Here is a 57,671-nt window from a genome sequence, read left to right on the forward strand (position 1 = left end):
CGGCAAAGAATTACACCATATTGATTAAAGAACGGCCCACCCGTGGCAATGGCGCGCTGATACAGGTGACACTGAACGATGAGCTGCTGTTTGAGCAGCAGCTGATGCCACGCTACGACGCCATAGAGGAAACGGCCACCTACGTGGCGGAAGGCCTGTTCGATTACCTGGTCCGCAACCAGTTGCAGCAGCAGTTGGAGGCAGAAGGCAGGCAGCAACTGGAAGTTTTCTGAACCTATAAAGTATAACTACCCCTAAAAGTATAAATACCCTTACGATGAGAAAATTCATACTCCCCCTGATGGTAACCCTGGTGCTGGTGCTGGTAAACCTGGTAAGCGCGCAAGCACAGGATCTGGTTTATACCCCTAAAAACCCGGCTTTTGGCGGTAACCCCTACAACTACTCCTGGCTGCAGAGCTCGGCCCAGTCGCAGGATAAGCTCAAGGACCCGAATGCAACCTCGGGCTCAGGTATAAACCGCGACCCGCTGGAGGACTTTAAGAGCAGCCTCAACCGGCAGATACTGAACGAGCTCTCCAGAAAGCTTATCGCCAACCAGTTTGGGGAGGATGGCGTGACGCCAGGCAGCTATACCTTGGGCGACTACCAGATAGACGTAACGGAGGGGCCCGGAGGCGTGAATATTGAAATCGTGGACATCGGAACGGGCAACAGAACGACGGTGACGATACCTTACTACTAACCAAATAGTACCTGCTACTTCAATCACTTCCTACTGCTATACCATCACCCGCTGATATGACCTCTAAAGTTTACAAACCGACGTTTGCCGTCTTGCTAATACTTACGCTCTGGGCCGTGCAGGGCTGCTCTCCATACTTCCACCAGCCCATGCGCACGGCAGAGGCGACCCTTGGCGCCCCCTCGCCAGCTTACAAGGATTTGGTGGAGTTGCCGGAGCCGCAGCAGAAAGTGGTGGCCGCCGTCTATAAGTTCAGGGACCAGACAGGGCAGTATAAACCCTCCGAGATAGGCACCAGCTGGTCTACGGCCGTTACGCAGGGGGCCACCACCATCCTCATCAACTCGCTGGAGGAGTCCGGGTGGTTTACCCCCATTGAGCGCGAGAATTTGGGCAACCTGCTGAACGAGCGCAAGATCATCCGGTCTACGCGCGCAGAGTCGGAGGCCATTACCGGAAAAAAGGAACCCAACCTGCCAGGGCTGCTCTTTGCGGGCATTATACTCGAGGGCGGCATTATCTCCTATGATGCCAACGTGGTGACAGGCGGTGCGGGCGCGCGTTACTTCGGTGCGGGCGGCTCGGGCCAGTACCGCGAGGACAAGGTGACCGTGTACCTCCGGGCTATCTCCTCTAGCACAGGCGAGATTCTGAAGACCGTTTATACTTCCAAAACCATCCTTTCGCAGTCCGTAGACTTTGGCGTGTTCCGATATGTGCACTTCAAGCGGTTGCTGGAGGCCGAGACAGGCTTTACCTATAACGAACCATCCGAAATAGCCGTGAAGGAGGCCATCGACAAAGCCGTGCAAAGTATGGTTATCGAAGGCATGCTGGCCGGGTACTGGCGCCCCAAAAACAAAGCCGACCTGGAGTCGCAGGTGGTGAAGGACTACCTGCAGGAGAAGGAAGATGTGCTCAACAGCGACATACACGGCAACCTGATGGCAGAGCGCCGCAGCCTAGTAGGAGTGGGCGGGGCCGTTGGCGCCATGTACTACAAGGGAGACTACCCCGACTCGAACTTCAGGTTTATGGGCGAGGCCGCCCTAAAGATAAACTCACGTCAGAACATCGGCTTCGATCTCAGGCTGGGCAAGGGCAGGCTATCCACCGAGAGCAACTTTGGAATTGATATCAATTATGCCGAGCTCAACCTCAATTACCTCTTCTTCCCCAAGCTCCGGTACACGCCTTATGTACAGCTGGGTGGCGGCGGGCTGGTAGTCGGCAGCGGGTTCGGGGATATCTTCGACAGCTTTGGCGACAACGGTTTTAATCCTTACGTAAAGGCGGGTCTGGGCATGGAGTACCTCCTCTCCCGCAACATCGGTATTGACATAAGTGCTACCAGTTCTTATTTGCTGGATGATGACCTGGACGATGTGGAGCAAGGGCGCTTCAACGACTATTTCTGGACAGGTAAAATAGGCATAAATTTTTACCTGGGCTTATACAAATAAAGTATAACATTATCAATATTATTTAACTTAAAAATAATATAAAAATAATTACAAAATATGAAACTATAATAATTTATAAAGGTATAGTGATACTGTAAATCATTTTAAACCTTTAAAAATTATAAAAGTATCATGAAGAAAAAAGTAATTTTTGCTGCTGCTGCAGCGATGATGTTCACAGCAGGCTCTGCATTTGCACAAGGCGTAGGTAATGCAGCTACATCAACTCAGGCCGGTACTACCAACGTGGGTACCATCACACAAACAGGCGGTTTAAATAACGTAGCTGATCTTTCCCAGGCCGGCTTGTCCAACACCGCAGAAATAGTGCAAGATTACGGCGCTTACAATGCGGCTTCTGTGTCACAGGTTGGTACAGAGAACAACGCCTTTGTTTGGCAGGATGGTGGTGTAGGCCACGACGCTGACGTTGACCAGGAAGGCACGCTGAATGACGCTTACGTGGATCAGTGGGAAGGCGAAGGCAGCCATGCCGACGTAAACCAGGAGGGTGAAGGCAACTTCGCTGAAGTACTGCAGTATTTTGGCGAGGACAACAACGTTGAAGTGGACCAGGATGGCAACTACAACGAAGCCCTTGTGCACCAGTTTGGAGGCGAGAACCATGATGCCGACGTAACGCAGGATGGCGACTACAACTATGCTCACATCGACCAGACCGAAGGTGAGAGCAATGATGCCGACATCGATCAGGATGGCGACTGGAACATCGCTTACATCAACCAGACCAACGGGGAAGACAACGATGCCGACATTGAGCAGGACGGAGACCTGAACACTGCTGCAATCTATCAGGATGGTGGTGAAAACAACGACTCAGACATTGACCAAGACGGCGACTTTAACACCGCAGTTGTTGTACAGGTAGGTGGCGAGAGCAACGACGGCGACGTTTACCAGGATGGTGCATTTAACTCTGCTTTTATCACGCAGGTGGATGGTTTCAGAAACGATGCCGAGATCAGACAGGATGGACTTGCTAACAGTGCTACGATTTCCCAGTTGGGAGGTGCGTACAACGTCGCTGCCGTAGACCAGTATGGTCTGGGCAACAGCGCTCAGGTTAGCCAGTTCTTGGGTTACAGCAACGTAGCTGATGTTGACCAGGATGGCTGGTTCAACAGCGCGGCAGTAAGTCAGACGGGTGAGTATAACACTGCTTCAGTTGCTCAGGACGGTATCCTGAATAGCGCTGCTGTGCTGCAGGCTGGTTCAGGCAACACAGCCACTGTCAGCCAGATGGGCTTTGGCAACAGCGCTGCAGTAATACAGTCTGGCGCTGGCAACGTAAGCACTGTTATCCAGCACTAATCGCTTACTTAGATAACTCTTCAGCTGGTAAGGCACCGGATTTCCGGTGCCTTATTTTCTTTTTATACTTCGGGCAAATAAAGCGACGCTTCAATTGTTTCGTACGGCCTAAGCCTGGTTCGGAAGAGGATTGAAAAAGTATAAAAATTAACAAGATTAGTGTAACTAGTTGATATAAGTAAAGTATAATTTAATTGTAAATTATTTTAAACCTCAATTAGTTACATGCTATGAAGAACAAATTTATTTGCGCAGCAGCATTATCTGCTATGCTGCTCGCATCAGGGGCAAGCTATGCCCAAAGCAACAACACAGCTACCTCCTCACAAGCAGGCAACACCAACAGCGCTGTTATCGAGCAGCTGGGAGGTGTAAACAATGCAGCGGGAGCTTCCCAGGTCGGCGACAACAACGTGGCCAGTGTTTTACAAATTGGCGGCATGGAGAACGAAGCCTACATTGAACAGGCGGGGCTTGCCAATACAGCTACTGTTTTGCAGGAAAGCGGTGTTAGCAATGACGTTGACATTTACCAGGAGGGAGACGGCAATATGGCTATCGTGGAGCAGACGGCTGGGGAGAACAATGACGTGGAGATTTCTCAGGATGGTGCGCTTAACGTGGCAGAGGCGTTTCAGTATTTGGGAGAGAACAACGATGCTGATATCGTGCAGGATGGGGATATGAATATTGGTGGCATCTTCCAGGAGGCAGGTGAGAGTAACGATGCAGATATCTATCAACTCGGCTCAAATCTAAGTGCAATAATATTCCAACTCAGTGGCTATAGAAATGATGCTGAAGTAAATCAGTATGAGACTGATCATGTAGCAGATATATGGCAAGTTGAGGGTGAAAATAACACTGCCCGGATAGATCAGAGCGGATGGAGAAATAGCGCTTCGATAACTCAGGAGGGCGGCGCTAACAATGAAGCTGTCATAGACCAGCTCAATGACTTTATTAACGAGAATAATCGTGCTAACATCCTGCAGTCAGGCGGCAGTGGTAATAGTGCTCTTATTGATCAAAATAGCGATTATAGTAGAGCCAGCATTACCCAGTTGGAAGGTGTAAATAACAACGCCACTGTCATTCAATACAATATGGGTATGATAGGGGAAATCCTTCAAGACGGCGGCCAGGATAACACTGCCTTCATCGACCAAGATGGTTTGGGTTCCATTGCCTTCATCGAACAACTCGGGGGGTTGGCTAATATAGCGAGTATCATTCAGAGCACCTTTGGAGATCGCGCAGATATTTATCAGTACGGTGGCGATAACAATACCGCCTCTATTGAGCAGGACGGCACTTTCTCAAGAGCCGTTATTACACAGGACATGGGCTCTTACAACAATGCTAGCATCCTACAGGAAACAGGAGATGGTCTGGCTGAGATCTACCAAACCGGTGTGATGAATACTGCTTCGATTACGCAAAGCGGCGAGTTTCAGAATGCTTCCATCTCGCAAAGCGGAACAGGCAATACTACTGTGATTGTACAGCAGTAGCACTTATAAATTAGATGCCTCTTTCAAAAGCTGCAGGGTTACACCTGCAGCCATTTGCTTTTGCCTATTTGCAAAAGGTTATGGTCAGCTTATCATTGTAAAGTATAAATGGAGAAACCAGCTTGTTTTCCAAGAGAATAGCCTTACTGCAAGATGTAGGGTCAGTTCCAAAACCTCTTAAACGCATAAAACTTAATTAGCTATGAAAAACAACTTTATCAGTGCCGCAGCATTAGCAGCTTTGTTGCTCGCATCAGGGACAGCCTCTGCCCAAAGTAACGGGAACACTGTCATTACCGAACAGAGAGGAGCTGACAACGCTGCTTCTGTCGAACAGGTTGGCGGTACAGAGAACAGCGCTGTAGTGTCTCAAAGAGGCGCTTCCAACATCGTTTCGGTGGAACAACTAAGAGGAGCGGGGAACCTGGCCGAAGTCACACAACGTGGCAAAGGTAATTCCGGAGAAGTTGTTCAGGAAGAGGTTATTAATAACGTCATGGTAATCCGGCAGCAGGGAGAGGTAAACAGTGCCTTGAGTTACCAGGGGAACGGGGAAAATAATGAGGCTAGTATGGTGCAGCAAGGGGAAAACAATGATGCTTTTATTGAGCAGTTTGATGGGGATGATAATAAAGCCGAGCTAAAACAGAACGGTAATTCCAATAGAGCGGGTTTGTCTCAGGATGATGTTGACAACCATATAATAAAAGTTGAGCAGTATGGGAATAATAATGAAGCGTATGCCTGGCAGTTATGGAATACCTTTAATAGCATCGACATCATCCAAAATGGGTCCTTCAACTTTTCTCTGGTGGGCCAATTAAGCAGTGATTATAACAGTGCTTATGTTGAACAACTCGGAACTGGCAATAGTGCTTTCATAAGTCAGTGGGAAACCAGGAACAACAGTGCTAGTATTAGCCAGCAAGGTGAACTGAATAGCGCTGAGATATATCAGCAGGGTGGTTTCTATGATTTTTACAATTATCACGTGGCACGTATAGCCCAAGCAGGTGAAGCAAACGGAGCTATCATATACCAGGAAGGCGGCGTTAGCTTTGAGGCGGATGTATACCAGGCAGGGGAGAATAACCGTGTTACTGTAGAACAAGTAAGCGGAGAAAATAGCGACGCGGAGATTATTCAGGATGGTGCGCTTAACGTAGCCGAGGTGTATCAGTACCTGGGGGAGAACAACGATGCCGATATTGTGCAGGATGGAGTAATGAGCACCGCTGGTATCTATCAGACAGGAGGGGAAAGCAACGATGCGGATATTACACAGGAAATAAGCATTGAAAATGAGGCTATGATAGTGCAGGACGGAGGCTATGATAATGAAGCCGAAATTTATCAAATCTATGACTATCATAGTGCTTCTATAGAGCAAATAGGTGGCGAAAGTAATGAGGCTTATATTAACCAGAGAAGTGATTATAATAATGCCTCCATTATTCAGGTGGATGGTCTGAATAACTATGCCAGCATTCATCAGAGCGGCGAAGGGGGTTGGTCATCTATCCTACAGGAAGGTGGGCAGGATAATAGTGCGACAATTGATCAATCCCTTTTGGGTTCAGCTGCAATCATCGAACAAATTGGAGGTTTAGCTAATACCGCAGATGTGTTCCAGCTCAGTTTCGGAGATCGGGCAGAAATTTATCAATATGGTGGGGATAACAATACCGCCTCTATTGCGCAGGATGGTGTCTACTCTGTATCAAGAATTACACAGGACATGGGCTCTTACAACAATGCTAGCATCCTACAGGAAACGGTAGACAGTTTGGCTGAGATCTACCAAACCGGTGTGATGAATACTGCCTCTATTACGCAAAGCGGCGAGCTTCAGAATGCTTCTATCTCGCAAAGCGGAACAGGCAATACCACTGTAATTGTACAGCAATAAAGTATAAAAAATACTCCGTGATGAGCAGAAAGCTCATCACGGAGTATTACAAAATTATATCTCATGAAAAAACTAATCTTTACGCTACTAGCTTTAACAGCATTTGCACTGAACAGCGCACTGGCGCAATCGGGCGGCAGCGAGGAAGTTATACTTGACAACCTGCGCGCTAAAAGTATAGGAACTACCGCTGCCGGTGGGAATATAGCCACTACCTACCAGGAGGGAGGCGCCAATGTGTCGATGGTGCAGCAGGTACAGACAAGCACGGTAGCCAACCAGGTAAACGTGCTGCAGGTGGGCAGCTTTAACCAGGCGGCGCTGCAGCAAACCGGGGCCGGAATCCGGGCTACGGTAAACCAGTTTGGCAACTACAACAGCTTCGAGTCGAGTATGACAGGGGCCAACCTTACTTCGAATGTCGTGCAACTTGGCAACGGGAACAGCATTACGCAGCAGGTGCAGGGAAGCAACCTAAACTACGGCCTTTTGCAGTATGGCGACAACAACACCATCAACCAGATAGAGACCAGCCCAGGCTCGCGCTCTTACAAGGTGGTGCAGGAGGGAAACAACATGAACATCACCATCGAGCAAAGCGCAGGCTTTGTTCCGGTAACGGTTCGGCAGCAATAACTGCTGCTGGTAAGCATATCTTCTTGGTTGTTATACTTCTGCATATCTATGTCTTTCTGGCCATAGAAAGTATAGGTGGTTTATACTTTCTATATTATGTGATTTTACCTTTAAAATATTAGATAAAAATAGCTTATTGTCTAAACCTTATATTTATATATACAGTATAATAATTGCAATCCAAAATTGACTTATTGTGCTGCTGTATTCTTTCCTTCTCACCTGACAACTCAAAATTGACACCATGCAAAAAGCTGCTTTCACCCTGAAGCAAGTTTGCTTACTATTACTCATACTTTTCGGAACGGTTGCCTGTAACGAGGATACCGTGGAGCCACAGGGAGGTGGCGCCATCAGGGGCACAGTGCTGGATGCCGCAACCAACGCACCCATCTCCACGGCCAGTATCACTACGAATCCGGCTACTTCGGCTGTCATCACCGACCAGGAAGGAAACTTCTCGATAACCGATGTAAATGCCGGCGACTATACCGTGACGGTACAGAAGATCGGGTATAAAACCAAGTCGGTGTCGGTGGCGGTGAAGAACCTCAAAAACAGCACCATCTCGATCGTGTTGGAGGAGTCGACTGGTGGCGGGCTTGCCCCCGGAAAAGCGGCCAATCCCTCTCCTGAGTCGGGCACGACGGCCCAGCCGGTGAACCTCGTACTGAAATGGAAAGCCCCGAAGGCCAACAGCAGCGATACCCTTACCTATGATGTATACTTGTACGAGTCGGGGAATACGGAGAAGAAACTGATTGCCGCCGGCATAGCCGACACGAGCACTGTAGCCAAAGGCCTGAAGTATAGCACCACTTACTTCTGGCAGGTGGTGGTAAAGGACCAGAGTGGCCGCACGGCTAACGGCGATGTGTGGAGCTTCACGACACTAGCCATACCCAACGCCCGCTACCTGTTTGCCCGCATCACCGACGGCGAGTATAATATTTACCGCTCCGATGGCACAGAAGCTAATATTTTCCAGCTGACCCATGGCGCCAGCCGCGAGTGGTGGCCCCTGCTAAATCCGAAGCGCGACATCATCGCCTATTCTTCCAACGCCAGCGTGGAGCCGCAGATTTATACCATGAACATGGACGGGACCGATCAGAAAAAGATCACCTCAGTGCCCGTAGCGGGATACCATAACCAGGGAATCGGGTTTGTGTGGGCGCCGGACGGGGGGCAGCTGATTTATCCGCATTACGAGAAACTGTATAGAATTGAGCGGGATGGCTCCGGCCTGGTGGTGCTGGCTACTGCTCCTGCTGACCGCCACTTCCGTATGCTCGACTGGACTGACCGTGGCAACAAAATCCTGGCCCAGACCATCGGCACCAACATCAATCACTCCGAAATCTACATCATGGACTCCAACGGGGCGAACATGACCCTGCTGGTGGAGGACATGCCGGGCCGCGTGGAGAGTCCTGTGTTTTCTATTGACGGCAGAAGTATACTTTATACCCGCGATGCGGCAGGCTTTGAGAACACCGAGGGACGCCAGCTGGACGCGCGCATCTACCGCAAAAACATCGACGGAAGCGGGTTGGTGGATCTGTCTGTACTAAAGCCCGCTGGCACCAACGATTTATACCCACGCTACTCGCCTACGGGAGACAAAATCATCTTTGTAAATACGCCGAATGATGGCCTCGGCCCCTTTGACATCTATGTGATGGATGCAGCCGACGGGAAGAACCGCACCAAGCTCTTCTCCAACGCCACCATGCCGGACTGGAAGTAGAATCATCTTAAACCACTCAATAGCAAAGAGCCACGGTTACAGCCGTGGTTTTTTCTGTTTTATACTTTATACTTGCCGAAGGCGCTAAACCATACTTTGGAGGCAGTTGTTTAAAGTATAAACCTATAACCAATGGCGAAAAAGGAGGCGCAGCAAGTGTGCGAGTTGTGTGGCAGAGAGGTGCTGAACCTGTCGCGGCACCACCTGGTGCCCCGCGAGGAGGGAGGCCGCTACGGTGCTACCGCCGAGCTTTGCCAGCCCTGCCACAGCACGCTGCACCTTACGTTCAGTAACCGCGAGCTGGCCGTGCTCTACAATTCCATACCCGCTTTGCAACAAGCCGAACCGCTGCAAAAGTACCTGAAGTGGGTACGCACCAAACGCATTGAAAAAATCTCGAACCGCCGTGGCAAGCGTAGGTAAAGTATAGATAGGTGGCTTGGTGAGGGGTTGATTTATACTTTGTAATTCTAAGATGAGATGAACCCATCCCTAATTCCTCCGAGATCTCTTTATGGCGCGAGCGTCCACGCTCGTGACCGGCTATCGTTGGGCCTCCGGCCCAGTCGGATTACAAATCCGACCTCATAATTAAGGCACGGGTTGCAAACCCGCGCCAGCAAGTGTCATTCAGTTAAGAAACTTGGTGGAAGGGAGGTTAAGCTTCTACTACTGGCTACCAGGATCCCCCGAAACAAGCTCGGAATTTTCAACTTTCAGGATGACAAAATGAAGCAAATAAAACGGCTCGCCGAGGCGGGCTTACACCTTCTCAAAGCAAGCAAAGTTACACTACTCTTCTTCCTGCTGCGCTACTTGCCTTAACTCCAGAATCAGGTCCATCTTGTACTGATGCAGCCCGCTCTCCAGTCCGGCGGGGTAGTTGTGCGGGTTCAGGTAGCGGCGTATACTTTCGTGCAGGCTGGAAATCTCCTGTTTCGTGTGCGCCTTTATACTTGGCATGTCCGGTAAAGTATAAACCAGCTTCCCCTGTTCAAAAATCGGCACCAACAAGTCTTTATACTTGGCATTTTCCTCTACCTTGCGGCGGCGGGTTAAGTCCAGCGGGTCCACGATTTGCGGGTGCTTTGGCAGGGGCTCCTGCTCGTTGTAAATCATGTCGGCCAGGTAGCGTTCCTGGTTGTAGTAACGGCGCACCTGCAGTATGCCCGGATTGGATGTCTTGGCCAGCTGCTCCGAAAGCTTGATTTTATACTCCCACTTCCCGTTTTTGATGGCCGCCAGTTTGTACACGCCTCCCAACGCTGGCTGGTCGTAAGCAGTTATCATCTTTGTGCCCACGCCCCATACATTAATCTGGGCCCCTTCCTGCTTCAGGTGCGTGATTAGGTTTTCGTCCAGGTCGTTACTGGCTACAATGCTGGTGCTGTGGAAGCCGGCTTCGTCGAGTAGTTTGCGGGCGGCTTTGCTCAGGTAAGTCAAATCGCCGGAGTCTAGGCGGATGCCCCCGAAAACGAAACCTTTGTGCTGGAGTTTCTTCGCCACGGCAATGGCTTTCTGCACGCCTTCCAGGGTGTCGTAAGTATCCACCAGAAAAACAGAATCCTTCGGAAAAGCATCGCCATAGGCCTCGAAGGCTTCTTCCTCCGAATCGAAAGCCTGTACCCAGCTGTGGGCGTGCGTTCCTTTTACCGGGATGTTGTAGAGCTGCCCGGCCAGCAGGTTAGAGGTGGCATCGGCCCCGCCAATGTAAGCAGCACGCGCGGCAGACAAAGAGCCGTCGATGCCCTGTGCCCGGCGCATGCCGAACTCAATCACCGTATCGCCTTTGGCGGCTTCTTTAATACGGGCAGCCTTGGTGGCAATTAAGGTTTCGAAGTTGATGATGGTGAGCAGCGGTGTCTCGATGAGCTGCGCCTGCAGCAAAGGACCTTTCACGCGCACCAGTGGCTCGCTCGGAAACACCACGGTTCCTTCCGGCACCGCGTCCACATCGCAGGTGAACTCCATCTGGCCCAGGTAATCGATAAAACCTTGCTCAAACAGCGGCTGGCCCTGACTGCCTTGCAGGCTGCTCAGGTAGGCAAGGTCATCCTCGGTAAATTTAAGCGTCTGCAGGTACTCCACCACGTGCTCCAGGCCGGCTGCCACGGTGTAGCCGCCGCCAAACGGGTGCTTTCTGAAGTATAAATGAAACACGGCCTCCCGCTCGGCCATCCCCTGTTTCCAGTAGCCGTAGGCCATAGTCAGTTGGTAGAGGTCGGTAAGCAGGGTGAGGGAGGTGCGGTAGGTTTTATGCAGCGACATGGACTCAAATTTCATGATGATTCTGCCGGTAAGTTAGTAAGTAAAGATTAGAATGTAAGCCTGATTTAGGAGTACGGGCGTAGCTGTGTTATAGTCAGCTTCTTACAGAAAAACTTGCAGGTTGCGCTTTGTATCTGCAATTTTAGGCTATGCAGAAACGACAGTTTATACCTTTTTCGGAGGTTAAAGATAAAAAAGCCATTGTGGTGGACAGCACCCACGCCAACGGCTTCATGCTTTCGCACTGGAGAGGAGCGCCCACACCTGACGCGGTGAAAGACGACACCAGCGCTGCCATTGTGCTGAACGCGATGCGCCAAGGCCTGCCCGAGCTGGACCTGCCCTATGTTACCGCCAATCACTTCGACATCGACGGCTTTGTGGGTGTATGGGCTTTACTGAATCCGGAGCTGGCGCTGGAAAACGAGGAGCTGCTGCGGCAGATGGCCCTCATCGGGGATTTCCGGGAACTGGACCTGAACCATCCGCTGGCCGGCGAGGCGCTGAAGCTGGTGTGCTGGCTCAACGCGAAAGAGCGCGACCTGTTCTACAAGCCTTTCGAGGCTGATGAAATGGAGGAGAAGGAGGCAGCCCAGTGTGTGCAGAAGTTCAAGTATTTCTTGCGCGAGTTCGGCCGGGTGCTGCAGGACCCGGACTGGGAGAAAGGCGCCTGGGAAGACGAAGTGGCCAGCGTGCTGCTCGGCTATCGTGACATGTACAAGCCGGACACCAAAATCACCCGCCACCCGGAGATTGGCCTCATCATCATAGAAACGCCGCATCCCTTGCACTACTACGCGCTTTTCAGCCGCACGCAGGGTTTTGACATGGTGCTGGCCTGTTACCAGGGCAATAAATATGAGTTAGAGTATAAGTATACTACCTGGGTAGACATCACCTCAAGACCCACGCTTCCGAGGCTAAGTATGGCGCCGCTGGCTGCGCGCCTGAACGAACTTGAAACCTCCGGCCGCCACTGGACCTACGATGCCATTACCGAAACCGGCCCGCTCCTCCGCCTCGATGGCGACAAACTCACCCGCTCAGAAACCTACGCCAACCCCACCGAGCGCGAGATTTATACGTCGTCCATTCCCGTGGAGCAGCTGAAGGAGGAGGTAGTGCAGTACTACCAACAAGCCTACCAGGGCATCCAACCCAAGTATAACTGGACCTGGAAAGAGGTGAAGGAGCTTAACCGGTGATTTTCTCAGATTAGGCTTGGTTAGTATGAGTTTTTAGGAGGAGAGACGTAACGTGTTGCGTCTCTTTCTTTTTACTGGCGCGGGTATCCAACCCGTGATGCTTGGTGAGTGTGAGTCTCCAGACTCGCTTTCTGCAGTACCGGGTCCAACCACCCCCTTTTATCCCCTCCTTGTCTAAGGCGGGGAATTTGTAGCTACTTTGGCTGAAGTATAAGTTTCATAGTCTCCGTTCTCGCGTGGACAGGTCGCGACCTGTCCCTACAAAGTATAATTTCCCTCCCAGCCCCTACGAGGAAGGGAATTGTCTGCAGGCGATTACACCCCTATTGAGCGCTGCTCGCAAGTTTCGAACTGCCGTTCTCACTTGTCCTCCAGGGGACAGTTATACTTACTTCTCTCTGTCATCTCGAGCAGCGCGAGAGATCTAACTGGAATTCTCTTCAGATCTCTCCCGAAGGTCGAGATGACAGTAGTGGCAGCGGCTATCGAATGATTCCCAGCCTTTGGGTTGAGCGCCTTGTAGATTTCCGGTGCCGCTGTGGCGGCATTGCGACCGAAGGGTAGCAAAGGAAATGTACACAGCGCGATGCCCGAAGGAGAGGCCTCCCGGCCTAGGAGGGAGCCAAGTTTGAACTGAAACGAGACGTTTGTGCGAACTAGAGGATGAACGGAGGCTAGCAAGGATAGTTTGGTTCAAGTGGAAAGAAACAGCGGCTAGGAAAGTATAAACCCAAGTATAAAGTATAGCCAAAGTATAAGTATGGCTTTTCAAGCCACTCGGATTGCGGACCCGAGAACATAAGAAGGCACAGGTTGCAAACCCGCGCCAGCTATAAGAGAGTTCCGGTGCGTTAGGAAGTATAAATTATGACCCCATTATGAAGTATAGCCAGAGTATAGGTATTGCTATTCAAGCTATTCGCGTCAGCTCGACCTGAGGTATTTCAGGCAAATACTAAAACAACGTACCAGCACTACCATCCTGCGGCTTTGCAGGAGCTTCGCAGTTTTCTTCGTTAAATACCTGGTCAATGGCTTTTTCGGCTTTGCGGAGCTTCTCCTTGCACAGCTTTATCAGTTGCGAGGAGCGCTGCACTTTCTGCGTCAGCTCATCCACGTCGACAGCGTCATTCTCGATGGCGCGCAAAATCTCTTCCAGCTCCTGTGTCGCTTCGCGGTACGTCATATCCTTTAGGTCTTTATTCATCGGTATCTATATTTGCGACGATGCTGTGGAGGGTGCCATCCTGCATCTTGGTTTCCACCACATCGCCGGTTTTTACTTCTTTTATACTTTTAATAATCTTGCCGTTGATGAGCGTGAGCGTATACCCGCGCAGCAACAACTTTTCCGGGTTGTTGGCCTCTATGCTCATCTCCAGCAACTTCAGACGGTGATTCTCGCCCTGAAGCTTGCTTTTGGAAGTATACGCCAGCTTGTCGTTATACTTGGTAAAGCTTAGTTGTTCTTTCTTGAGCTTGTCTTTGGCCTCGGTTTCCACGCAGTGCATCAGGTGGTTGAGCTCATGCTCCTTTAGGTGCAGGTAGCGCTGGCTTTTGCCCTCTACGCACACCGACAGTTCCTGCAGATACCGTTGCCGCTCGTGAAGCAGGTCTTTGGTGCCGGCGCTCACGTCCTTTTCCAAACCATTTATTAGATGCCGCTGAGCCTCCAGGTAAGCCTTTGGTTTCAGCAACAGGCCACGCGACAGGTTTTCCAGTTTATCCTTTCGGCTTTGCAGTTGCTGCCGTGTCTGGTTCTGGAAACGCAGGCTCAGGCGCTCCAACTTGTCATCGGTCAGTTTGAGTTGCTGGGCGGCAAACATGCGGATGCTATCGAACAAATCCTCCGCATACGTTTCTGCTTCCCGGAACCTGTCGATGAGGAAGCCGGCCACGGCAGTTGGTGTTTTCAGGCGCGTATGGGCTACCAGGTCGGCTATACTTTCGTCTCGCTCGTGCCCGATGCCTGTTAGCACCGGCAATGGCGCGTTGCCAATGGCAGCCGCTATCTTATAGTCGTCGAAGCAACTCAGGTCGGTTTGGGAGCCCCCGCCGCGTATGAGGACAATGGCATCAAAAGCGTCACTGTGCTGTGCCACCTGCGCAAAAGCCTGTGCCACAGAAGCAGGAGCCTCATTGCCCTGCACTACCGCCGGGAAAAGGGTCGTCTGGAAAGTATAACCATAGGTATTATTCTCCAGCTGATGTATAAAATCCTGGAAGCCTGCCGCAGTAGCCGATGAAATAACTGCCAGCCGTTGCGGTACCAAGGGTAACTCCAGTTCCTTGTTCGCCTCCAGCAGCCCTTCTGCCTCCAGTCGTTTCAGCGTTTCGAGACGCTGGCGGGCCAGGTCGCCGATGGTATAATTGGGGTCGATGCTGGTGATGTCGAGGCTAAGGCCGTAAAGCTCGTGGAAACGTACTGTTGCCTGCAGCAGCACCTTTAAACCCGCCCGCAGCGGTTGCCCCGTCTTCTCCTCGAAGTAGCGGCTTAGCATCTGATAGCGCGAGCTCCAGATAGTTGCTTTCGCCTGCGCCAGCATCTGCCGGGCGTCGTCGCCTTTGTCCACCAGCGTGAGGTAGCAGTGGCCCTTGCGGCGGTCCACATTTACCTGCGCCACCTCTGCCACCACCCAATAGCTGTCCGGGAACGCCACCTCCAGCTCCTCGCGTATCTGCTGATGCAGCTCATACAGCGAGAGCGGGGCCTGGTGCTCCTCGTACACTACCGTTTGGCGAAAAAAGATTTGGGACATGGGTTCAACAACGTTACAATCTACTGCACAACCAGCAGAAAGCCGGCTCCTCTGCTTCGAAGTTAGGACTTTTTGGCTAAAATAATTAGTAGGGGAGTGGAGAAAATGTTTTTGGGTTTCTGATTTAGGGTATGCATGGTTAGTGTTTAGAAAGATTTTAGAAGTGCCGGGTCCAACCACCCCTGGCCCCTCCTTATAACAAAACCCCACCCCAACCCTCCCCTAAAAACAGGGGAGGGAGTTCTGCTAATTGTATTGTCATCTCGACCTTCGGGAGAGATCTGACAGGAATTCTCTTCAGATCTCTCATTTCATTCGAGATGACAAAAAGGGCAGCAGCTATTGATTCTGTTCCCAGCCTTTGGGTGGGGGTAGGGGCCCTCGCATAAAGAGCGCCTTCTAGATTTCCGGTGCCGCTGTGGCGGCATTGCGACCGAAGGGTAGCAAAGGAAATGTAGACAGCGCGATGCCCGAAGGCGAGGCCTCCCGGCCTAGGAGGGAGCCAAGTAGGAGGTGCAACAGTAGCTTATGTAATCCTGGAGGATGAACGGCAGTTTAGAAGTATAGCTTGGCTACAATTGTGGGAAGCAGCGGCTATTAGAAGACAAAAGCGGACGCTTACGCCAGATAAAGTATAAAAGTATAGCAGAAGTATAAAAGTATGGCTTGCGCGGACTTGGAAGTCCGCAGCAGAGAAGTTCCGGACATGGATGTCTGGAACAGCCCGAGGCACTTGAGGCTGAGAATTAAGAGGATGTTGTAGTATAAATGCTTGTTATTCAGTTAAAAGTATGAAGAAATTCACAGCAGAATCTGCGCCTTAAAACCTGTTTTTCAAAAAAATATCAGAAATAATTTTGGCTTTTTAAAAAGTCGTGCCGTATACTTGCAACATCAAGTCAATACTCCCTTTGCGGATATTGGTTTATAAAGAAGCGTGGAGAGACAGGCTCTGTGAAACGCTAGCAACCTAACTATCGGTGTTAAGGTGCTAATTCCTGAGTTCGGCAGGGTGCCGGACGAATATAAATTGATACGGTCATGTACATCAAGGGAATCAAGCCAACACAGCACGTATTATTAGTTTCAAAGGCAGCCACGCAGCTGTCCGGAACCTCTATTTTAACTTCTGTTAAAACCAGCACCATGCACATGCCCATGTGCACGATGTGTTGTTGTTGCTGTTAATCCAGGTATAAAATTCCTGTCTTCATACTTGGCATAGCGGCAGACCCAATATCTGCTGCTATAGCCGCCTTATACTCCATCAGCACTTCCTTATTTCATAAGCCATATTTTTCATTTTAAACAGATAAATCTACATAGTTATGTCTCAGCCACTTCACTTCGAAACACTTCAGCTGCACGCCGGCCAGGAAATAGATCCAACTACGCAGTCTCGCGCCGTGCCGATTTACCAAACCACCTCTTACGCCTTTAAAAACGCGGAGCACGGGGCCAACCTGTTTGCCCTGAAGGAGTTCGGTAACATCTATACCCGCATCCAGAACCCAACCACCGATGTGTTTGAAAAGCGCGTGGCGGCCCTGGAAGGTGGCGTAGCGGCGGTAGCGGTGTCCTCAGGACAGGCAGCTCAGTTTCTGGCACTTACCAATATCCTGCAGGCCGGCGACAACTTCGTGACTTCAAGTTTCCTGTATGGCGGTACCTACAACCAGTTTAAAGTGTCCTTCAAGCGTCTGGGCATCGAAGCCCGTTTTGCTGAGAATGACGACGCGGCCAGCTTCGAGAAACTGATTGACGAGAAAACCAAGGCGATTTATACCGAGACCATCGGTAACCCGCGCTTCAACATTCCGGACTTTGAGGCCCTGGCTGCCCTTGCCCGCAAGCATGACATTCCGCTGATTGTGGACAACACCTTTGGAGCCGGCGGTTACCTGTTCCGTCCGATTGAGCACGGCGCCAACGTGGTGGTAGAATCAGCCACCAAGTGGATTGGCGGGCACGGCACCAGCATCGGTGGCGTAATTGTAGACGGCGGCAACTTTAACTGGGGCAACGGCAAGTTTCCGCAGTTCTCCGAGCCGTCGGAAGGCTACCATGGCCTGAATTTCTGGGAGGTGTTCGGGGAGAACGGACCTTTCGGAAACATCGCTTTCGCCATCAGAACCCGCGTGGAAGGCTTGCGCGACTTTGGTCCGGCCCTGAGCCCGTTCAACTCTTTCCTGCTGCTGCAGGGACTGGAGACGCTTTCTCTGCGTGTAGAAAGAACCGTACAGAACGCCCAGGCGCTGGCCGAGTGGCTGGAGCAGCACGAACTGGTGGAGAGCGTAAACTACCCGGGCTTGGAGAGCAGCCCTTATCATGAGCTAGCTAAAAAGTACCTGAAGCGTGGATTTGGCGGTGTGCTTTCCTTTAAGCTGAAGGGAGGTAAGGAGCAGGCCGAGAAGTTTGTGAACAGCCTGCAGCTGGTGAGTCACCTGGCCAACGTGGGCGACGCCAAAACCCTCATTATCCACCCAGCCTCTACCACCCACCAGCAGCTGAGCGACGCTGAGCAGCTAAGCGCCGGGGTAGAGCCAACCTTGCTGCGCATATCCGCCGGCATAGAGCATATAAATGATATAAAAGCAGATTTAGAGCAGGCTTTCGCCAAAGTAAAAGAGGCTGAGCCCGCTTTAGCCTAAGTATAAAAATGTCAGAACAGCACGTTTTTCATTACCAACAAGAGTTTCAGCTGGAGTCCGGGGCTTTGCTGCCGGGCTTCCAGCTGGCCTATACCACCTATGGTACGCTCAACCCTGAGCGCAGCAATGTGGTGTGGGTATGCCATGCCCTTACCGGCAGCTCCGATTTTACCGATTGGTGGTGCGACCTTTTCGGGGAGGGCAAGCTGTACAACCCGCAGGAGTGGTTTATAGTTTGCGCCAACACCCTGGGCGGTTGCTACGGCTCCACAGGGCCGCTATCGGTTAACCCTAAAACACTGCAGCCATACTTTCAGGCGTTCCCGCAGCTCACCAACCGCGACATTGTGCGCGCTTTCGATTTGCTGCGTCAGGACCTGGGCCTGGAGCGGGTGCATACTTTAATCGGTGGTTCCCTGGGTGGGCAGCAGGCGCTGGAGTGGGTGTTGCAAAAACCTGCTGTTTTCGAGCGGCTGGTGCACGTGGCCAGCAACGCACGCCACTCGCCCTGGGGCATTGCCTTTAACGAGAGCCAGCGCATGGCTATCCGTCAGGACCCAAGCTGGGGCACCGACACACCGGATGCCGGCCAGCAGGGCCTGAAAACGGCCCGCGCCATTGCCATGCTCTCTTACCGCCACTACAATACCTACCAGCAGGCGCAACAGGAGCCGGGCCATAGCATCACCGACAACTTCCGGGCCGCCAGCTACCAGGTATACCAGGGCGAGAAACTGGCGCAGCGCTTCAACGCCTACACCTACTGGCTGCTCTCCAAGGCGATGGACTCGCACAACGTGGGCCGCGGCCGGGGCAGCGTGGAAAAGGCGCTGGCGCAGGTAAAGGCCAAATGCCTTTTTGTGGGCGTGGATACCGACCTGCTGTTTCCGGTGGAGGAGCAGTATTACCTGCACGCCCAGGTATCGGGCTCAACCTTTCACCTGCTCCGCTCTAACTACGGCCACGATGGCTTCCTGGTGGAGGTGGACCAATTAGCAGATGCCATCCGGCAATTTTATTTAAAGGAAAAAGTAACTGAAGAAGAACTCAACTATGAAAAGCAAGAGCGGTAAACGTATCGGGATATTTGGTTTTGGATGTGTAGGCCAGGGGCTGCATGATGTGTTGCAGGAGAACCCACACCTGAACGTAGCCCGGATTTGCGTGCGCGACCAGGAAAAGCTGCGCACCCTGCCCAAGCATCATTTCACCTACGACGCGCAGGAACTGCTGCAGGACGATAGCATCGACCTCTACGCCGAGCTGATTAGCGACCCGAAAGAGGCGCTGCTGATTGTGCGGCAGGCGCTGCGGGCCGGCAAAACCATTGTGTCGGCCAACAAGAAGATGATTTCCGAAAACCTGACTGAACTGGTGGCACTGCAGGAGGAGTTTGGCGGTACCTTGCTGTATGAAGCGGCCGTTTGCGGCAGCATCCCGATTCTTAGAACGCTGGAGGCATACTACGGCAACGAGCCGCTGCTGGAAGTATCCGGCATTCTGAATGGTTCTTCTAATTATATTCTTACAAAACTCGACGCGGAGGGAATCTCCTACAACGAGGCGCTGGCGCAGGCCCAGGCGCTGGGCTTTGCTGAGGCCGACCCAACCCTGGACGTGGGCGGTTACGACACGCTGCACAAAATCAGCCTGATTGCCGCGCATGCCTTTGGGGCGGTGGTGAAGCCGGAGCAGGTGCTTCGGGCCGGTATCCAGCACATCTCCCGCAAGGATGTGGCGCTGGCGCAGGCGCTGGGTGGCCGCATTCGGCTGGTAGCTACGGCCAAGCTCAACCAAAAAGACAAACTGGAGTTGCAGGTGCTGCCCACGCTGGTGTTCCCGGATTCAGAGCTATACTACGTGGAGGCCGAGTTTAACGGGGTGCAGCTGGAGGCCCGCTACGCTGGTGACCAGTTCCTGAAGGGACGTGGTGCCGGTAGCCACCCGACCGGTTCTGCCGTGTGGGCTGATGTATCGGCGGCGCTGGCTGGCTACAAGTATAGCTACCCTAAGTTCAGGCACAACGAGGAGGGCGACTTGAGGCCAGTACCGGTAGAGGAAGACGATGAGCTGAAGATTTACGTGCGCTCTACCATGCCGGAGTTTCTGCCGCAGCTGCCGTGGCGCGAGCTGACTGTTTTTGGCGAAGGTAAAAGAGAAGTACAGCTGGTAGGCACCATCCGCCGCAAAGACCTGCTCTTGCACCTGTCCGCCCTGAAGCAGACAATCGCGTTTATAGCACAGCTTCCGGCGCACGTGTCGGCAGAACAGGTGGTGGCGGCATCATGCCTCACCCTTGAAGAGGCTGTTTAGAAGTGGGGTTAGAGTGGTACTATTTAAAGGGGGTGATTTGTAAAATATTGGTAGATAGCTTTGTAATTATATATTAATTACACTATGTAAATTTTTTAATTTACTGAAAATGTAGCTATTGTCAAAGTCTCTGCGTACAAATAATCAGTTTGTCACTGAATTTTATTTGTATCAATATGAGACGCAAATCTTTACCAATACTCGCGTTTCTGACGGTGATCATGGTGCTGGCATCTTGCCGGCATGATGGAGCCTCACCGATCCGGAACATAAAAGCTGGCCCCACGCTCTTAAGGGCACAAGCTGGCAATGGCTCCTGCGACAATTATACTTACTTCTATAACAACGAAGAGAGAAACCTGGGAAACGTTTTTACAAAACAAGTGCTGGTGGCTTTCGCCAGCGGAATGAGTGCTGAACAGGAAGCCGAGGTGGTAGCCGCCTATGGCTTTGTGAAAGGACAAAGAGGACAGATTGGATCTAACTCTGCTCTGCTGCACAACCTGGAACTGGTGGACGGGCTGAATTGCAGGCAGGTGGAAAAAGCAATGGAGTTCCTAGCTCAGGATCCTGCCGTTGCGTATGTGGCGCCCTACTTTATGAACGGTGATGGCCTGCTGGGTATCAGCAACGAGGCGATTGTGACGATTGAGGCGGGAGCGGAAGATGCCCTAACTGCCCTGGCTGCCGAATATGGCGCGGAGGTGCTGATGCCGCTGAGTGGTCATACTTACCTGGTGCGCGTGGATAAGCACGCTAGTGGCAATGCCCTGGAACTGGCTAATTTCCTCAAAGGTAAAGCCGGAATCACGCATGCCGAACCTGACTTTATCGTATCGGCAGATGTGCCGGTGGCGGACAGGAGGAACGGCGTCGGAAATCGATTGAATTAAGTATTAAAAGTATAAAAAAGCCGCTCTGGGATTATCTAGAGCGGCTTTTTTATACTTTATACTTTTCATAACTCATTTCTATTGCTGGCGTGAGTTTGCAACTCGTGCCAGCTAATGATGTTGGGTTTTCCCGATATGCTTCGGGACAGGGCATCCCAACTGGCTTGAAAAGCCATACCTTATACTTTTAAATAGCTGCTGTTTCGGACATCCTTGTCCGGAACTACTTCTGCTGCGGACTTCCAAGTCCACGTATGATATACTTTTATACTTGAGTTTATACTTCCATCGCCGCTGTTTCCTACCATTTGAACCAAGCTATCCTTGCTAGCTGCCGTTCATCCTCCAGTCTTACATAAGCTACTGTTGCATTTATACTTTCTGCCCTCCTAGGCCGGGAGGCCTCGCCTTCGGGCATCGCGCTGCTTTCGCTTCCTTTGCTCCTACGTCGCAATGCCTTTCAGGCACCGGAACCTCTCGAGGCGCTCAACCCAAAGTCTGGGAACAGAATCAATAGCCGCTGCCCCTGCTGTCATCTCGACCTTTGGGAGAGATCTGAATAGAATTCCCGATAGATCTCTCGCCCTGCTCGAGATGACAGTAGGAGTAGGAGAACTCCCTCCCCAGTTTTAGGGGAAGATCGGGGAGGGGGTTATACCTGGCCAAAGGTGGTTGGACCAGGTGCTAAAAAAACTGGGGTTAACCCCTCCTAAGAGAGACTTAACCCCAGCTATAGTTCTATACTTTCAGAGCGATACTACACATAAACAGCCTGCGCCCTGTCGCGGAGGTTGTAGGCCGAGGACATGACTTCCCCGTAGGCTCCCGCCGTGCGGATAGCGATCAGATCGCCGCGGTTGGTTTCCGGCAGCATCACCGCTTTGCCAAAGCAGTCGCTCGACTCGCAGATCGGGCCTACCACATCGTAGCGCACCTCCGGCTTCTGGCTCGTCAGGTTCTCTATTTTGTGGTACGACTGGTAGAGCGCCGGACGAATCAACTCAGTCATGCCGGCATCCAGAATGGCGAAGTTGGTGGAAACGCCGTTTTTGATGTAGAGTACCCTCGAAACCAGCGTACCGCACTGCGCCACCAGCGCACGGCCCAGCTCAAAATGCACCTGCTGCCCTGGCCTTAGCTCCAGAAATTGGTTAAACAAGCCAAAGTAGGCCTCAAAATCCGGAACTGGGTTCTCGTCAGGCTGGTAGTAATCTACGCCCAGACCACCGCCCACATTCACGTGCTCCAGCTCTATGTTACGCGCCAGAAACCACTCCTGAAACTCGTTCACGCGGGTGCACAGGTTTTTAAATGCCGTCAGGTCGGTTATCTGGGAGCCGATGTGGAAGTGGATGCCGATGAGCTCGACATGTTTGAGTTGCTGCAGCAGTTCAAGCACGCTCTCCAACTCCCAAGAGTTAATGCCGAACTTGTTTTCCTCCAGGCCCGTGGTGATGTACTTGTGCGTGTTGGCGTTCACGTTCGGGTTGATGCGCAGGGCCACGCGGGCCACGGTGCCTTTCTTCTCCGCCAGCTCGTTTAGCACCTCTAGCTCATGCTTCGACTCGCAGTTAAAGCAGAAAATCTCCTGCTCCAGCGCATAGTTTATCTCCGCATCCGACTTGCCCACGCCGGCAAAAACCACGTGCTTCGGCGAGAAACCGTTCTCGATAGCCGCCTTCACCTCGTTGCCGCTCACGCAGTCGGCCCCGAAGCCGTGCTCGCGCACCGCGTCCAGGACAGGGCTGTTGGCATTGGCTTTCAGGGCGTAGTGCACCTGAAAGTTATACTTCTCTGCCTCCTGTTTTGCCGCCTGCAGGGTCTGGCGCAGCAGGTTCAAATCATAGACATAAAACGGAGTAGCATGCTGCTGCAGCTGCTCCGGATTAAGGTTAAGCATGGGCTTCGTTTCCGTTAAAGATGCCATCGTTCAGTTTCGTAAGGGCCTCAATTTTATCGCTTGTGTTTACCAGTACGCTGATGTTATTCTTGCTGCCACCATAGGAAATCATGCGCAGCGGGATGTTCTGCAGCGACTGGAATACGGCCAGTCCTGAACCACTGCGCTCGGCAATAAAGTCGCCCACCACGCAGACAATGGTCTGGTCCTGGTCTACCTCTACCTGGCCGAATTCCTTCAGCTCCGCCAGAATCTCATTCAGGTGCTTGGCGTTGTCAATCGTCAGCGACACGGCCACCTCGGAAGTGGTAATCATGTCGATAGGCGTTTTATACCTTTCGAACACCTCGAACACGCTGCGCAGAAAACCGTATGCGAGCAGCATTCGGCCGGACTTAATTTTGATGGCGATGATACCATCCTTGGCGGCCACCGCCTTTATTTTACCGCTTTCAGTTTTGGTGCTGATGGTGGTGCCCTTGGCCTCCGGCTGCATGGTGTTGAGCAATTTTACCGGTATGTTCTTCTGCTTGGCTGGTTTTACGCTGCTTGGATGCAGGATTTTGGCGCCAAAGTAGGCCAGCTCGGCCGCCTCGTCAAACGAAAGCTCCGCAATCGGGTGCGTGTTCTTCACGATGCGCGGGTCGTTGTTGTGCATGCCGTCAATGTCGGTCCAGATCTGAATCTCCTGTGCATCCACGGCCGCGCCTATCAGCGAGGCAGAGTAGTCCGAGCCGCCACGCTTCAGGTTGTCGATCTCCCCGAAAGCATTGCGGCAAATATACCCTTGCGTGATGAACAGCTCCACGCCCGGGTGCTTCTCCAGCTCTTTTTGTAACTGTTGGGCAATGTAGGCACTGTCCGGCTCCTCGTTCTCATCGACTTTCATAAAGTTAAGGGCCGGCAGCAGTACAGACTTTTCGCCCTGCTCCTCCAGGTAAAACTGGAAAAGGGCTGTGCTCAGCAGCTCGCCTTGCGCCAGTACCGCGCGCTCCTCGTGAATCGTGAAGAGGTCGAGGGTAAAGGCGTTGAGGTACTCAAAATGCTGTTTCAGTAGCTCGTTTGCCTGTTTCTTTTTTTCGTCGGAGGTGTAGAGTTCCTCTACCACCTGTTTATACTTATCGTGAAGCGCCTGAATGAGCGCCTTTGCTTCGTCGTGTTTATTCTGGTACAGCGTTTCTGCTATCTGCACCAATGCGTTAGTAGTGCCCGACATGGCCGAAAGCACTACAATCTTAGGCTCTCCGTTCAGGATGAGCGAGGCAACCGCCTTCATTCTCTCAGCTGACCCCACCGAGGTACCGCCGAACTTTAGTATTTTCATTAAGGTGATAGAAATGAGTGATGTTAAGCAGGTAAAAATAGCAAAAAATGATGGGAGTAAGGTGGTTAGGGCAAAAGGATGTGCAAAAAAATGAGAACGACCGGATGAGGCACCCGGTCGTTCTGGTAAAGTATAAAAGATGTTTAGTATTTGTTGCATTTCTTTCAGATGCACTTGCTTTTTGTTCGCACCAATTAGTAAAAAGTCGCCGTGGTAAATGTTGGTAAGTAATTCAATATCATCAGATATGACTCATGCTGAAAGCCTAACACCGTCCCAACTCTAAGAAGCCACGCCAACAATAACGCTGGCCGCATTGCCGCCAAAGCCGGCGGCGTTTACCATAATGCGGTTTATACGTGCGGGTGCCTGCTGCGGCAGGTGATGAGGATAAGGGATAGAGGCAAACTGCTGCTGCTGCAGTACATGCAGCGCGTATTGCAGGCTAAGGGCTCCGGAGGCGCCAAGCGTATGGCCAAGCAGCCACTTATTCGTCGTGATGAGGGGGAGAATGTCTCCAAAAACAGCCTGAATCGCGGCCAGCTCGGCTTTATCGCCGGCGCGGGTGCCAGGGGTGTGGGTGATAATCAGGTCTACCTGGCGGTCATGTTCGGGCAATTGGGCCAGTGCTTGCCGCATCGACTTCTGAAAGTTGATACCTTCGGCCGAAATGCCTGTTTTGCTTACCAGCTTCTCAAAGCCCAGACCTACTCCTTCTACCACCGGAGTTCCCGGAGCCGGGTTTAATACTTGCTCCAGGGCAAAAACGGCAGCTCCTTCCCCCAGGGTAAAAGTATTCTGTTTTTCTGCGGCATAGGGTTGGCAGGGGTATGGGTGGTCGGCGAGCCTGGAGTAAATGCCCACTGCTTTCATCTGGGCGATGGTAAAAGGGGTGAGCGGGGCTTCGGTACCGCCAGCCAGGAAACGTTTGGCCATACCCGATTTCAGCCAGGCCACGCCGTTAGCAATGGCCATTAGGGCAGTACTGCAGGTAATCGAGTGGCTGATTTGTCCGCCGCCGGCATTCACCGCATGCGCTACCCAGCTCGACAGGTTCCCTAAGGTAGTGGTGGGGGAAGCGCTCGAGGATAGGTTCTCCTGCTGAAAAGCTCCGAAATGTTCTTCAAACAGACCCGTCGCACCCCTCGAAGAGCCAATGTTTACCGCCAGGTCATCATCTGTCGGGGCATTCTCATTTAGCCAACCTGCCTGCGCTGCCGCTTGCCTGGCCGCATATACCGCCATTTGCACCGAACGGTCGAGCTGCTTGTAGACGGGGTTTGCAAGAAGCAGCTGCTGCAATTGTTCCTCTGCCTCGGCTGGTAAGGCCGCTACCGGAGTCGGGATGCCCTGGTGAAATATGGTGTTAAAAGCCGGCTTACCGGAAGTATAAGCTGCTGCAGTAGAGGTGCTATCATGCCCTAACGGCGAAATAGCCCCCATTCCTTTAATGATGATATGTGCTTTCGCTACTTCCAAAACGTGGGCAAAGGTACAAATTCTGAATCAGGATTTACAGGATTATGGGATGAACAGAATTGGGAAGAGTGGGAGAAGTAGCAACATACTTTACTGCTCCTTCGCTGTTTCGGACACCTTTGCCTGCAACAGCAACTTTGTTAACATCTTAGCTATACTTTAAAACTCAAGTTACACTTTACTGCTTTTGTTTAGGTATTCACCCACCCCCGCCCCTCCAAGAAGGGGAATAAGATTACAATAAAGAAATCTCGCTGCAGGGAAGTAGGGAGGTTAAGTTCTACAAAACTGTCCCCTTGAGGACAAGTGAGATGAGAGTCGAAACTTGCGACTAAGAGTCTATAGGGGTGTAAAGCCAGTTGCAAAAGTCTCTTGCTACATTCAACACCCCTCTAACTCCCCTCAAGGGGAGAATTTTGCTTTTGCTATAACCGGCTTCGAAGGTAAGAGTGAGTGGATATGACAGAATATAACGGCCCTGCCTCCTTTAATGGGTTAGGGGTGGGTTAATCGAAACCTATACTTCATACTTGCCTAATCATGCAGCATAATCGAATCCGGACGCGGGTGCTGCCTTTTGCCCGCCACAATCTCCTGCATTCCTTTCAGGGTCTGGTATACCTGGTCCAACTGCTCGTCGGTGATGCAGTAGGGTGGGATGGCGTAGATGATGTTGCCCAGCGGACGAAGTATAACGCCGTTGTCCAGCCCGAAACTATAGAGTGTGTCACGCAGGTCGCTGAAGTAGGAGGTGGCGCCGTCGTAGAACTCAATGGCCAGGATGGTGCCCTGCTGCCGTACTTCCAGCACCTGTGGCAGGTCTTTTATACTTTGGGCAAAGGCGGTGTGGCGTTGCGCGATGCGGTTTATACTTTCCTGTGTCTCGGGTTGCAGCAGCAAATCCAAGCTGGCCAGGCCGGCGGCGCAGGCCACGGGGTTGGCCGTGTAGCTGTGGCCGTGGAAAAGCGTTTTACTGCGGTCGTCATGCAGGAAAGCCTCGTAAATTTTCTCGTTGCAGGAAGTGGCTCCCAGCGCCATCGTGCCGCCCGTTAGTCCTTTTGAAAGGCACACCATATCCGGTTTTTGCTGCAGGTAATCGGTGGCGAAAGTGCGGCCGGTGCGGCCAAAGCCAGTCATCACCTCGTCGGCAATGTTAAGGATGCCGTGCTGCTGGCAGATAGCCATAAGTTTATCAAGGACCTCCGGCTTGTACATTATCATACCCCCGGTGCCCAGCACCAGCGGCTCGTAGATAAAGGCGGCAATATCGCCTTGTGCAGCAAGCTCCTCCAGTTGTTTTATGCTTTCCGCCTCCTTGCCGGCGGTAGGTACATCTATAAACTCCACCTCAAACAAGAATGGCCAGAACGGAGCGGTAAAGGCGCTGCGGGCGCTCACCGACATCGCCCCGAAGGTATCGCCGTGGTAGCTGTCGCGGAAAGCGATGATTTTCTTTTTAGGCGTATCGAGGTTGTTCCAGTACTGGATAGCCATTTTGATAGCCACTTCCACGGCGGTAGAACCGTTGTCGGAGTAAAAAATGCGGCTTTGGCCCGCTGGCAAAATTTGCAGCAAACGCTCGGCAAAAGTAACGGCAGGTTCGTGCGTAAAGCCCGCAAAAATCACGTGCTCCAGCGTACGCAGCTGCTCGGCCACTTTTTCGGCAATGTAAGGGTGCGCATGCCCGTGCAGGTTTACCCACCACGAGGCCACGGCATCAATATAGGCTTTGCCATCCTCCGAAAACAAAAGCGCGCCCTCGCCCCGCACTATCGGAACAGGCAAGGCGGCGGTTTTCATTTGCGTGTAAGGATGCCAGATAATATGTTGGTCGCGTTCAGCTAAGTTCATAACAAAAGAATTTTATATGGGTTGATGGGCAGGAAGTATAGGGTTTATACTTTGGAGACCTGCCTGAGTATCTTTTTGCCCCGGGCCAGCATGGCAGGGGAGCCATCCTGGAGGTAAAACTCCGTCTGCGCCTGCAGCTCTTCTTTAATCCAGGGGAAAGTAGGAGAGAAATTCAGGAGGATGTCCAGGCAGTTTACCCGTACAGCCACCGGCGTTTCGGGGTGGATGAGCCAGTCGAAAATCACCTCCACAATGCCTTCATGGTCGGCTATACTTGCCAGCGCCTCGCGGCAGACTGCGGGTGCCTTAGGGCTGGTAAGGTGCATCAGAATTTTGGTGAAGCAACGCTGGCAGCTGGGGTTTTGCTGCTCGGCTAGCCGGCCGATGAAACCTGGGAAGTAGGGCAGAAAGCAGTGTGGGTACGAGAGCGCTGCATGCTCTAGCACCCAGGCTGCGCGAAAGGCGATAGTTGGAGCCTCCTTCAAGAAACTGATATCGAGTAAATCAGAAACAGGAAGCTTTGCTTCTCCTGCCAAAGCGGCCAGTTGCAGTACGTTGGTTTTAGAGAGGGTGGAAGACAAGGCCTCTAGCAAGGCTTCTCGGGTCATAGGCCGGTGCTATAAAGTATAAATCAAAGCAGCAAACACTTGCCTGTAGTTCAGGGCAGGCATGCCATACTTTAAACCAGGGAAAGAACGCAAGGTTTTAAAGTATGATGCCTATCTGTAGCTGGCAGGGCTATTAAGTTCTACTGAAACTGTCCCCTTGAGGGGACCATAGGGGTGTGAAGCTACGGAGCTACCCACTTTTGCGAACAGAAACTGATGAATCTGCAGGTGTAAACACCCCTATAATCCCCTCAAGGGGATAATTTTACACTCTTTTAGGTGCTGCTCATGCTAAAAGACCCGAATCTGAAAAAGATATGGAACAGGATAAGGCATCCACGCTCGTGACGGGCTATCGTTGGGCCTGTGGCCCAGTCGGATTACAAATCCGACCTCATAACCAGACACGGGTTGCAAACCCGCGCCAGCAAGTGAATTTTAAAGTATAACGCCTCCCCTTTACCAGGCAGTCATGTCGTTGCAATAAAGTATAAATCCAGCGTAGAGTGTCTTCTATAGGCGATTTTATAAGTAACCTTCGAACTGCTTAGCGTACTCCGCCACAGTATCCTTGCAGAAATCGGCTTCCTGGCGGATGGATGGCAGCAGGCGCAGACCGGTATACTTCACGATAAAGTCTTCGGAGGTGGCGTTTTCCTCGCCGTTAAAGATGATGCCGGCCACCGGGATTTTGCGGTAACGCAGCACCTCGGCGGTAAGCAACGTATGGTTTATACTTCCCAGGTAGTTTCGGGAAACAAGTATAACTTCCAGGCCCAGCTGCTGCACCAGGTCCAGCACCAGGTAGCGCTTGTTCAGGGGTACCATCAGGCCGCCGGCTCCCTCCACAATCAGGTTGTTTTGGGTGTCAGGAAGGCGCATGCCTTTCACGTCGATTTCGATGCCCTCGGCAGCGGCAGCCTTGTGCGGCGACGCAGCCATTTTGAGGCGGTAAGCCTCCGGGTGGAAAACCGAGCGCTCATTAGAAACCAGACTCTTTACAGTGTCTGTGTCGGTGAAGTCCAGGCCGCCTGCTTGCACAGGTTTCCAGTAGTCGGCCTGCAGGGCTTCGGTAAGTATGGCAGCGGCAACCGTTTTGCCCACATCCGTACCGATTCCTGTTACAAAATATCGTTTCATGTACCTTTGGCTATGGCCTGCACGAGGCCCTCAATTTCTTCTTCACTATTAAAAGCATGCACAATCACGCGCAGCCGTTCAGTACCCTGGGGCACAGTGGGCGGCAGCACGGGGCGCACGTCAAAACCTTGTTGTTGCAGCGCAGCCGCCAGCGCCTTGAGCCGCTGAGGCTGTTGCAGGAAAACAGAAAGTATAACACTGCCTTCCGGGGAGCAGCTGATGCTGCTTATGTTGTTCAGTTTTCGGTACAATAGGTGCGCCAGTTGCTTTACCTTTTCCCGCTCTTGATTTAGCTCGGGCAGTAAAGTATAGGCACACTTCAGGGCCACCAGCGCGTGCGTGGGTAGCCCAGTGGTATAAATAAAAGCGCGGCTGTAGTTGATGAGAAACTCGCGGAGCACCTGCGGGCCCACCACGGCAGCCCCGTGCAAACCCATGGCCTTGCCGTAGGTCAGTACCCGGGCAAATACCTCCTGCTCCAGCCCCAGGGCCGGGACAAGTCCTTCGCCTTTTTCACCATAGAGGCCCACGGCATGTGCCTCATCTACAATAAGTGCCGCCTTGTGCGCGTTACATACTTGTGCCAGTTCCCGCAAGGGCGACTGGTCGCCATCCATTGAGTATACCGACTCTACCAGCACGTATACTTGCCCGCTTGTCCGCTGCAGTTTTTGCCGCAAATCCTCCACGCTGTTGTGGCGGAAGGAATAGCTCTTGGCAAAACTCAGGCGCAGGCCGTCTTTCATGGAGGCATGGCTGGCCTCGTCGTACAGCACGGTGTCGCCGCGCTGGGGCAGAGCCGACAATAAACCCACGTTGGCGGTGTAGCCGGAGTTAAAGAGCAGCGCCGCCTCCGCGTGGTGGTAGCGCGCAATTATACTTTCCAGCTCCTCAAACAGCGGGTGGTTTCCTGATAACAGTCGGGAGCCGGTCGCGCCCAATGGCAAATGGTTATACTTTTCCTCCTCCTTGTGGATAAGTGCCCGCAGTTTTTCAGAGCGAGCAAGGCCGAGGTAATCGTTCGAGCAGAAGTCGGTAAGGCCGGAGGTGGTTTTGAGTGCTCGCAGGTTGCCCTGCGCCGCCCGCTCCGCCAGCTTCTGCTGTAGTTTTATCGACAAAGGATTTTGTGACAAAGGACAAAGGAGTTAAAAAGTAATACCTTAAAGTATAAGTCTTTTGTCTTATGTCAAACAGTCTTTTGTCTTAAGAGCAAACGTGTTGCGTCTCTTCTTTAAAAGATTTTCTTGGGTTCAGGCCCAGCAGTTCGAACATGGCTTTGTCCGCGTCGAAATCCGGGTTGGGGGTTGTGAGGAGCTTCTCACCGGTGAAAATAGAGTTCGCGCCGGCCAGGAAGCAAAGTGCCTGCTCCGTTACGCTCATGCGCTCACGTCCGGCCGATAGGCGCACCATCGACTTTGGCATCAGGATACGGGCCGTGGCAATCATGCGCACCATTTCCCATACCGATACCAGCGGCTGATGCTCCAGCGGCGTACCTTTTACCGGCACCAGCGCGTTTACCGGCACCGATTCCGGGTGCTGCTCCATGGTAGACAAAGTATGCAGCATTTTAATACGGTCTTCGTCCGTCTCACCTAAACCGATAATACCACCCGAGCATACCGAGATACCTGCCTTGCGCACGTTATGGATGGTATCCAGACGGTCGTCGTAAGTACGGGTGGTGATGATGCTGGCGTAGTTCTCCTCGGAGGTGTCGAGGTTGTGGTTGTAGGCGTAAAGGCCGGCCTCTTTCAGCTTCTCGGCCTGGTACTCGTTTACCATGCCCAGCGTGCAGCATACTTCCAGCCCCAGGTCATTTACGCCTTTCACCATGTCCAGCACCTTGTCGAAGTCGCGGTTGTCGCGCACCTCGCGCCAGGCCGCGCCCATGCAGAAGCGGGTAGAGCCTCCTTCTTTGGCACGCTGTGCCGCCGAAAGCACCTGCTCCTGGCTCAGCAGCTTGTGCACCTCCACACCGGTGTGGTAGCGCGCCGCCTGCGGGCAGTAGGCGCAATCCTCGGTGCAGCCGCCGGTTTTAACAGACAATAACGTACATACCTGCACCTCGCCGGTGGCCTGGTATTGCTTATGCACATTGGCCGCCTCTACAATCAGCTCCAGTACGGGCTTGTTGTAAATGGCTTCAATTTCCGCCAGACTCCAGTCGTTGCGGAGAGCTGTGTTTTGTCCGTTCTGCATCATGGTACTCGTGTTTAGGGTCACGAAGGTAATTTGAAGATTTAGGATTTAAAAATCAAAAGTATGGGCAGTTTCGGTGGATAAATAGTTAACTTGTTCAGCTTGTGCGGGTTCTTTGTGGATAAATTACTTTGTTGATTTGTTGAGAAAAATTGTTTAGCGGCTCGGGTGTGGAAAACAAAAAGCCCCTGCTGGCGGGCAGGGGCGGTATAGCTCAATGAAGTATAAAATGAGAGTAGGGAAGAGTTGAGGTCTAACTATGCGCCCGCTTTCTCCTGTATACCCTGAGTGCAATGAGCAGCGCGATTCCTAAAAGTATAAACGGCCATACATTGATAAGCGCGACAAAGAACCAAACTAAGTTATCCCATCCGTTTCGGAAGCCATCCGTAATTTGATGGTTAAACTCAGCCTGATATGGGATGCTCTTGTAAAATGTAAGGGTTAATGTGGAGTATGAAACCTGGTTTTGGAGGTACTTCAGGCGCCCTTCCATGGATTCTATGTCGGAGCGTAATTCACCGATCTGCTTTTCAATTTCGAGCATCTCGATTACATTTTTTGCCTGCTTGAGGAGTTCTAAATACCTGTTTTCAAGCTCCTTTTTTGTCTTTAGCCGCGCCTGAATGTCCAGGAACTCAGTAGTAACGTCGATGATTTTGATTTCTTTGCTGTCGAACCGCTTTACTCCTTTGGTAGCATCACTCAGGAAATTGTCGAAATGATCTGCCGGAACCCGAACAACCATGGTGTTACTTTCCCGCTCCGGAGAATTTGACTCCTGATCTGATGAAACATAACCCTTGTACTTTTCTACAGCTTTCAAGATAGCTTGCCTGGTAGCATTCAGGTCATTAGTTTCAAACTCCACATCCCCTTCTTTGATCAGCTTTCTTTCTACTGTTTCAACACCTCTATCTGGTGATGGGGGAGGAGCAAGCTGCACTTCCAGCCTTTCTACACTTGCATATTCTGCTTGCTCGCCGCCACCACAGGCGGTGAGCAGCAGTACAAACCACACGTACTTTATCAATTCTCTCATATTCATGGTTAGTTTTAGAAACTAAGGAATAGGCCAGAAGCTACTATACTATCTGTCCGCTCTATTGCTCCGTCATTATATACTATACTTTAAATATAGCAAACTCTATCTAAACAAAAAGAGCACCCGCTGCCAGGTGCTCTTCCAATGCTGCAATCATACTTTATACTTTACGATTCTTCTTTTTTCTCCTCCAGGTGCACGAGGTAGCGGGTTAGCTTGTCCCACTGCAGCTCCTGGAAGATGGCCCAGCCGCCCTCAGCCACAAAGGTGTTCAGCACGGCGCGGTTACCAGCGTCTTCGCCCTGGTTGTTGATGGCCTCGTTTTTACCGATTTCATACCCATGGATGGTGTTGCCCTGGCGCGTTACCCGGAAGGTGCTGCTGGCCTCCTTCGCAAAAAAGTGCTTCACCTCCGCCTCGTCTTCGGCTATTTCTACTGGCTTCTCGCTCGGGTGCACGGTAAACTCAGCCAGGTTCTCCTCCTCCCGAATCTCCGTTACCTGCACCCAGTTCTCGATGGTGGAGGCCGGCAGGATGATCTTCATGTAATACCCGTGCTCCGGCTTGAGCGCCGAGGTGCGGCGTCCGCGGTTGTCGTATAGCTCAAATGTGGAGTTAACGCCGGATAGCTTGGTCCAATCGTTCACGTTAAAGAGCTTTTGCTTGGAGCGCTCAAAGGCCGCGATGGCTTCCTGTTCGGTAGGGTAAGTGTTCTCGTTCTGGTAGAGTTTGTCTTTCGTTTCCTCGCCCTGCAGCACTTTGGCCTCTTTTTTTACCTTGTTAAAAATATCCTTTATCGACATAGCTGTATTTCGTTTTGGTGATGGGATTATGTATCCTCAGAAAAAGAATGTACGCGCAGCAGGGTCGGATGTTGGTTGATAATGTGGTTTAGGTATCTGTAAAGTATAAAAAAGAGGGTAGCTCATCAGAAAGTATAAAGGCCGGCGTTGAGGGGCAGTATCATAAAAAGGGAATAAAATCAACCTTATATACTAGGTATTATATTGCTAACTTAGCACTTCAAGGTCAAGAACATAAAGAAGCTAGATGATAGCGATACTGAAGGAAGGACAGCGGTGGCTTGTTTTGTGGCTGTTGCTGCTGGCAGCAGGGGCAAAGGCGACGGATGCCGGCAAACTTGGCTTCCCGTACATACAGAACTACACAAAACAGCAATACAAGGCCGGAAACCAGAACTGGTCGGTTGCGCGCGGTGCCGACGGGGTGATGTACTACGGTAACTCCAGCGGGTTGCTGGCTTTCGACGGCAGCACCTGGCAACTGCACCGGATGCCCAACAACGTAATCGTGCGGGCCGTGGCCGCCGATAACAAGGGGCGTATCTACGCAGGGGGCTTCGGGGAAATGGGCTACTGGAGCCACGACAAGCAGGGGCGCTTCGGCTATACTTCACTGACAAACCTGGTGCCCGCCGCACACAAGCTCCCGGACGAAGTATGGAAAATCTACGTGGAAGGCGACAAGGTATTCTTTCAGTCGTTTTCGGGTATTTATACTTACCAGGACGGTAAAATCAGTGTGATAAAGGCGCAGCGTCCGTTCCTGTTCCTGCACCAGGCCGGCAACCGCTATTTTGCGGAGGTTATCTCAGAGGGCCTCTTCGAGCTGAAGGACGGCAGCCTGCACTTTGTACCCGGCAGCCGGAAGCTGGGCGATTCGGGCATCCTGTGCATACTTCCCTACACCGATGGCAGCTACCTCGTAGGCACCGCTAAAAACGGCCTGTTTCTGTTTGATGGGCGCACATTTATACCCTGGCAGAACGAAGCCAACGACTTTCTGAAGACTTACCAGCTCAACAACGGCACCCGCATCAACGACAGGCACTACGCCTTTGGTACGATTCTGAACGGGGTAGTGGTGCTGGATGAGCAGGGCAGGCTCCTGCACCGCCTCAGCAAGTCCAACGGCCTGCAGAACAACACGGTGCTCAACCTCCTCGCCGATAGCTCCCAGAACCTGTGGGTGGGGCTTGATAACGGCATCGACAGGGTGGACGTCACCTCGCCTTTATACTTTTACTTCGATAAGGTGGGCAACTTCGGCACCGTGTACAGCAGCATCATCCACGGTGACAAAATATACCTGGGCACCAACCAGGGCCTGTACTACAGCAACTGGAGCCCCGGCAACCCCGACGCCACCCAGCACCTGGACTTCCGGATGATCGAAAACTCGCAGGGGCAGGTGTGGGAGCTGAAAAAGATAGGAGGAGATTTGCTTTGCGGGCACAACGAAGGCACTTTCAGGGTGGAGGGCAACAGGCTGGTGAAGATCTCCGGCGCGAAGGGCGGTTGGACGATAAAGAAGCTGCAGTCGGAGCCGGAGGTGTTGATACAAGGTACCTATACCGGCCTGGCTGTGTACCGCAAAGATACCAGCGGCCACTGGGCATTCTCGCACATGGTGAGCGGCTTTGGGCAGCCGAGCAAGCACGTGGAGCAGGACCAGGATGGCCACCTGTGGGTGAGCCACGCCTACAAGGGTCTTTACAGGCTAACGCTGAGCCCGGATTTGCGGCAGGTAACCCATGCCCAGAGCTTCAACGAGAGCCATGGCTTGCAGGGTACCCACAAAGTATACATTTCGCGCCTGGCTAACCGGCTGCTCTTTTCCACCGGCACCGGCTTTTACCATTACAGCGAGGGCACAGGCCGGTTTTCACCGTACCAGGAGCTGAACAGTCAGCTAGGTCCTTTGGCCAGTGCCAGCCGTATACTTCCGGCCTCCGGTCAGAAGCATTGGATCATCAACCACGGCAAAATAGCGCTGGCAGACCTGTCCAGCCCGCAGCAGCCGCACATCAACACCAGCCAGTTCAGCATTTTGGACGGCCGCATGGTGCAGGAGTACGAAAGCATCAGCAAGATCAGCGACTCGGTTTACCTGATAAGTATAGACGACGGCTTTGTGGTCTATAACACGGAGGCAAGGCAGCCGCCAAGTATAAAATTGCCCCCGGTGCTTATCCGGAAGGTGGAGAACACGACCGGCAGCCAGCGCCTGCTGAGCGAAACAAACCGGCAGGAGACGTTGCTGGAGCTGCCCTTTAGCCAAAACAACCTGCGCATCTCTTACGCCCTGCCATATTTTAAACAGGCGCAGGTCGAGTTCCAGCACCTGCTGGAGGGGCAGTCCGGCACCTGGTCGGCGTGGAGCAGCAATACCCAGACTGAGTTCACCAACCTGCGGCAGGGAGAGTATAAGTTCAGGGTGCGCGCGCGCATAAACGGGGAGGAGATAACAGCGAATACCCTATACCGCTTTGTGGTGCTGCCGCCCTGGTACGCCACCTGGTGGGCCAACACGCTTTATACTTTGCTGGCGGTTGTGCTGCTGTGGCTGGGGCGCAGGCTATACTTCAAAAAGCTGCAGCGCGACCAGCAGCGCATACAGCAGCAACTGGAGCAGGAAAAGCAGGAGCAGCTGCGGCAGGAGGCACTGCTGCATGAGCAGAAGCTGGTGAAGCTGCGCAACGAGCAGCTCAAGGCCGAGCTTGCCAGCAAGAGCCGGGAGCTTGCCAGCACCGCCCTGAACATCGTGAACAAGAACGAGCTGCTGCAGAACATCAGCCACGAGGTGAACAAGCTGCAGGACGCAGAAGGCAACAGGCTGCCGGAGCGGCAGCTAAAGAAAATACAAAAAATCATCCTCGACGGCATGAGCTCCGAAACCGACTGGAGCCTGTTTGAGAAGAGCTTTAACGAGACCAATGCCAACTATTTCAAGAAGCTGAAAGAGGGCTACCCGGAGCTTACCCCGAATGATATGAAACTTTGCGCCTACCTGCGCATGAACATGACGAGCAAGGAAATCGCCTCGCTGCTGAACATTACGGTGCGAGGGGTGGAACTGCGCCGCTATCGCCTCCGCAAAAAGCTCAACATGGACCCCGATAAAAACCTGGTGGAGTTCTTTATGGAGATTTAGCACCACATCATTACTACATCATCTGCCTCTCATGCCGCCGGAACTATGCTTCTGGCGGCTTTTTTTGCGTTTTGTCTTCATCCATAACACCAGCGCTCCGTATACAGAAGTATGCACTTACCGGGCCTGATCTGTGCAATCCCGTAGGGGTAAGCACTCACTATTTTAGCGCATGATGTGGTAATGTAGTAGCTGTATTTTTGGGTGCTGAGCGGGAATTCCGGACTTTTAAATCAATAACCTAATCAAAATTAAAACCTATCATAAAACGTATGAAGAGAAAATTTTTACTACTCGTCATGTGCCTACTGACATTCCACCTCTCCTTTGCCCAAAATACAATTACGGTGCAAGGCAGGGTGACGGATGCCGAGACAGGCCAGCCGCTGATTGGAGCGGGTGTGGTAGTGCAGGGAACCACCACCGGTGCACAGACCGACGCCGATGGTAATTATACTTTAAGTGCCCCCGCTGACGGTACGCTTACCTTTAATTACTTAGGGTATAAAGCCACCTCGGTGCCGATAAACAACCGCACAAGTATAAACGTGCAGATGGAGACTGACGCCGCTACACTGCAGGAAGTAGTGGTAACTGGCTACGGCGTGCAGGAGAAGCGTGACGTGACAGGCTCCATCGCCTCAGTGAAAAGCGAAGAACTGGTACGGCAGGCCTCCCAGAACCCGGTTAGCTCGCTGCAGGGTAAAGTGGCCGGTGTTAATATCACCAACACAGGTCAGCCCGGTGCATCTCCCCAAATCAGGATACGCGGAACAGGATCAGCGCTAGGTAGTGCCGACCCGCTGTACGTTGTAGATGGTACTTTCGTAGATAATCTGAGTTTTCTGAACCCGGCGGATATTGAGTCGATTGAGATTTTGAAAGATGCCTCCAGTGCAGCCATTTACGGGGTGCGCGCGGCCAACGGCGTGGTACTGGTTACCACCAAAAGGGGGCGTTCTGGTGAGGCCACTGTAAACTACAACGGCTTTGTAGGGGTGCAGCGCGTTACAAACCAGCTTGAAATGACGAACGCCCGGGAGTATGCCCAGTTGGTAAACGAGAAAAACGGTTCTGAGCTAATCACCACCAACCTTCCCTCCACCGACTGGTACGACCAGATACTGCGCACGGCCATGATCCATAACCACCAGGTTTCGGCCTCTGGCGGAACTGAAAAAGTAACTTATAGTGCCAGCGCCGGATACCTGAATCAGGAAGGCATTATCGAAGGAAATGACTACCGTCGTATCACAGCGCGTTTGCAGACAGACTTTCAGATCAACGAAAACATAAAAGTAGGCTACAACGGTATCTTCTACGACTATAAATCAAACGATATTCCAGGAGATATCTTCTACCAGGCTTATGTAGCCCCGCCCGTTATACCTGTGTTTAAAGCGAATGGCCGCTATGGTGACCCTGTTGATTTCCCGGTAGGGAACTTTGCTAACCCGCAGGCGTCTTTGGACTGGTTCAACCAGGAATCCAGGGGGCAGCGCTTAACGGGCAACGCCTTTGCCGAAGTGAACTTCCTGCAAAATTTTACTTTTCGCACCAGCCTGGGCCTTAACTACGGCATAGATGAATACCGCAACTACCGCTCCCGCGACTCGCTGACCACGGTGCAGTTTGCATCCAGAAGTTTGCTCACGCAGCAGAGAAGCAAAACAAACATGTGGCTATGGGAAAATACTCTGACCTATGACAAGACCTTTGGTGACCACGACCTGACGGTGCTCTTGGGTACATCTGCCCAGGAGGACAAGTCCAACTTCCTCACCGGCTTCGCAAATGATGTGGAGTTTAACTCAGACGCTAACCTGTACCTGGATCTGGGAGACCCCGAAACAGTACGAATTGAGGCGGGAGGTAACAGAGCAACCTTTGTGTCATATTTTGGTAGGGTAAACTACTCTTTCCTGGATCGCTATCTACTCACAGCTACACTTCGATATGATGCCTCCTCCAAGTTTCCGAGGGGGGAGCGTTGGGAGTATTTCCCATCAATCGGCCTGGGGTGGAGGGTTATTGAGGAGGACTTCATGAGTAACCAGAACATCTTTGATAACCTGAAGCTACGTGCCAGCTGGGGTAGGCTGGGTAACAACAACGTTCCTTCCAATATCTTTATACTGAGAGTGGCCACAGACGAGCGCTTTGGCGCAATTCGTAATGGAGTACTGTATCCAGGCTGGAACATCAACACCACTACTCCAAGTACCCTCTTTTGGGAGGTAGTGGAAGAGTTTGACGCAGGTCTTGAAATGGGCTTCCTGGACAATAGGCTTACTGTGGAGGCAGACTGGTATAACAGGAAAACGAAGGATGCGATTTTCGGTGTTACCCCACTTGGATACCTGGGCCTTGGAGGCCAGATACTGGGTAACTATGCCACTTTCCGAAACAGAGGTATGGAGCTGATCGCCAACTGGAACCACGATATTAGCCAGGATTTTAGCTACAGCATTGGGGCAAACTTCTCCAGAAATAAGAACGAGGTAACAGACGTAGCCATTGAAAATGCCACCTTCTATAACGGTAACCTGCCGGTAGGTGGTTATCAAGTAAGCGTTACCCGTGTGGGTGACCCTATTGGCTCCTTCTTCGGCTATGAGGTAGAGGGCATTTTCCAAAACGAGCAGGAGATCGAGAACTCTGCCCAGCCTGGTGCCAGCCCCGGTGACTTCCGTTTCCGCGACCAGGACGGCAATAATGTGATCGATGAACGTGATAAGCGAATCATTGGCAACCCTAACCCCGGCTTTACCTATGGCATCAACACCAGTTTCCGGTTCAGGAGCTTTGACCTGCAGATTGACATTCAGGGTGTAGCGGATGTGGATGTATACAATGGTAACCGTAATGTGCGGTATGGCAACGAGAACTACGACAAAGATTTCTACGACAACCGTTGGACTGGACCGGGTACCTCTAACTCCTATCCATCCGCCGACCTTACCGGCAGAAACCTTGACCCAAGTGACTACTATGTGGAGAAAGGCGATTATATCAGGATCCGAAACCTGCAGTTGGGTTACAACCTGCCAGAGTCGGTAGTTAGCACTCTGAAAATGAGAAACCTGCGTGTTTACATCAACGCACAAAACCCGGTTACCTGGTTCAAATACAACGGCTTCTCGCCTGAGGTGGGAGGGGCACCGGTGAGCCAGGGTATCGACAGGAACGTGTATCCGCTGTCAGCAACCTATAACTTTGGTGTAAATGCTACATTCTAATAAACAGGGAAAGGACTTATGAAAAATATACTTTATAGCGTTAAGCGTAATTCATTTATACTTTTAAGCGCCCTCACGATTGGCGGACTGGCCGCATGCTCAGAGGATTTTTTGGATGTAGAGCCGGAAGGAGAGCCTGTTGGCGCGGATTTCTTTGTCACGCCTGAACATGCGATACTGGCAGTTAACTCCATCTACGGAAACCTGCGCGAGTGGAACGTAATTGCCTTCGCGCACCTGGCTATTACCACCATCACCTCCGATAACGCTGCCAAAGGCAGTGTTCCGGGTGATGCCGGCTTCCTAGACGAATATGATAACTTTACCATTACCCCTACTGAGGGGCAGTTGAATGGCTATTGGAATGGTCAGTATCAGGCCATCAACCTTACTAACCAGGTGCTTACCAATGTTCCGCTCATCAACATGGACGAGACGCTGAAGCAACGGCTGTTGGCTGAAGCTAAGTTTTTCCGAGCCTACCACTACTTTAACTTGGTCAGAACTTTTGGGGGGGTGCCGCTACGTTTAGCTGTTCCGGTGGTAGGGGAGCAGGAAGATCCTAGTACCCTTAACCTGCCAAGGTCAAGTTCGGAGGAGGTTTATGCCCAAATTGTGAAGGATCTGACAGAGGCTGCAGCGGTGTTACCGCCTACGTACCCGACGGCAGAGCGAGGCCGTGCAACGCAGGGCGCTGCACTGGGTATGCTGGCTAAGGTACAACTCTATCAGCGCAACTGGCAGCAGGTGGTAGACCTGGCTAACCAAGTAGAGGGATTGGGCTACAGGCTGGTAGACGACTATTATAGCATATTCCGCATTGCAGGGGAGCATAATGCCGAGTCTATATTCGAAATTGAAGCTCAGACTATACCTGGTAACTGCCCGGCCTCCAACAGCCAATGGGCGGAGGTACAGGGTGTTCGTGGGCAGTTTGGCTGGGGCTTTGTGGAGCCAACCGAGGATCTGGTAAACGCTTATGAGGAAGGCGATGAGCGCCTGGATGCCACCATCCTGTTCAGAGGCGAAACCACGCCTGAAGGAGATTTAATCAACCCGAACGCGCCAAACCCAAGGTATAACCAGAAGGCCTATGTGCCTGGCTTCGTCACAAACGAGTGTGGTTACGCCAAGGATCAGAACGTGCGTATCCTGCGCTTTGCCGAGGTGCTGCTGATGCGTGCGGAGGCATCCAACGAGTTGGGTGATACGCAGCAGGCGCTGGCAGACCTGAACCGCGTGCGCGTAAGAGCCGGTCTGGATCCTATAGAGTCAGCAACGCAGGAAGAGCTGCGTAACTTGATTTGGCATGAGCGCCGGGTAGAACTCGCCCTGGAAAACGGAGACCGCTTCTTCGACCTGGTGCGACAGGGCAGAGCTGCAGAGGTGCTGCAGGCACAGGGCAAGCAGTTCCAGGCTGGTAAAAACGAGTTGATGCCGATTCCGCAGCAACAGATTATTCTCAGCGGTGGTACCCTTACCCAAAACCCGGGTTATTAATCAGTAAACATTTAAAGTATGGAGCCGCTGCAAAGTGTGGCTCCATACTTTCTTTTCTTTCAATCAAACCCCACCCTTACCCCAAAGGATGATAAACAAACAGCTTTGCTACTGTTGTCTGTTACTGCTATGCGCGCTGCTATCGTGTAAGCGTGAGCCGGATGAAGGGCAGCCTACGCCAGAGCCGACAGAGCCCGACACGCCAGCGGTGCCGACGGCTGCAGAAAACAGAGCCCTGCTGGACGAGGTGCAGGAGAGCACCTTCCGCTATTTTTGGGATTTTGCGCACCCTGCCAGCGGCATGGCCCGCGAGCGCAGCAGCTCCGGCGATCTGGTAACAAGCGGGGGCACCGGCTTTGGTGTGCAGGCTATACTTGTAGGCGTGCATCGGGGATGGATAACACGCGAGCAGGCTGTAACGCGACTAAACAAACTTACCGATTTTCTGGCCCGTGCCGACCGCTTTCATGGGGCATGGCCACACTGGCTTGATGGCAACACTGGTGCTACCATTCCTTTCAGCCCCAAAGACAATGGCGGTGACCTGGTGGAGACATCCTTTCTGATAAACGGACTGCTGACAGCCCGCGCATACTTTGATGGCGGCGGGGCAGAGGCCGAGCTCCGGCAAAAGATCACCCGGCTCTGGGAGACGGTGGAGTGGGACTGGTACGCCTCGCGCGGCGACGGTAAGCTCTACTGGCACTGGAGTCCCAACTATGGCTGGGAGATGAACCTGCCGATACGGGGCTGGAACGAGTCACTAATCACATACGTGCTGGCTGCCGCCTCGCCCACACATCCTATCTCGCCGGACGTATACCAGAACACCTGGGTTAGCGCCAACTTTGGGGCGGCCCAAAACTACGGTGGCTATACGTTGAAAATGGGACCGGCCTACGGTGGTCCGCTATTCTTTGCCCACTACTCCTTCCTGAGCCTGGACCCGCGACAGCTGGTGGATAACTACACCAACTACTGGCAGCATAACCTGAACCACACCATGGTGAACCGCTCCTACAGCCTCAGCTCCGCGCCTAAAAACTACGGCTATACCGAGAGCTTCTGGGGACTTACGGCTTCGGATGATCCGGACGGGTACGCTGCGCACTCACCGGCCTACGATAACGGGACTGTGGCACCCACGGCGGCGCTGGGCTCTTTCCCGTACACGCCCTACTACAGCATGCAGGTACTCCGGAATATGTACAACGGCCTTCGCAGCAGGATGGTGGGGGAGTACGGCTTACGGGATGCCCATAACAAAGCACGCAACTGGACCGCCACCGATCACCTGGCCATCGACCAGGGGCCTATTGTGGTGATGATAGAAAATTACCGCAGCGGCTTGCTCTGGGGGCTTTTTACCAACCTGCCGGAGGTACAAATCGGGCTTTCAAAACTTGGCTTCAGGCAACCGGCTTATGAAACCGGTTTCCCGCTGGTAACCCCCGACATCAGAACAAACCAGGTAGACCTGCTGCGCCACCCGGACAAGGATAACTACTTGATAGATGTGGCCACAAAAGAGGCAGGTAGTTATACTTTAAAACTGCTGAAAGAAGACGGCGCGGAGGTGAAAACCATCTGGAAAGAAGAGAGCAAAGGACCAGGCCTGGAGCAGGTGGCGCTGGGGCAGGAACTCGTACCGGGCAAGTATAAACTGGTGCTACAAGCGGGCGCTACATCCAGGGATCTTATGCTTTCCCTCCATTAACAACAAGTATAAAACAGTAGCAGAAATAAAGATTACAGAAATAAAAAAACACAAGACATGAAGCGAACCTTACTAGCCATACCTTTGCTGGCCGCCCAGCTTTTCTACGGTTGCCAGAACTCTTCCGAAACATCGACTACAACAACTGAAACGGCTGCCGATACGACCGCAATAGACGTCAAGCAACTATCGGATGAGGAGCTGCTGACAAAGGTACAGGAGCAGACTTTTCAGTACTTCTGGGATGGAACGGAACCAAATTCAGGGCTTGCCCGCGAGCGCATCCACATTGATGGCGAGTACCCGCAGAACGATCAGAACGTGGTTACTACCGGCGCCACCGGCTTCGGGTTGATGGCTATTATTGTGGGGATGGAGCGAGACTTTATTACCCGAGAGGAGGGAGTACAGCACCTGCAGAAGATGGTGAATTTCCTGGAGAAGGCCGACCGCTTTCATGGCGCCTGGCCGCACTGGCTGCACGGCGAGACGGGTAAAGTAAAGCCCTTTAGCCCGAAAGACGATGGTGCCGACCTGGTGGAAACAGCCTTCCTGGTACAGGGCATGCTAACCGTGCGGCAGTACCTGCAGGATGGCAATGAGCAGGAGAAAGCCTTGGCCGCCCAAATCGACAAGCTCTGGAAAGAGGTGGACTGGAGCTGGTTCCGAAACGGTGGGCAGAACGCGCTCTATTGGCACTGGAGCCCCAACCATGGCTGGGCCATGAACTTTCCGATACGCGGGTACGACGAGTGCCTGATAACCTATGTGCTGGCGGCCTCCTCGCCCACGCACGGGGTGCCTGCCGAAGTATACCACGAGGGCTGGGCCCGCAGCGGCGCCATTAAATCCGACGCGTCAAAGTATGGCCATGAGGTGGTGCTGAACCACAACGGGCACAAAGGCAGCGTGGGACCGATGTTCTGGGCACATTATTCTTACCTGGGCCTCGACCCGCGCGAGCTCACCGATAAGTATGCCGACTACTGGAAACTTAACCGCAACCATACCCTAATTCAGCACGACTACTGCGTGGACAACCCGAAAGGCTACAAAGGCTATGGCGAGAACGCCTGGGGACTTACCGCCAGCTACTCCGTGAACGGTTATTCGGGCCACAGCCCAGAAAACGACCTGGGCGTGATCACGCCGACGGCTGCCCTTTCGTCTTACCCGTATGCACCGGAGGAGTCCATGAAAGTTATCCGCCACCTGTACGAAGACTTGGGCGACAAAGTGATCGGCAAGTATGGACCATACGATGCTTACTCGGAACAGGAAAACTGGTTCCCGCAGCGCTACCTGGGCATCGACCAGGGACCGATTGTGGTGATGATCGAGAACGGACGCACCGGTTTGCTATGGGATTTGTTCATGAGCGCCCCCGAAGTACAGGCTGGCCTGAAGAAGCTCGGTTTCCGGAGCCCGCAGCTGAAGTAAGTATAAAGTATAAAAGCTGGCGCGGGTGTAGATGCCGTGCCTGCTTATTTCTGGTCTGTTAAAATCTGTCATTCTGTAAAGAGACTTGGTGGAAGAAGCCTAAGCTTATGCTACTAGCTACTAAGATCCTTCCAGGATGACATAAAGAAAGGGCTTAGCAATCTGCATCAGCTAGCAGGAAAATATCAAATAGGAAGAGGAACAAAGTATAAAACCATACTTATGAGAAGAGCCTTACAAGCTATACTGTCACTGGCCATACTTTGGGGGAGCGGCACGGCGGCCCTGGCCCAGAGCACGCACATGAGCACGTACTGCAACCCGATCAACATCGACTATACCTATGCCGTGTACGATGCCTATAAGGACATTTCGTACCGTTCAGGCGCCGACCCGGCCGTAGTGGAGTTCCGCAACGAGTACTACATGTTCGTGACCCGCTCGATGGGCTACTGGCACTCCACCGACCTGCAGAACTGGAACTTCATCAAACCGGAGAAGTGGTATTTTCAGGGATCCAACGCACCGGCGGCTTTCAACTACAGAGACTCGTTGCTGTACGTGGCCGGCGACCCATCCGGCTCCATGAGCGTGCTGTATACCGACAATCCCAAGCGGGGCGACTGGCAAGCCACACCCGGCATTCTGGGCGATTTGCAGGACCCGGCCCTCTTCATCGACGACGATGGCAAAGCCTACATGTACTGGGGTTCCTCCAACACGTACCCGCTTCGGGTAAAAGAGTTGAACAGGAAAGACCGCTTCAAGCCATCAGAGAGAACGGTAGAGCTTTTTAAGCTGTATGGCGACAAGCATGGCTGGGAGCGCTTCGGCGAGAACCATTCTGATACCGTGCTGGCCGGCTATATGGAAGGCGCCTGGATGACGAAGCACAACGGCAAGTATTACCTGCAGTATGCTGCACCGGGCACCGAGTTTAACGTGTATGGCGATGGCGTATACATAGGCGATTCCCCGCTCGGGCCGTTTACGTACGCGCCTAATAACCCCGTTTCCTATAAGCCGGGAGGCTACATGAACGGCGCTGGCCACGGCAGCACCGTGGTGGGTCCGGCAGGAGAGTACTGGCACTTTGGATCGGCTTCGGTATCGGTGAACATGAACTGGGAGCGCCGCATCAACATGTTCCACACTACGTTCGACAAGGACGGGCTGATGCACGTGGATACTTACTTCGGTGACTACCCGCATTTTGGTCCGTCGGTGCCGGGCAAGATGGGCCAGTTTGCCGGCTGGATGCTGCTGTCCTACAAGAAGCCGGTGAAAGCTTCCTCTACGTTGGAGAGTTTTAAACCCGAGAACATGCTGGATGAGAGCACCAAAACCTTCTGGGTAGCCGAGCAAAACAACGACCAGCAGTGGGTGCAGATAGATCTGGAGAAGCCGGGCAAAGTATACGCCGTGCAGGTAAACTACCACGACTATAAATCCAACCTCTACGGCAAAGTGCCGGGCCTGTACCACCGTTACATGATGGAGGGCTCCACAGACGGCAAGAACTGGAAAACGCTGGTAGACAGGAGCGACAACTACCGCGACGTACCCAATGATTACGTCGAGCTGGGTACTCCGCAGACGGTGCGCTACATCCGTTACCGCAATATCCATGTGCCGACGCCAAATCTGGCCATTTCCGGGCTGCGCATTTTCGGCGTGGGACAGGGCAAAGCGCCGGCCCGCGTGAAAAACTTTAAGGTAAACCGCCAGCAGGACCGCCGCGACGCGATGATCACCTGGGACAAGCAGGCCAATGCGCAAGGTTACAACGTGCTTTGGGGTATAGCTCCGGATAAACTCTACAGCTCCTGGATGGTGTACGAGGACAACAAACTGGACCTGAAAAGCCTGGGCGTAGACCAGGGTTACTACTTTGCTATCGAGTCCTTCAACGAAAACGGCGTCTCAGAAAGAACGAAGCCGGTGAAGGTGGATTAAGGTGCTAAGATCAAGTATAAGAGATTATACTTTCTATACTTAAAGTTAAAAACCTTTAGGCTAGAATACACCCTGATCAAAGTATAAACCTGGAGGAGAACTAAGCCTTTCCCAGTTTTTCCAGGAGGCGCCTTGTGAGATCCTGTGCCCGTTAAGGGCATGCCGAGCGACAGCGAGGCAAGGAGGGAACACAGCGCTGAGTGGGAAAACGAGGCCTCCCGGCCTAGGAGGGCACCAAAGCCAGAAATGAAACTGTAGGCAAGTGGGGCTGGAGGATAAACGGCAGCTAGTAAGGATAGCTTGGTTCAGGTTGCGGGAAGCAGCGGCTAGGAAAGTATAAACTGGCAAGTATAAAAGTATAGCTAAAGTATAAATATGGCTTTTCAAGTCAGTTGGGTTACAAACCCAACACCCTAATTAGGCACGAGTTGCAAACTCGCGCCAGCAGGAAAAGAGGCACAAGCGGACGCTTGCGCCATGGAAAGTATAGCCAAGTATAAATCAGAAAGTATAAACCAGCTAAGCACCATGCGAAGTATACTTCTTTCCATCATTACCCTGTTGCACGCCACCAACCTGATGGCGCAGGAGATAACCTATACCAGGGTTTTCTTCGACAACAGCCTGATGGACAAGGACCATTTCTATACTTCGGCCAGCTATACTTCGCCGAGCTGGGTGAAGAACAGCGGCGGCAAGCTGCCCGTGAGCCAGGAAGTATACTTTACCCCCGGCAACGCGCTGGAGCTGAAGTATAACTCCGCGAAAGGTGGGCAGTGGCAGGTGCAGGTGCTCTACCACCCCATCCGGGGTATGGATTTTTTCCGGCCACAGGAGAAGCTTGTCTTCAGGCTATACATCAAAACCAACACAGCGGCAACAGAACTTCCGGTACTGGCTATTGGCAAGCGGGAGGCGAAAGAGCTTTCCCAGTTCCTGCCGCTGCAAAACTACCTGCCTAACTATAAAACCGGTGCCTGGCTAACGGTGGAGGTGCCGCTCAGCAGCTTCAAGGGCCTGAACTACAGCGATCCGAAAGAGGTGGATGTAGTGGTTTTTCAGCAGCAGGCAGAAGATGGAAAATGGCATGAGTTGTACCTGGACCAGGTGGAGATGCTGCCTTTGCAAGCCGGAGAAAGTATAAAGTCGGCCCCCAAGCTGCTAAGCGCTAAAGGCTACGAAAAGCACATCGACCTGACCTGGGAAAAAGTAGAAGACCCTGCCGTGCGTTACGTGCAGGTACACCGCTCCACCGATAACAAAAACTTCAGGCCTGTGGCGGTGCAGCTGCCCTCCATCAGCCGCTTCGCCGATTACGTGGACACCGTGGGGCAGACCTTCTACTACAAAATCAGCCTGCTGGATGATCGCTATCAGGAAACAGGGCAATCTGAAAGTATAAACGCCGTTACCCGGCCCATGACGGATGAGGAGTTGCTGACCATGGTACAGGAGGCGAACTTCCGGTACTACTGGGAGGGAGCGGAACCCAACAGCGGCCTGGCGCTGGAGAACATTCCGGGCCGCCGGACGATGGTGGCCTCCGGGGCCTCCGGTTTTGGCGTGATGGCTTTGCTGGTGGGGATAGAGCGTGGCTGGATTACGAGGGAGCAGGGCGTGGAGCGCTTTCTGCAGATCGTGCGCTACCTGGATAAGGCCGAGAAATTTCACGGTGCTTTTTCGCATTTCATCAGCGGGGAGACGGGTAAGGCAGAGCCTTTTTTCGGCCCACGCGACAATGGTGGCGACCTGGTGGAGACGGCTTTCCTGGTGCAGGGGCTGCTGGCGGCGCGGGAGTATTTCACGGCAAACTCGCCGCAGGAAAAAGAGATCCGCAACACCATCACCACTATCTGGCGCGGTGTGGAGTGGGATTGGTACCGCAAAAAGCCAGAAAGCGATTTCCTGACCTGGCATTGGTCACCGGACCAGGCCTGGGTGCTGAACCACCAGCTTATCGGCTGGAACGAGACGATGATCGTGTACCTGCTCGGCATCGCTTCGCCTTCGCACAGCATACCGGCCAGCATGTACTACAGCGGCTGGGCCAGCCAAAGCGAAAAAGCGCAGCAGTACAGGGCAGCCTGGGGCCTGACCAAAGAGGGAATGATGTATACCAACGGCAATACCTACTTCGGCATTCCGCTGCCGGTGGGGGTGTCCAGCGGCGGACCGCTGTTCTTTATACATTACTCCTACATGGCAGCCGACCCACGCAAGCTCACCGATAAGTACACCAACTACTTCGAGAATAACCGGAACGTCGCGCTGATAAATTACCGATATTGTGTGGAGAACCCGGAGAACCACCAGGGCTACAGCGAGAACAGCTGGGGCCTCACAGCCTCGGACGGCCCTTGGGGGTACGCGCCCAACGAGCCGGTGCCGCACGCCGATACCGGCAAGATGACGCCGACCGGGGCGCTGGCCTCGTTTCCGTATACGCCGGAGGAGTCGATGCGGGCACTGAAGCATTTTTACCGAGAGTATGGCCACTTTCTGTGGGGAGCCTATGGTTTCCGGGATGCCTTTAGCCTGGAGGAGAACTGGGTGTCGCCGCTGTACATGGGCCTGAACCAGGCTCCCATTACGGTGATGATCGAGAACCACCGCAGCGGCCTGATCTGGAACCTGTTCATGAAAAACAAAGAGATACAACAAGCCCTTAAAAAGATAGAGAGAACCCGATGAAAAAAATCTACTTGTCCTTCGCCCTGCTGTTTATACTTCTGGCGCTGCCCACTGCACACGCCCAACAAAATGATCCGCCCTTCTGGAACGAAATCCAGGCGTTTAAACAACAGGACAGCCAGCAGATGCCGCCCCGGGACGCCATACTTTTCGTGGGCAGTTCCTCCATCAAATTGTGGAATAACCTGCAGGAGATGTTCCCGAAGCATACAGTCATTAACCGAGGCTTTGGCGGCTCCAACCTCCTCGACCTAAAGCGCTACCTCAACGACATCGTGATACCCTACCAGCCGAAGCAAATCGTGATCTATTCCGGTGAAAACGACATCGCCGGGGGCAACGTGCAGGCGCCGGAGGTGCTGGAGCGCTTTCAGGATGTGTTCCAAAGTATAAGACAGGAGCTGCCGCAGGTGCCGGTGGTGTTTGTGTCCATCAAACCCAGCCCATCCCGGCTGAAGTATAAACCCATTATAGAAGAGGCTAACCTGTTGATAAAGGACTACTTGCAGACACAACCCAAGACTAAGTATGTGGATGTGTACAAGCCGATGCTGCAGCCGAACGGAAAACCAAAGCCCGAGATTTTTACGCAAGACAGCCTGCACATGAACCAGCAAGGCTACCAGATCTGGAGGAAGAAGATAAAATCAAGCTTGATTAAATAATTTAACGATAGTATCCATGAAACAAATCATACGCACAGCCCTGGTCATGTCTATCGGGTTGATGAGCACACAGTGTAATACAGCCCAGCAGCCTACCACCGCACAGCAAACCGAAACCGTGGAGCAGACACAAACGCCAACCGCCAGGGCCAGCAGCACAGCAGACCCGCGCATGCGCCAGTTTGTGGACAGTCTTCTCAGCCAGATGACCCTGGAGGAGAAGATAGGGCAGCTGAACCTGGTGTCGGTGGGCTTCGATGTGACGGGGCCGGTGGTGAGCCAGAACGTGGACGAGAACATCCGCAAGGGCAACGTGGGCGGCGTGTTTAACACCTATACCCCGGTGGCTGCCCGAAAGCTGCAGGAGTTTGCCGTTAACAACACACGCCTCAAAATTCCGCTCCTGTTCGGCTACGACGTCATCCACGGGCACCGCACCATTTTCCCGATTCCGTTGGGCCTTTCGGCGAGCTGGGATCTGGAGGCCATTGAGCGCAGCGCCCGCATTGCCGCCGACGAGGCCTCTGCCGATGGCCTGAACTGGGTGTATTCGCCGATGGTGGACATTGCCCGCGACCCGCGCTGGGGCCGTATTTCAGAGGGAGCCGGGGAGGATCCATACTTGGGTTCTGAGATAGCTAGGGCGATGGTGCACGGCTACCAGGGCGATGACCTGACCAAGGAAAACACCGTGATGGCCACCGTGAAGCACTTTGCCCTGTACGGCGCCTCCGAGGCCGGCCGCGATTACAACACTGTGGACATGAGCCTTAACCGCATGTTCAACGAGTACATGCCCCCTTACAAGGCTGCCATAGAAGCCGGTGTGGGCAGTGTGATGACTTCCTTCAACGACATAAACGGCGTGCCGGCCACCGGCAACCGCTGGCTGATGACGGAGTTGCTGCGTGAGCAGTGGGGCTTCGACGGCTTTGTGGTGACAGACTATACCGCCATCAACGAGATGATCGCGCACGGAATGGGCGACGAAGCCAAGGTGGGCGAGCTGGCCCTGACAGCCGGATCGGATATGGATATGGTAGGCGAAGTATTTCTGAGGCACCTGAAGCAGTCGGTGGAGAAAGGGAACGTAAGCGAGGAGGAAATCAACACGGCGGCGCGCCGCATCCTGGAGGCAAAGTATAAACTGGGCCTGTTCGAGGATCCGTATCGTTATACAGATGAGCAGCGCGCCAAAACTACTATCATGAAACCGGAATACCGCGAGGCCGCCCGCGACATTGCCCGCAGAAGCATGGTGCTCCTGAAAAACAGCAAGCAGACGCTGCCGCTGAAAAAGTCGGGCACCATCGCCCTGATCGGCCCGCTGGCCAACAACCAGCGCGACCTGATTGGCAACTGGAGCGGCGCCGGCGACTGGAAGCAGGCCGTTTCGGTGGAGCAAGGTATCAAAAATGTGGCGGGTAACGGCGTGAAGATCAACTATGCCAAGGGGGCTAACATCACCGACGATGAGCAGATGATCAAGCGCCTGAATGCCCACGGCGGCGAGCTGCAGCTTGACAAGCGCACCTCCGAGCAAATGATTGCCGAGGCGGTGAAAGTAGCCCGTGCTTCTGATGTGATCGTGGCTGTGGTGGGTGAGTCACAGGGGATGAGCGGGGAGGCGGCAAGCCGCGCCGACATTGGCCTGCCCGGCAAGCAGCGCGAACTGCTGATGGCCCTGAAGAAAACCGGCAAGCCGCTGGTGGTGGTGCTGATGAACGGCCGACCGCTGACGCTGACCTGGGAGGACCAGAACGTCGACGCCATCCTGGAAACATGGTTTGCCGGCACCGAGGCGGGCAATGCCATTGCTGATGTGCTGTTCGGCAATTACAACCCATCTGGTAAAATTACGGCCACCTTCCCGCAGATGGTGGGCCAGATTCCGCTTTACTACGCCCACAAGAACACAGGCCGCCCTTTCAACGGCGATCTGCTGAACAAGTATACCACCCGTTACATGGACGTGACGAACGAGCCGCTGTACCCTTTTGGGTTTGGCCTGAGCTATACGTCGTTTACCTACTCCAAGCCGCAGCTGAGCAAGACCAGCATCAGCCCGAGCGAGAACCTGGAAGTAAGCGTGCAGGTGCAGAACACCGGCAACTACGACGGCGAGGAAGTGGTGCAGCTGTACGTGCAGGACGTGGTGGCCAGCATCACGCGCCCGGTAAAAGAGCTTAAGGGCTTCCAGAAAATCAACCTGAAAAAAGGCGAAAGCCGGACCGTGACTTTCACCCTGACGCCGGAGCACCTCAAGTTCTACAACAACGACCTGGACTTTGTACTGGAGCCCGGCGAGTTTAAAGTATACGTAGGCACCAACTCCCGCGACGTGCAGGAGGCCAGCTTTACGGTAACACAGTAAATTTGATAGGTTAGGTAGGTAGCTGCTGCCGGCCCTGAAAAGCCGGTGGCGGCAAACCTTCTTCTCATCTACTTAAAAAACCTGACACCATGAACAATCCATACACGCTTAACAAGTGGCTGGTAAGTATACTGGCGCTGCTGCTGTGGCTGCCCACCGCGGAGGCCCAAAAAAAGAAGCAGGCCAAGCCCATGAACGTCATCTTTATACTCAGTGATGACCACCGCTACGACTTCATGGGGTTTATGGGCAAGGTGCCGGAGCTGCAAACGCCCAACATGGACCGTCTGGCCAAAGAGGGCGCGCACCTGCAGAATGCCTTTGTCACCACCTCGCTGTGCTCACCCAGCCGCGCCTCCATCCTGACCGGCCAGTATGCCCACAACCACGAGATAGTGGATAACAGTGCGCCGCTCCCCGAGGGACTTGTCTTTTTCCCGCAGTACCTGCAGCAGCAGGGCTACCAGACCGGCTTTTTCGGCAAATGGCACATGGGCAACACCGACGACCAGCCGCAGCCGGGCTTTAACAAATGGGTGAGCTTTAAAGGGCAGGGCGTATACCATAACCCTACGTTTAACATTGATGGCAAAGAGGTAAAGCAGCCGGAGGACAGCTATACCACCGACCTGCTCACCGATTATACGTTGGAGTGGCTGCAGCAGCGCGACAAGAGCAAGCCATTTTTTGCCTACCTCTCGCACAAGGGCGTGCATGCCGAGTTTATGCCGGCCAAGCGCCACGAGGGCAAGTATAAAGACATCGAGGTTGTCAGCCCGCCCTCCATGTACCTCACCGCCACCGACTCCAGCAAGCGCTACGGCAGGGTGCAGGAGCCGAAGGGGCCGGTAAACGTGCGCGACATTCCTAAGTGGGTGAAGGCGCAGCGCAACAGCTGGCACGGCGTGGACGGCATGTATGACGGCGAGATAAAGTTCGACGACTTTTACCGCCAGTACCTGGAAACCCTGCTGAGCGTGGACGAAAGCATTGGCCGCGTACTGGAATGGCTGAAGAAAGAGGGGCTGGACAAGAATACGCTGGTTATTTACATGGGCGACAATGGTTTTCAGTTCGGGGAGCTGGGCCTGATTGACAAGCGCGACGCGTACGAGGCCTCTATTCGCGTTCCGCTGCTGGCCCGCGCGCCTGGCTTGATTAAGCCCGGCACCAAGGTAGAGCAGATGGTGCTGAACGTGGACATCGCCCCCACCATCATGGAGCTGGCTGGCATGGCGAAACCGGCGCAGATGCAGGGCTACTCGTTTCTGCCGCTGCTGCAGGGCCAGAAAATTCCGTGGCGCGACAAAATTTTCTATGAGTATTACTGGGAGTGGGCCTTTCCGCAGACACCCACTATTTTCGGCGTGCGCACCGACAGGTATAAGTACATCTACAACCACGGCGTCTGGGACATCAACGAGCTCTACGACATGCAGAACGACCCCGAGGAGATGAACAACCTGATACGCAACCCGCAGTACGAGAAAATCGCCGGGGAGCTGAAGGCGGAGCTGTGGAACTGGCTGGAGACAACCAACGGGCTGCAGATACCACTCAAAAACGTGCCTTTCAAGCGCATCGACCTGCCCTATAAAGGAACTTTCTAAGTATAAGAGCCCCTGGTATTTCTCAAGTATAGCCTCCCGGATTTTCTGCTGCCAGCCCTGTTCGCAGCTGATTTTATACTTAGGAAGGGGCAACATAACCTGGCCACAGCAACTCGAAGGCCACGGGGTAGGGAAGTATAAAAAAATCGTCAGGCATCAAACAACCGGCATGAAGTATAACCACAGGACAATCAGAAGTATAAAATTTAAAGTACAGCCCAAAGCTATACTTGCCGGGTTTATACTTTGGCTGCTGCAGGTAACGGCTTTGGCGCAGGGGCAGCAAACCTACTGCAACCCCATCAACATCGATTATACTTATAGTATAGTACACGCCAGCCGGGGCGTGTCCTTTCGCTCGGGTGCCGACCCTGCCGTGGTGCCGTTCCGGGGCGAGTACTACATGTTCGTGACCCGCTCCCAGGGCTACTGGCACTCCAGAGACTTGCGCAGTTGGCAGTTCATCCGGCCGCAGAGCTGGTACTTTGAGTCTTCCAACGCGCCGGGCGCCTGGCCCATGGGCGATTCTGTGCTGATAGCGCTGGGCAACCCGGCATCGGTGCAATCGGTCATTTCTACTGATAATCCAACGGTGGGCACCTGGCGGGGAGCGCCGTCTGTGCTGCCGCTCACGCTGCACGACCCGGCACTGTTTGTGGATGACGATGGCAAAGTATACTTATACCACGAGCCCTCTAACACGCACCCGCTGCAGGGCGTGGAACTCAACCTGAAGCATTACTTTCTGCCGGTGGGAGAGAACAAGAAGCTCATTACACTCAATCCTGAGCAGCACGGCTGGGAGCGCTTCGGCGAAACGCACCAGGACTCGGCAGCTGGGTTTCTGGAAGGGGCCTGGATGACCAAGTATAACAACAAATACTACCTGCAGTATGCTGCGCCCGGTACCGAGTGGAGCGTTTACGGCGACGGCGTTTATACTTCCGATTCACCGCTTGGCCCGTTTACTTACCAGGAATACAGCCCCTTCTCCTATAAGCCCGGCGGCTTTATCAGGGGGGCGGGGCATGGCAGCACCGTGCAGGACCCTTACGGCAACTGGTGGCACTACGCTACCATGGTGATTGGGGTGAATTTTAACTTCGAGCGCCGCATCGGGCAGTTCCCGGCAGGCTTTGACAGGGACGGGCAGCTTTATGCCAACACTGCCTATGGGGACTACCCGCACTACCTGCCCTCACAGGAGAACAAGAACCGTCAAAGTTTATTTACCGGCTGGATGCTACTATCTTACAAAAAGCCTGTGAGGGCCTCCTCGGTGCAGGAAAAGTATGGCCCGGAAAACACGGTGGATGAAAGTATAAAAAGCTTTTGGGTGGCGCAGACCAACAAGCCCGGCGAGTGGCTGGAGGTAGACCTGGAGCAGGTGAGTGAGGTAAGGGCCGTGCAGCTCAATTACCACGACCACAAATCGAACATCTTCGGCAAACCCGACACGCTCTACCACCAGTACCTGCTGGAGTACTCACTGGACGGGAAAAACTGGAAGACGCTGGTAGACAAAAGGGAAAACCGGCAGGATGTGCCCAACGATTACGTGGAGCTGCCGCAGCCGCAGAAGGCCCGCTACATCCGATTTACCAATCACCATGTGCCCACGCCCCACCTGGCCATCTCGGGGCTACGGGTTTTCGGGAGAGGTGCGGGTAAAAAGCCCGCCTCACCGTCGCGCTTCAGCGTGAAGAGGGACGCAGACAGGCGACAGGCAAAACTGGCGTGGCAGCCGGTAAAGGGAGCGCAGGGGTACCACGTGTACTATGGCATTGCCCCCGATAAGCTTTACAACTCCGTGCTGCTTTACCAGGACACTGCCTATGAGCTGAACGCCCTCAATGTTGCTCCTGCCTACTACTTTCAGGTAGAGGCGTTTAACGAAAACGGAATCAGTAAAAGAACCAAGGTTATAAAGGTGGAGTAGGAACCACCGGAAAGTATAAATAGCGCGACATGATAAAGTATAAACACACCCTAACGTATAAATGCTCACTTGTAACACTCTTGCTCCTGTTGCTGGCAAGTATAACTACCCAGGCGCAGGGTGAACTGGATGCGTACGAGCGCCAGGTATACGTGCAGGGCAATGATACGCTGCCTTACCGCATCCTCTACCCGAAAAGCTTCGATCAGAAGAAAAAGTACCCTCTGGTGCTGGTGCTGCACGGAGCCGGCGAGCGCGGCACCAACAACGAGGCGCAACTGGTGTATGGGGCCAAACGGTTTCTGGACGAACAGGAGCAATTCCCGGCCATTGTGGTGTTTCCGCAGTGCCCCAAGGACAGCTACTGGTCTAACGTGAACATCGTGCCCAACGCGCAGGGGCAGCGTACCTTTAACTTTCAGGCAGGAGGGGAGCCTACCCGAGCGATGGCGGCGCTGATGGGACTGCTGAAGCAGCTGCGCAAAAGTGGGAACGTCGACAAAGATCGGGTGTATTTGGGCGGCCTTTCGATGGGGGGCATGGGCACCTTCGAGCTGCTGTGGCGTCAGCCCAAAACCTTTGCAGCGGCTTTCCCAATCTGCGGTGGCGGGGCGCCGGAGATGGCCCGCAAGTATGCCAAAAAGGTAGAAAGCTTCTGGATTTTCCATGGGGAGGAAGACGGAGTGGTGCCGGTGGAGCACTCCAGAATCATGGCCGGGGCCATCGAGAATGCCGGCGGCAACGTCAAGCTGACGGTATATCCGGGTGTGAACCACAACAGCTGGGATAATGCTTTCCGGGAGCCGGAGTTGCTGCGGTGGCTTTTCTCGCAGGAGAAGTGAAAGCGTAGCACTAAGTATAACGAAGGGGGAAAAGGCAGCATTTGCTGCCTTTTTCTTTGCCCGCCTGTGTAGGTGTAAGTGGCCTGACCTATAAAGATTTAGATACTTCGGAATGTTGGAGTAACAAAAAAATAACACGGGACGCTAAACCTCTGGCTCATTCTTAAGTATAGCAAAAACACTGATTAGATGCTTTCAGGATTCATTCACATTATTTTTAGAGACGTTGGCCCATAATCAGAAATATTTGTGATATTCTTGCTTAGCTTTGAACTTTAAGCACCTGCCGCTTGTCTATGATTTAGAATTATTTATACTATGAAAGAACTGGAAAGAATCGAGAGTAGCTTGAAAAAGAGTAACACTTTACTTTACAAGCAGGATGATAAAGGGCTCGCCTGCTCCTTCGTTAATGGCGGTTTAGTAGTAGACTCCTTCGTTATCCAGGACGAGGTGATTGCCGAGGCGCTGGCCAAGAAGGGCACGAACGGCGTGGTAGAAGGGAGCACCTTCAACATGCTTCGCAGCAACTACGACTGGTTTTCGCTGCACGTAAAGTCGAAAAAGCTTTACGACACCCTGAAAAAGTAACCTTTGAAAGCAGCCAAACGGCTGCTTTTTTGCTTTTATAGCCTCCTGTTATACTTTCACTTTTACTTCCGAGGGCAGCTCTCCGGCCAAAGCTATCCGCAGCTTGGCAAACAGGCGCAGCGATACCTGGAAAACCGGGCTCAGGATGAGCGTGTACAGAAACGTGACCACATGGACCGGCCCACCCAGCAGTAAACCAATCACC

Annotated in this window: 41 protein-coding genes and 1 riboswitch (2 of these 42 only partly in view); of the genes, 27 read left to right on the forward strand and 14 right to left on the reverse strand. The window is 53.0% G+C overall.

The genetic code is table 11. The features are described from left to right. The 9 genes from C8N40_RS04625 to C8N40_RS04665 form a co-directional block, all read left to right on the forward strand. Positions 1-233: the 3' end of a CsgE family curli-type amyloid fiber assembly protein gene (locus C8N40_RS04625; protein WP_108210616.1), read on the forward strand. 238 nt of this gene lie to the left of the window's left edge; the window shows 233 of its 471 coding nt (coding positions 239-471); its start codon lies beyond the left edge, outside the window; its stop codon occupies positions 231-233. Positions 234-277: 44 nt separating this feature from the next. Then, a complete protein-coding gene (locus C8N40_RS04630) occupies positions 278-706 on the forward strand; it encodes a curli production assembly/transport component CsgF (RefSeq protein ID WP_108210617.1) in 429 nt (142 codons plus the stop codon). Positions 707-762: 56 nt separating this feature from the next. Then, complete coding sequence (locus tag C8N40_RS04635; RefSeq protein ID WP_108210618.1) at positions 763-2,169, forward strand: CsgG/HfaB family protein; 1,407 nt, start codon at positions 763-765, stop codon at positions 2,167-2,169. A 132-nt stretch (positions 2,170-2,301) separates the two neighbouring features. Then, positions 2,302-3,501, forward strand: coding sequence for a hypothetical protein (locus C8N40_RS04640; RefSeq protein ID WP_108210619.1), 1,200 nt, complete (start codon positions 2,302-2,304; stop codon positions 3,499-3,501). A gap of 230 nt (positions 3,502-3,731) precedes the next feature. Then, positions 3,732-5,015 carry a hypothetical protein gene (locus tag C8N40_RS04645; RefSeq protein WP_108210620.1) on the forward strand — a complete coding sequence of 428 codons (1,284 nt, stop codon included), beginning with the start codon at positions 3,732-3,734 and terminating at the stop codon, positions 5,013-5,015. Between the two features lie 202 nt (positions 5,016-5,217). Next, the gene (locus tag C8N40_RS04650; RefSeq protein ID WP_108210621.1) at positions 5,218-6,924 is read left to right on the forward strand and encodes a hypothetical protein; all 1,707 of its coding nucleotides are present in this window, start codon (positions 5,218-5,220) and stop codon (positions 6,922-6,924) included. A gap of 63 nt (positions 6,925-6,987) precedes the next feature. Next, positions 6,988-7,560 carry a hypothetical protein gene (locus C8N40_RS04655; RefSeq protein WP_108210622.1) on the forward strand — a complete coding sequence of 191 codons (573 nt, stop codon included), beginning with the start codon at positions 6,988-6,990 and terminating at the stop codon, positions 7,558-7,560. Positions 7,561-7,804: 244 nt separating this feature from the next. Further along, positions 7,805-9,310: a carboxypeptidase-like regulatory domain-containing protein gene (locus C8N40_RS04660; RefSeq protein ID WP_108210623.1), complete on the forward strand. Its 1,506-nt coding sequence runs from the start codon at positions 7,805-7,807 to the stop codon at positions 9,308-9,310. Positions 9,311-9,442: 132 nt separating this feature from the next. Then, positions 9,443-9,733, forward strand: a complete 291-nt coding sequence (locus C8N40_RS04665; protein ID WP_108210624.1) for an HNH endonuclease family protein — start codon at positions 9,443-9,445, stop codon at positions 9,731-9,733. A gap of 369 nt (positions 9,734-10,102) precedes the next feature. Here C8N40_RS04665 and C8N40_RS04675 read toward each other — a convergent pair whose 3' ends face one another. Beyond that, on the reverse strand, positions 10,103-11,593 hold the full coding sequence (locus tag C8N40_RS04675; RefSeq protein ID WP_245904992.1) for a nicotinate phosphoribosyltransferase: 1,491 nt from the start codon (positions 11,591-11,593) through the stop codon (positions 10,103-10,105). A 134-nt stretch (positions 11,594-11,727) separates the two neighbouring features. Between C8N40_RS04675 and C8N40_RS04680 the strand changes: the two genes are divergently transcribed. Then, the gene (locus C8N40_RS04680; protein ID WP_108210626.1) at positions 11,728-12,783 is read left to right on the forward strand and encodes a DUF6687 family protein; all 1,056 of its coding nucleotides are present in this window, start codon (positions 11,728-11,730) and stop codon (positions 12,781-12,783) included. 955 nt (positions 12,784-13,738) lie between these two features. Here the strand turns inward: C8N40_RS04680 and xseB are convergent. Together xseB and xseA are read right to left on the reverse strand one after the other, a co-directional pair. Next, a complete protein-coding gene (gene xseB / locus C8N40_RS04690; RefSeq protein ID WP_108210628.1) occupies positions 13,739-13,990 on the reverse strand; it encodes an exodeoxyribonuclease VII small subunit in 252 nt (83 codons plus the stop codon). Next, complete coding sequence (gene xseA / locus C8N40_RS04695) at positions 13,983-15,542, reverse strand: exodeoxyribonuclease VII large subunit (RefSeq protein ID WP_108210629.1); 1,560 nt, start codon at positions 15,540-15,542, stop codon at positions 13,983-13,985. The genes xseB and xseA overlap by 8 nt, the downstream gene beginning before the upstream one ends. A 922-nt stretch (positions 15,543-16,464) precedes the next feature. After that, positions 16,465-16,574: riboswitch (SAM riboswitch) on the forward strand. A 296-nt stretch (positions 16,575-16,870) separates the two neighbouring features. Here xseA and C8N40_RS04700 point away from each other — a divergent pair. The 4 genes from C8N40_RS04700 (at position 16,871) to C8N40_RS04715 (ending at position 21,399) form a co-directional block, all read left to right on the forward strand. Next, positions 16,871-18,193 (forward strand): O-acetylhomoserine aminocarboxypropyltransferase/cysteine synthase family protein, encoded by a 1,323-nt coding sequence (locus tag C8N40_RS04700; protein WP_108210630.1) that lies wholly within the window; start codon positions 16,871-16,873, stop codon positions 18,191-18,193. 8 nt (positions 18,194-18,201) lie between these two features. Further along, positions 18,202-19,266 carry a homoserine O-acetyltransferase family protein gene (locus tag C8N40_RS04705; RefSeq protein ID WP_108210631.1) on the forward strand — a complete coding sequence of 355 codons (1,065 nt, stop codon included), beginning with the start codon at positions 18,202-18,204 and terminating at the stop codon, positions 19,264-19,266. Beyond that, positions 19,247-20,506, forward strand: a complete 1,260-nt coding sequence (locus tag C8N40_RS04710; RefSeq protein WP_108210632.1) for a homoserine dehydrogenase — start codon at positions 19,247-19,249, stop codon at positions 20,504-20,506. Before C8N40_RS04705 ends, C8N40_RS04710 begins: the two co-directional genes overlap by 20 nt. 176 nt (positions 20,507-20,682) lie before the next feature. Continuing rightward, complete coding sequence (locus C8N40_RS04715) at positions 20,683-21,399, forward strand: hypothetical protein (protein ID WP_146173510.1); 717 nt, start codon at positions 20,683-20,685, stop codon at positions 21,397-21,399. A gap of 757 nt (positions 21,400-22,156) precedes the next feature. Here the strand turns inward: C8N40_RS04715 and lysA are convergent. The 10 genes from lysA to C8N40_RS04765 form a co-directional block, all read right to left on the reverse strand. Next, a complete protein-coding gene (gene lysA / locus C8N40_RS04720) occupies positions 22,157-23,299 on the reverse strand; it encodes a diaminopimelate decarboxylase (RefSeq protein WP_108210634.1) in 1,143 nt (380 codons plus the stop codon). Then, positions 23,292-24,623, reverse strand: coding sequence for an aspartate kinase (locus C8N40_RS04725; protein WP_108210635.1), 1,332 nt, complete (start codon positions 24,621-24,623; stop codon positions 23,292-23,294). The genes lysA and C8N40_RS04725 overlap by 8 nt, the downstream gene beginning before the upstream one ends. A gap of 282 nt (positions 24,624-24,905) precedes the next feature. After that, a complete protein-coding gene (locus tag C8N40_RS04730; protein ID WP_108210636.1) occupies positions 24,906-26,102 on the reverse strand; it encodes a beta-ketoacyl synthase N-terminal-like domain-containing protein in 1,197 nt (398 codons plus the stop codon). A 534-nt stretch (positions 26,103-26,636) separates the two neighbouring features. Beyond that, positions 26,637-27,953, reverse strand: coding sequence for an adenosylmethionine--8-amino-7-oxononanoate transaminase (gene bioA, locus C8N40_RS04735; RefSeq protein ID WP_108210637.1), 1,317 nt, complete (start codon positions 27,951-27,953; stop codon positions 26,637-26,639). 44 nt (positions 27,954-27,997) lie between these two features. Continuing rightward, positions 27,998-28,561: a hypothetical protein gene (locus tag C8N40_RS04740; protein WP_108210638.1), complete on the reverse strand. Its 564-nt coding sequence runs from the start codon at positions 28,559-28,561 to the stop codon at positions 27,998-28,000. 525 nt (positions 28,562-29,086) lie between these two features. After that, positions 29,087-29,701, reverse strand: coding sequence for a dethiobiotin synthase (gene bioD, locus C8N40_RS04745; RefSeq protein ID WP_108210639.1), 615 nt, complete (start codon positions 29,699-29,701; stop codon positions 29,087-29,089). Continuing rightward, positions 29,698-30,834, reverse strand: a complete 1,137-nt coding sequence (locus C8N40_RS04750) for an aminotransferase class I/II-fold pyridoxal phosphate-dependent enzyme (protein WP_245904993.1) — start codon at positions 30,832-30,834, stop codon at positions 29,698-29,700. Before C8N40_RS04750 ends, bioD begins: the two co-directional genes overlap by 4 nt. A 70-nt stretch (positions 30,835-30,904) precedes the next feature. Then, positions 30,905-31,906: a biotin synthase BioB gene (gene bioB / locus C8N40_RS04755; protein WP_108210640.1), complete on the reverse strand. Its 1,002-nt coding sequence runs from the start codon at positions 31,904-31,906 to the stop codon at positions 30,905-30,907. Positions 31,907-32,156: 250 nt separating this feature from the next. Continuing rightward, positions 32,157-32,945 carry a DUF4349 domain-containing protein gene (locus C8N40_RS04760; RefSeq protein WP_211318042.1) on the reverse strand — a complete coding sequence of 263 codons (789 nt, stop codon included), beginning with the start codon at positions 32,943-32,945 and terminating at the stop codon, positions 32,157-32,159. Between the two features lie 170 nt (positions 32,946-33,115). Continuing rightward, positions 33,116-33,751 carry a hypothetical protein gene (locus C8N40_RS04765; protein WP_108210642.1) on the reverse strand — a complete coding sequence of 212 codons (636 nt, stop codon included), beginning with the start codon at positions 33,749-33,751 and terminating at the stop codon, positions 33,116-33,118. A 247-nt stretch (positions 33,752-33,998) separates the two neighbouring features. Between C8N40_RS04765 and C8N40_RS04770 the strand changes: the two genes are divergently transcribed. From C8N40_RS04770 to C8N40_RS04830, 13 genes are all read left to right on the forward strand, one after another. Beyond that, the gene (locus tag C8N40_RS04770; protein ID WP_108210643.1) at positions 33,999-36,902 is read left to right on the forward strand and encodes a ligand-binding sensor domain-containing protein; all 2,904 of its coding nucleotides are present in this window, start codon (positions 33,999-34,001) and stop codon (positions 36,900-36,902) included. 272 nt (positions 36,903-37,174) lie between these two features. Then, positions 37,175-40,141 (forward strand): SusC/RagA family TonB-linked outer membrane protein, encoded by a 2,967-nt coding sequence (locus C8N40_RS04775; RefSeq protein WP_108210644.1) that lies wholly within the window; start codon positions 37,175-37,177, stop codon positions 40,139-40,141. Between the two features lie 18 nt (positions 40,142-40,159). Continuing rightward, complete coding sequence (locus C8N40_RS04780) at positions 40,160-41,641, forward strand: RagB/SusD family nutrient uptake outer membrane protein (RefSeq protein WP_108210645.1); 1,482 nt, start codon at positions 40,160-40,162, stop codon at positions 41,639-41,641. A gap of 88 nt (positions 41,642-41,729) precedes the next feature. Then, positions 41,730-43,358 carry a glucoamylase family protein gene (locus tag C8N40_RS04785; RefSeq protein ID WP_108210646.1) on the forward strand — a complete coding sequence of 543 codons (1,629 nt, stop codon included), beginning with the start codon at positions 41,730-41,732 and terminating at the stop codon, positions 43,356-43,358. 57 nt (positions 43,359-43,415) lie between these two features. Next, a complete protein-coding gene (locus tag C8N40_RS04790; RefSeq protein WP_108210647.1) occupies positions 43,416-44,798 on the forward strand; it encodes a glucoamylase family protein in 1,383 nt (460 codons plus the stop codon). Between the two features lie 222 nt (positions 44,799-45,020). Further along, positions 45,021-46,754, forward strand: a complete 1,734-nt coding sequence (locus tag C8N40_RS04795; protein ID WP_108210648.1) for a family 43 glycosylhydrolase — start codon at positions 45,021-45,023, stop codon at positions 46,752-46,754. 477 nt (positions 46,755-47,231) lie between these two features. Beyond that, the gene (locus C8N40_RS23035; RefSeq protein ID WP_245904994.1) at positions 47,232-49,445 is read left to right on the forward strand and encodes a glucoamylase family protein; all 2,214 of its coding nucleotides are present in this window, start codon (positions 47,232-47,234) and stop codon (positions 49,443-49,445) included. Further along, a complete protein-coding gene (locus C8N40_RS04805) occupies positions 49,442-50,110 on the forward strand; it encodes an SGNH/GDSL hydrolase family protein (protein WP_108210649.1) in 669 nt (222 codons plus the stop codon). The genes C8N40_RS23035 and C8N40_RS04805 overlap by 4 nt, the downstream gene beginning before the upstream one ends. Positions 50,111-50,126: 16 nt before the next feature. Beyond that, positions 50,127-52,484, forward strand: coding sequence for a beta-glucosidase BglX (gene bglX, locus C8N40_RS04810; protein WP_245904995.1), 2,358 nt, complete (start codon positions 50,127-50,129; stop codon positions 52,482-52,484). Between the two features lie 89 nt (positions 52,485-52,573). Then, on the forward strand, positions 52,574-54,094 hold the full coding sequence (locus tag C8N40_RS04815) for a sulfatase family protein (protein WP_108210651.1): 1,521 nt from the start codon (positions 52,574-52,576) through the stop codon (positions 54,092-54,094). Between the two features lie 169 nt (positions 54,095-54,263). Beyond that, positions 54,264-56,033 carry a family 43 glycosylhydrolase gene (locus C8N40_RS04820; protein WP_108210652.1) on the forward strand — a complete coding sequence of 590 codons (1,770 nt, stop codon included), beginning with the start codon at positions 54,264-54,266 and terminating at the stop codon, positions 56,031-56,033. 29 nt (positions 56,034-56,062) lie between these two features. Further along, positions 56,063-56,875 (forward strand): carboxylesterase family protein, encoded by an 813-nt coding sequence (locus tag C8N40_RS04825; RefSeq protein WP_108210653.1) that lies wholly within the window; start codon positions 56,063-56,065, stop codon positions 56,873-56,875. 318 nt (positions 56,876-57,193) lie between these two features. Further along, positions 57,194-57,466 (forward strand): hypothetical protein, encoded by a 273-nt coding sequence (locus C8N40_RS04830; RefSeq protein ID WP_108210654.1) that lies wholly within the window; start codon positions 57,194-57,196, stop codon positions 57,464-57,466. Positions 57,467-57,514: 48 nt separating this feature from the next. On the opposite strand, the gene C8N40_RS04835 is transcribed toward C8N40_RS04830, so the two are convergent. After that, positions 57,515-57,671, reverse strand: partial view of a YczE/YyaS/YitT family protein gene (locus C8N40_RS04835; protein WP_245904996.1) — the 3' end only. The gene runs 509 nt beyond the window's last position; 157 of the gene's 666 nt are visible here — the last part of the coding sequence; the start codon falls outside the window, past its right edge; its stop codon occupies positions 57,515-57,517.

Origin of the sequence: Pontibacter mucosus, from assembly GCF_003054055.1 — a bacterium.
Lineage (GTDB): Bacteria > Bacteroidota > Bacteroidia > Cytophagales > Hymenobacteraceae > Pontibacter > Pontibacter mucosus.

Bases quoted from the DNA above. Each gene is read 5' to 3' on its own strand.
- C8N40_RS04630 (WP_108210617.1), top strand. From the start codon at position 278: ATGAGAAAATTCATACTCCCCCTGATGGTAACCCTGGTGCTGGTGCTG.
- C8N40_RS04635 (WP_108210618.1), top strand. From the start codon at position 763: ATGACCTCTAAAGTTTACAAACCGACGTTTGCCGTCTTGCTAATACTT.
- C8N40_RS04640 (WP_108210619.1), top strand. From the start codon at position 2,302: ATGAAGAAAAAAGTAATTTTTGCTGCTGCTGCAGCGATGATGTTCACA.
- C8N40_RS04645 (WP_108210620.1), top strand. From the start codon at position 3,732: ATGAAGAACAAATTTATTTGCGCAGCAGCATTATCTGCTATGCTGCTC.
- C8N40_RS04650 (WP_108210621.1), top strand. From the start codon at position 5,218: ATGAAAAACAACTTTATCAGTGCCGCAGCATTAGCAGCTTTGTTGCTC.
- C8N40_RS04655 (WP_108210622.1), top strand. From the start codon at position 6,988: ATGAAAAAACTAATCTTTACGCTACTAGCTTTAACAGCATTTGCACTG.
- C8N40_RS04660 (WP_108210623.1), top strand. From the start codon at position 7,805: ATGCAAAAAGCTGCTTTCACCCTGAAGCAAGTTTGCTTACTATTACTC.
- C8N40_RS04665 (WP_108210624.1), top strand. From the start codon at position 9,443: ATGGCGAAAAAGGAGGCGCAGCAAGTGTGCGAGTTGTGTGGCAGAGAG.
- C8N40_RS04675 (WP_245904992.1), bottom strand. From the start codon at position 11,593: ATGAAATTTGAGTCCATGTCGCTGCATAAAACCTACCGCACCTCCCTC.
- C8N40_RS04680 (WP_108210626.1), top strand. From the start codon at position 11,728: ATGCAGAAACGACAGTTTATACCTTTTTCGGAGGTTAAAGATAAAAAA.
- xseB (WP_108210628.1), bottom strand. From the start codon at position 13,990: ATGAATAAAGACCTAAAGGATATGACGTACCGCGAAGCGACACAGGAG.
- xseA (WP_108210629.1), bottom strand. From the start codon at position 15,542: ATGTCCCAAATCTTTTTTCGCCAAACGGTAGTGTACGAGGAGCACCAG.
- C8N40_RS04700 (WP_108210630.1), top strand. From the start codon at position 16,871: ATGTCTCAGCCACTTCACTTCGAAACACTTCAGCTGCACGCCGGCCAG.
- C8N40_RS04705 (WP_108210631.1), top strand. From the start codon at position 18,202: ATGTCAGAACAGCACGTTTTTCATTACCAACAAGAGTTTCAGCTGGAG.
- C8N40_RS04710 (WP_108210632.1), top strand. From the start codon at position 19,247: ATGAAAAGCAAGAGCGGTAAACGTATCGGGATATTTGGTTTTGGATGT.
- C8N40_RS04715 (WP_146173510.1), top strand. From the start codon at position 20,683: ATGAGACGCAAATCTTTACCAATACTCGCGTTTCTGACGGTGATCATG.
- lysA (WP_108210634.1), bottom strand. From the start codon at position 23,299: ATGCTTAACCTTAATCCGGAGCAGCTGCAGCAGCATGCTACTCCGTTT.
- C8N40_RS04725 (WP_108210635.1), bottom strand. From the start codon at position 24,623: ATGAAAATACTAAAGTTCGGCGGTACCTCGGTGGGGTCAGCTGAGAGA.
- bioA (WP_108210637.1), bottom strand. From the start codon at position 27,953: ATGAACTTAGCTGAACGCGACCAACATATTATCTGGCATCCTTACACG.
- C8N40_RS04740 (WP_108210638.1), bottom strand. From the start codon at position 28,561: ATGACCCGAGAAGCCTTGCTAGAGGCCTTGTCTTCCACCCTCTCTAAA.
- bioD (WP_108210639.1), bottom strand. From the start codon at position 29,701: ATGAAACGATATTTTGTAACAGGAATCGGTACGGATGTGGGCAAAACG.
- bioB (WP_108210640.1), bottom strand. From the start codon at position 31,906: ATGATGCAGAACGGACAAAACACAGCTCTCCGCAACGACTGGAGTCTG.
- C8N40_RS04760 (WP_211318042.1), bottom strand. From the start codon at position 32,945: ATGAGAGAATTGATAAAGTACGTGTGGTTTGTACTGCTGCTCACCGCC.
- C8N40_RS04765 (WP_108210642.1), bottom strand. From the start codon at position 33,751: ATGTCGATAAAGGATATTTTTAACAAGGTAAAAAAAGAGGCCAAAGTG.
- C8N40_RS04770 (WP_108210643.1), top strand. From the start codon at position 33,999: ATGATAGCGATACTGAAGGAAGGACAGCGGTGGCTTGTTTTGTGGCTG.
- C8N40_RS04775 (WP_108210644.1), top strand. From the start codon at position 37,175: ATGAAGAGAAAATTTTTACTACTCGTCATGTGCCTACTGACATTCCAC.
- C8N40_RS04780 (WP_108210645.1), top strand. From the start codon at position 40,160: ATGAAAAATATACTTTATAGCGTTAAGCGTAATTCATTTATACTTTTA.
- C8N40_RS04785 (WP_108210646.1), top strand. From the start codon at position 41,730: ATGATAAACAAACAGCTTTGCTACTGTTGTCTGTTACTGCTATGCGCG.
- C8N40_RS04790 (WP_108210647.1), top strand. From the start codon at position 43,416: ATGAAGCGAACCTTACTAGCCATACCTTTGCTGGCCGCCCAGCTTTTC.
- C8N40_RS04795 (WP_108210648.1), top strand. From the start codon at position 45,021: ATGAGAAGAGCCTTACAAGCTATACTGTCACTGGCCATACTTTGGGGG.
- C8N40_RS23035 (WP_245904994.1), top strand. From the start codon at position 47,232: ATGGAAAGTATAGCCAAGTATAAATCAGAAAGTATAAACCAGCTAAGC.
- C8N40_RS04805 (WP_108210649.1), top strand. From the start codon at position 49,442: ATGAAAAAAATCTACTTGTCCTTCGCCCTGCTGTTTATACTTCTGGCG.
- bglX (WP_245904995.1), top strand. From the start codon at position 50,127: ATGAAACAAATCATACGCACAGCCCTGGTCATGTCTATCGGGTTGATG.
- C8N40_RS04815 (WP_108210651.1), top strand. From the start codon at position 52,574: ATGAACAATCCATACACGCTTAACAAGTGGCTGGTAAGTATACTGGCG.
- C8N40_RS04820 (WP_108210652.1), top strand. From the start codon at position 54,264: ATGAAGTATAACCACAGGACAATCAGAAGTATAAAATTTAAAGTACAG.
- C8N40_RS04825 (WP_108210653.1), top strand. From the start codon at position 56,063: ATGATAAAGTATAAACACACCCTAACGTATAAATGCTCACTTGTAACA.
- C8N40_RS04830 (WP_108210654.1), top strand. From the start codon at position 57,194: ATGAAAGAACTGGAAAGAATCGAGAGTAGCTTGAAAAAGAGTAACACT.